Annotated in this window: 57 protein-coding genes and 2 pseudogenes; 37 read left to right on the top strand and 22 right to left on the bottom strand. The window is 54.4% G+C overall.

The window, feature by feature from the left end; translation table 11 throughout:
- Positions 1-21: 21 nt before the first annotated feature.
- Both E1N14_RS08685 and E1N14_RS08680 read left to right on the top strand, forming a co-directional pair.
- Positions 22-759 carry a YciK family oxidoreductase gene (locus tag E1N14_RS08685; RefSeq protein WP_062793976.1) on the top strand — a complete coding sequence of 246 codons (738 nt, stop codon included), beginning with the start codon at positions 22-24 and terminating at the stop codon, positions 757-759.
- A 95-nt stretch (positions 760-854) separates the two neighbouring features.
- On the top strand, positions 855-1,820 hold the full coding sequence (locus E1N14_RS08680; protein ID WP_025010446.1) for a M14 family metallopeptidase: 966 nt from the start codon (positions 855-857) through the stop codon (positions 1,818-1,820).
- A 351-nt stretch (positions 1,821-2,171) separates the two neighbouring features.
- Here the strand turns inward: E1N14_RS08680 and E1N14_RS08675 are convergent, their stop codons facing one another.
- From E1N14_RS08675 to rnm, 13 genes and pseudogenes are all read right to left on the bottom strand, one after another.
- Positions 2,172-2,708, bottom strand: coding sequence for a TetR/AcrR family transcriptional regulator (locus E1N14_RS08675; RefSeq protein WP_234518404.1), 537 nt, complete (start codon positions 2,706-2,708; stop codon positions 2,172-2,174).
- Between the two features lie 484 nt (positions 2,709-3,192).
- A complete protein-coding gene (locus tag E1N14_RS08670) occupies positions 3,193-3,828 on the bottom strand; it encodes a hypothetical protein (protein ID WP_025012134.1) in 636 nt (211 codons plus the stop codon).
- A 751-nt stretch (positions 3,829-4,579) separates the two neighbouring features.
- On the bottom strand, positions 4,580-5,371 hold the full coding sequence (locus E1N14_RS08665; RefSeq protein WP_025012133.1) for a hypothetical protein: 792 nt from the start codon (positions 5,369-5,371) through the stop codon (positions 4,580-4,582).
- 270 nt (positions 5,372-5,641) lie between these two features.
- Positions 5,642-5,938: pseudogene (locus E1N14_RS08660) on the bottom strand (alpha-amylase family glycosyl hydrolase); the annotation flags it as partial.
- A gap of 218 nt (positions 5,939-6,156) precedes the next feature.
- Positions 6,157-7,146 carry a transposase gene (locus E1N14_RS08655; RefSeq protein ID WP_152134894.1) on the bottom strand — a complete coding sequence of 330 codons (990 nt, stop codon included), beginning with the start codon at positions 7,144-7,146 and terminating at the stop codon, positions 6,157-6,159.
- 86 nt (positions 7,147-7,232) lie between these two features.
- Positions 7,233-7,754 (bottom strand): annotated as a pseudogene (locus tag E1N14_RS08650) (transposase); the annotation flags it as partial.
- A 169-nt stretch (positions 7,755-7,923) separates the two neighbouring features.
- Positions 7,924-8,451: a CbrC family protein gene (locus E1N14_RS08645; protein WP_025010663.1), complete on the bottom strand. Its 528-nt coding sequence runs from the start codon at positions 8,449-8,451 to the stop codon at positions 7,924-7,926.
- Between the two features lie 605 nt (positions 8,452-9,056).
- On the bottom strand, positions 9,057-10,022 hold the full coding sequence (locus E1N14_RS08640; RefSeq protein WP_025010664.1) for a sialidase family protein: 966 nt from the start codon (positions 10,020-10,022) through the stop codon (positions 9,057-9,059).
- A gap of 304 nt (positions 10,023-10,326) precedes the next feature.
- Positions 10,327-11,199, bottom strand: coding sequence for a 23S rRNA pseudouridine(2605) synthase RluB (rluB, locus tag E1N14_RS08635; protein WP_025010665.1), 873 nt, complete (start codon positions 11,197-11,199; stop codon positions 10,327-10,329).
- The gene (gene scpB / locus E1N14_RS08630; protein ID WP_025010666.1) at positions 11,200-11,790 is read right to left on the bottom strand and encodes an SMC-Scp complex subunit ScpB; all 591 of its coding nucleotides are present in this window, start codon (positions 11,788-11,790) and stop codon (positions 11,200-11,202) included.
- A gap of 11 nt (positions 11,791-11,801) precedes the next feature.
- Positions 11,802-12,593: a segregation and condensation protein A gene (locus E1N14_RS08625; RefSeq protein ID WP_025010667.1), complete on the bottom strand. Its 792-nt coding sequence runs from the start codon at positions 12,591-12,593 to the stop codon at positions 11,802-11,804.
- A gap of 77 nt (positions 12,594-12,670) precedes the next feature.
- Positions 12,671-13,291: an L-threonylcarbamoyladenylate synthase gene (locus E1N14_RS08620; RefSeq protein WP_025010668.1), complete on the bottom strand. Its 621-nt coding sequence runs from the start codon at positions 13,289-13,291 to the stop codon at positions 12,671-12,673.
- Complete coding sequence (gene rnm, locus E1N14_RS08615) at positions 13,288-14,148, bottom strand: RNase RNM (protein WP_025010669.1); 861 nt, start codon at positions 14,146-14,148, stop codon at positions 13,288-13,290. Before rnm ends, E1N14_RS08620 begins: the two co-directional genes overlap by 4 nt.
- Before the next feature lie 355 nt (positions 14,149-14,503).
- Between rnm and E1N14_RS08610 the strand changes: the two genes are divergently transcribed.
- The 19 genes from E1N14_RS08610 to map all read left to right on the top strand — a co-directional run bounded on the left by E1N14_RS08610 (position 14,504) and on the right by map (position 29,030).
- The gene (locus tag E1N14_RS08610) at positions 14,504-16,063 is read left to right on the top strand and encodes an anthranilate synthase component 1 (protein ID WP_062793536.1); all 1,560 of its coding nucleotides are present in this window, start codon (positions 14,504-14,506) and stop codon (positions 16,061-16,063) included.
- The gene (locus tag E1N14_RS08605; protein ID WP_025010670.1) at positions 16,060-16,662 is read left to right on the top strand and encodes an aminodeoxychorismate/anthranilate synthase component II; all 603 of its coding nucleotides are present in this window, start codon (positions 16,060-16,062) and stop codon (positions 16,660-16,662) included. Before E1N14_RS08610 ends, E1N14_RS08605 begins: the two co-directional genes overlap by 4 nt.
- Entirely contained in the window at positions 16,655-17,731 is a 1,077-nt protein-coding gene (trpD, locus tag E1N14_RS08600; protein WP_025010671.1) for an anthranilate phosphoribosyltransferase, read from the top strand. The genes E1N14_RS08605 and trpD overlap by 8 nt, the downstream gene beginning before the upstream one ends.
- Entirely contained in the window at positions 17,728-19,116 is a 1,389-nt protein-coding gene (gene trpCF, locus E1N14_RS08595) for a bifunctional indole-3-glycerol-phosphate synthase TrpC/phosphoribosylanthranilate isomerase TrpF (protein ID WP_062793537.1), read from the top strand. The genes trpD and trpCF overlap by 4 nt, the downstream gene beginning before the upstream one ends.
- Before the next feature lie 58 nt (positions 19,117-19,174).
- A complete protein-coding gene (trpB, locus tag E1N14_RS08590) occupies positions 19,175-20,404 on the top strand; it encodes a tryptophan synthase subunit beta (protein ID WP_062793538.1) in 1,230 nt (409 codons plus the stop codon).
- The gene (gene trpA / locus E1N14_RS08585; RefSeq protein WP_082813109.1) at positions 20,401-21,204 is read left to right on the top strand and encodes a tryptophan synthase subunit alpha; all 804 of its coding nucleotides are present in this window, start codon (positions 20,401-20,403) and stop codon (positions 21,202-21,204) included. The genes trpB and trpA overlap by 4 nt, the downstream gene beginning before the upstream one ends.
- A gap of 551 nt (positions 21,205-21,755) precedes the next feature.
- Positions 21,756-21,896, top strand: a complete 141-nt coding sequence (locus tag E1N14_RS08580) for a hypothetical protein (protein WP_208136905.1) — start codon at positions 21,756-21,758, stop codon at positions 21,894-21,896.
- Between the two features lie 76 nt (positions 21,897-21,972).
- Positions 21,973-22,494, top strand: a complete 522-nt coding sequence (locus tag E1N14_RS08575; RefSeq protein ID WP_144168283.1) for a hypothetical protein — start codon at positions 21,973-21,975, stop codon at positions 22,492-22,494.
- A 100-nt stretch (positions 22,495-22,594) separates the two neighbouring features.
- Positions 22,595-23,011 (top strand): GNAT family N-acetyltransferase, encoded by a 417-nt coding sequence (locus tag E1N14_RS08570; protein WP_025010674.1) that lies wholly within the window; start codon positions 22,595-22,597, stop codon positions 23,009-23,011.
- An 88-nt stretch (positions 23,012-23,099) separates the two neighbouring features.
- Complete coding sequence (locus tag E1N14_RS08565) at positions 23,100-23,450, top strand: hypothetical protein (RefSeq protein WP_025010675.1); 351 nt, start codon at positions 23,100-23,102, stop codon at positions 23,448-23,450.
- Positions 23,451-23,489: 39 nt separating this feature from the next.
- A complete protein-coding gene (locus E1N14_RS08560; protein ID WP_025010676.1) occupies positions 23,490-23,852 on the top strand; it encodes an MmcQ/YjbR family DNA-binding protein in 363 nt (120 codons plus the stop codon).
- A 32-nt stretch (positions 23,853-23,884) separates the two neighbouring features.
- The gene (locus tag E1N14_RS08555; RefSeq protein WP_062793549.1) at positions 23,885-24,103 is read left to right on the top strand and encodes a DUF6500 family protein; all 219 of its coding nucleotides are present in this window, start codon (positions 23,885-23,887) and stop codon (positions 24,101-24,103) included.
- A gap of 155 nt (positions 24,104-24,258) precedes the next feature.
- Entirely contained in the window at positions 24,259-24,705 is a 447-nt protein-coding gene (locus E1N14_RS08550; protein ID WP_025010677.1) for a GNAT family N-acetyltransferase, read from the top strand.
- Between the two features lie 7 nt (positions 24,706-24,712).
- Entirely contained in the window at positions 24,713-25,489 is a 777-nt protein-coding gene (locus tag E1N14_RS08545) for a hypothetical protein (protein WP_025010678.1), read from the top strand.
- 3 nt (positions 25,490-25,492) lie between these two features.
- The gene (locus E1N14_RS08540) at positions 25,493-25,951 is read left to right on the top strand and encodes a hypothetical protein (protein ID WP_025010679.1); all 459 of its coding nucleotides are present in this window, start codon (positions 25,493-25,495) and stop codon (positions 25,949-25,951) included.
- Between the two features lie 76 nt (positions 25,952-26,027).
- On the top strand, positions 26,028-26,717 hold the full coding sequence (locus E1N14_RS08535; RefSeq protein WP_025010680.1) for a DJ-1/PfpI family protein: 690 nt from the start codon (positions 26,028-26,030) through the stop codon (positions 26,715-26,717).
- 121 nt (positions 26,718-26,838) lie between these two features.
- Entirely contained in the window at positions 26,839-27,690 is an 852-nt protein-coding gene (locus E1N14_RS08530) for a sulfurtransferase (RefSeq protein ID WP_062793540.1), read from the top strand.
- A gap of 358 nt (positions 27,691-28,048) precedes the next feature.
- Positions 28,049-28,255: a ParD-like family protein gene (locus tag E1N14_RS08525; protein ID WP_025010681.1), complete on the top strand. Its 207-nt coding sequence runs from the start codon at positions 28,049-28,051 to the stop codon at positions 28,253-28,255.
- A complete protein-coding gene (gene map, locus E1N14_RS08520) occupies positions 28,248-29,030 on the top strand; it encodes a type I methionyl aminopeptidase (protein WP_025010682.1) in 783 nt (260 codons plus the stop codon). Before E1N14_RS08525 ends, map begins: the two co-directional genes overlap by 8 nt.
- A gap of 10 nt (positions 29,031-29,040) precedes the next feature.
- On the opposite strand, the gene E1N14_RS08515 is transcribed toward map, so the two are convergent.
- Genes E1N14_RS08515 through E1N14_RS08500 form a run of 4 tightly spaced genes read right to left on the bottom strand, consistent with a single transcriptional unit; the run spans position 29,041 to position 32,840 of the window.
- A complete protein-coding gene (locus E1N14_RS08515) occupies positions 29,041-30,171 on the bottom strand; it encodes an ABC transporter permease (RefSeq protein ID WP_062793541.1) in 1,131 nt (376 codons plus the stop codon).
- Positions 30,161-31,156 carry an ABC transporter ATP-binding protein gene (locus E1N14_RS08510; protein WP_081782937.1) on the bottom strand — a complete coding sequence of 332 codons (996 nt, stop codon included), beginning with the start codon at positions 31,154-31,156 and terminating at the stop codon, positions 30,161-30,163. The genes E1N14_RS08515 and E1N14_RS08510 overlap by 11 nt, the downstream gene beginning before the upstream one ends.
- Positions 31,153-32,097: an HlyD family secretion protein gene (locus E1N14_RS08505; protein WP_062793542.1), complete on the bottom strand. Its 945-nt coding sequence runs from the start codon at positions 32,095-32,097 to the stop codon at positions 31,153-31,155. The genes E1N14_RS08510 and E1N14_RS08505 overlap by 4 nt, the downstream gene beginning before the upstream one ends.
- Positions 32,094-32,840: a TetR/AcrR family transcriptional regulator gene (locus E1N14_RS08500; protein ID WP_025010685.1), complete on the bottom strand. Its 747-nt coding sequence runs from the start codon at positions 32,838-32,840 to the stop codon at positions 32,094-32,096. Before E1N14_RS08500 ends, E1N14_RS08505 begins: the two co-directional genes overlap by 4 nt.
- 495 nt (positions 32,841-33,335) lie before the next feature.
- Here E1N14_RS08500 and E1N14_RS08495 point away from each other — a divergent pair, with 495 nt between their 5' ends.
- The 10 genes from E1N14_RS08495 (at position 33,336) to fhuF (ending at position 45,916) form a co-directional block, all read left to right on the top strand.
- Complete coding sequence (locus E1N14_RS08495; RefSeq protein ID WP_025010686.1) at positions 33,336-34,904, top strand: pyridoxal phosphate-dependent decarboxylase family protein; 1,569 nt, start codon at positions 33,336-33,338, stop codon at positions 34,902-34,904.
- 10 nt (positions 34,905-34,914) lie between these two features.
- Positions 34,915-36,261 (top strand): lysine N(6)-hydroxylase/L-ornithine N(5)-oxygenase family protein, encoded by a 1,347-nt coding sequence (locus tag E1N14_RS08490; RefSeq protein WP_025010687.1) that lies wholly within the window; start codon positions 34,915-34,917, stop codon positions 36,259-36,261.
- Positions 36,261-36,878, top strand: coding sequence for a GNAT family N-acetyltransferase (locus E1N14_RS08485; protein ID WP_025010688.1), 618 nt, complete (start codon positions 36,261-36,263; stop codon positions 36,876-36,878). Before E1N14_RS08490 ends, E1N14_RS08485 begins: the two co-directional genes overlap by 1 nt.
- The gene (locus E1N14_RS08480) at positions 36,875-38,767 is read left to right on the top strand and encodes an IucA/IucC family protein (RefSeq protein WP_082813110.1); all 1,893 of its coding nucleotides are present in this window, start codon (positions 36,875-36,877) and stop codon (positions 38,765-38,767) included. Before E1N14_RS08485 ends, E1N14_RS08480 begins: the two co-directional genes overlap by 4 nt.
- A gap of 35 nt (positions 38,768-38,802) precedes the next feature.
- Positions 38,803-40,959 (top strand): TonB-dependent siderophore receptor, encoded by a 2,157-nt coding sequence (locus tag E1N14_RS08475; protein WP_247600884.1) that lies wholly within the window; start codon positions 38,803-38,805, stop codon positions 40,957-40,959.
- A 65-nt stretch (positions 40,960-41,024) separates the two neighbouring features.
- Positions 41,025-42,125, top strand: coding sequence for an iron-siderophore ABC transporter substrate-binding protein (locus E1N14_RS08470; RefSeq protein ID WP_025010690.1), 1,101 nt, complete (start codon positions 41,025-41,027; stop codon positions 42,123-42,125).
- Positions 42,122-43,171, top strand: a complete 1,050-nt coding sequence (locus tag E1N14_RS08465) for a FecCD family ABC transporter permease (protein ID WP_025010691.1) — start codon at positions 42,122-42,124, stop codon at positions 43,169-43,171. The genes E1N14_RS08470 and E1N14_RS08465 overlap by 4 nt, the downstream gene beginning before the upstream one ends.
- Positions 43,168-44,229 carry a FecCD family ABC transporter permease gene (locus E1N14_RS08460; protein ID WP_025010692.1) on the top strand — a complete coding sequence of 354 codons (1,062 nt, stop codon included), beginning with the start codon at positions 43,168-43,170 and terminating at the stop codon, positions 44,227-44,229. The genes E1N14_RS08465 and E1N14_RS08460 overlap by 4 nt, the downstream gene beginning before the upstream one ends.
- On the top strand, positions 44,226-45,101 hold the full coding sequence (locus tag E1N14_RS08455) for an ABC transporter ATP-binding protein (protein ID WP_025010693.1): 876 nt from the start codon (positions 44,226-44,228) through the stop codon (positions 45,099-45,101). Before E1N14_RS08460 ends, E1N14_RS08455 begins: the two co-directional genes overlap by 4 nt.
- A complete protein-coding gene (fhuF, locus tag E1N14_RS08450; RefSeq protein WP_025010694.1) occupies positions 45,092-45,916 on the top strand; it encodes a siderophore-iron reductase FhuF in 825 nt (274 codons plus the stop codon). The genes E1N14_RS08455 and fhuF overlap by 10 nt, the downstream gene beginning before the upstream one ends.
- A gap of 151 nt (positions 45,917-46,067) precedes the next feature.
- Here fhuF and E1N14_RS08445 read toward each other — a convergent pair whose 3' ends face one another.
- Positions 46,068-47,981: a TonB-dependent receptor domain-containing protein gene (locus tag E1N14_RS08445; RefSeq protein ID WP_025010695.1), complete on the bottom strand. Its 1,914-nt coding sequence runs from the start codon at positions 47,979-47,981 to the stop codon at positions 46,068-46,070.
- 235 nt (positions 47,982-48,216) lie between these two features.
- Here E1N14_RS08445 and E1N14_RS08440 point away from each other — a divergent pair, with 235 nt between their 5' ends.
- On the top strand, positions 48,217-49,287 hold the full coding sequence (locus E1N14_RS08440) for an alpha/beta hydrolase (RefSeq protein WP_025010696.1): 1,071 nt from the start codon (positions 48,217-48,219) through the stop codon (positions 49,285-49,287).
- Positions 49,288-49,849: 562 nt separating this feature from the next.
- The gene (locus E1N14_RS08435; protein WP_025010697.1) at positions 49,850-50,074 is read left to right on the top strand and encodes a hypothetical protein; all 225 of its coding nucleotides are present in this window, start codon (positions 49,850-49,852) and stop codon (positions 50,072-50,074) included.
- Here E1N14_RS08435 and E1N14_RS08430 read toward each other — a convergent pair.
- Together E1N14_RS08430 and E1N14_RS08425 are read right to left on the bottom strand one after the other, a co-directional pair.
- Positions 50,068-50,994, bottom strand: coding sequence for a class I SAM-dependent methyltransferase (locus tag E1N14_RS08430; RefSeq protein WP_025010698.1), 927 nt, complete (start codon positions 50,992-50,994; stop codon positions 50,068-50,070). The two genes, E1N14_RS08435 and E1N14_RS08430, sit on opposite strands and share 7 nt — an antisense overlap.
- A gap of 27 nt (positions 50,995-51,021) precedes the next feature.
- Positions 51,022-52,101 (bottom strand): AI-2E family transporter, encoded by a 1,080-nt coding sequence (locus E1N14_RS08425; RefSeq protein WP_037474734.1) that lies wholly within the window; start codon positions 52,099-52,101, stop codon positions 51,022-51,024.
- A 67-nt stretch (positions 52,102-52,168) separates the two neighbouring features.
- Here E1N14_RS08425 and folX point away from each other — a divergent pair, with 67 nt between their 5' ends.
- From folX to ung, 4 genes are all read left to right on the top strand, one after another.
- A complete protein-coding gene (gene folX / locus E1N14_RS08420; protein WP_025010699.1) occupies positions 52,169-52,537 on the top strand; it encodes a dihydroneopterin triphosphate 2'-epimerase in 369 nt (122 codons plus the stop codon).
- A gap of 46 nt (positions 52,538-52,583) precedes the next feature.
- A complete protein-coding gene (locus E1N14_RS08415; RefSeq protein WP_025010700.1) occupies positions 52,584-53,483 on the top strand; it encodes a TIGR01777 family oxidoreductase in 900 nt (299 codons plus the stop codon).
- 231 nt (positions 53,484-53,714) lie between these two features.
- On the top strand, positions 53,715-53,927 hold the full coding sequence (locus E1N14_RS08410) for a TOBE domain-containing protein (RefSeq protein ID WP_025010701.1): 213 nt from the start codon (positions 53,715-53,717) through the stop codon (positions 53,925-53,927).
- 37 nt (positions 53,928-53,964) lie between these two features.
- The gene (gene ung / locus E1N14_RS08405) at positions 53,965-54,639 is read left to right on the top strand and encodes a uracil-DNA glycosylase (protein WP_025010702.1); all 675 of its coding nucleotides are present in this window, start codon (positions 53,965-53,967) and stop codon (positions 54,637-54,639) included.
- 110 nt (positions 54,640-54,749) lie between these two features.
- Here ung and E1N14_RS08400 read toward each other — a convergent pair whose 3' ends face one another.
- Together E1N14_RS08400 and hupB are read right to left on the bottom strand one after the other, a co-directional pair.
- Complete coding sequence (locus E1N14_RS08400) at positions 54,750-56,609, bottom strand: SurA N-terminal domain-containing protein (RefSeq protein WP_025010703.1); 1,860 nt, start codon at positions 56,607-56,609, stop codon at positions 54,750-54,752.
- Between the two features lie 210 nt (positions 56,610-56,819).
- Entirely contained in the window at positions 56,820-57,092 is a 273-nt protein-coding gene (gene hupB, locus E1N14_RS08395) for a nucleoid-associated protein HU-beta (protein WP_025010704.1), read from the bottom strand.
- Between the last annotated feature and the right edge of the window lie 7 nt (positions 57,093-57,099).

Below are 57,099 nucleotides of genomic sequence, written 5' to 3'. Positions count from 1 at the left end.
GCGAAGAGGAAACAACTCCCCATGTTGGAATATCAAGCAGCAAAAGATCTTCTCAAGGGCAAAACTATTCTGGTAACCGGTGCCGGCGACGGCATTGGCAAAACCGCAGCCAAGACCTATGCCGCCCATGGCGCCACAGTGATCCTGCTGGGCAAAACGGTCAAGAAGCTGGAAGCCGTTTACGATGAAATTGAAGCCGCCGGTGGCCCGACTCCAGCGATTGTGCCTCTGGATCTCAAGGGCGCCAGCGAACAAAACTACCGCGACATGGCCGAAACCATAGAGCAGCAATTCGGCAAGCTCGATGGCCTGCTGCATAATGCCAGCCTGTTGGGCGCTTTGGGGCCATTTGAACATATTGATATTCAGTCACTGGAAGATCTGCTCAAGGTCAATGTGGTGGCCGAAGTCATGATGACCAAAGCACTGTTGCCTGTGATGCGCAAGGCCGAGCACGCCTCAATTATTTTTACCTCCAGCAGTGTTGGCCGTAAGGGCCGTGCTTACTGGGGCCCATATGCCTTCTCCAAGTTTGCTACCGAAGGCATGATGCAGGTGCTGGCTCATGAATGTGAAGGCACCCAGGTGCGCGCCAACAGTATCAATCCGGGAGCAACCCGCACCGGCATGCGCGCCAAGGCTTATCCGGCAGAGAACCCACTGGATCTCAAGACGCCAGAGCAGATAATGCCCGTTTATCTGTATCTGGTGGGCGACGACAGCCTGCAGGAAAACGGTCAGGCCTTTAACGCCCAGTAACATTTTCCTCAAGAATAAACGCAGTCCAATGGGCTGCGTTTTGCTATTCATACGCCATTCATACACGTTTTATAAAAGAAATAAGGAGGCAATCCATGAGTCAAGAATACCCTATAGGCACTCCAGGTACTCCCTGGGGAGAGGCCGAAAAATCCGCCTGGCGCGCCACCCAAAACATCAAACGCAGCTACCGTGAACAGGTGCTCGACAAGATCTATGCCCTCAAGACAGCTTTTGAATGCCGCAGGTACGGCGCCTTAAGTTATGACCCGGAACGTTATCCCCTGCTCGCCCTGCAGAGTAAATCGCCACAGGCAGATAAGCCCTGGGTATTGGTCACAGGCGGGATCCACGGTTATGAAACCAGTGGCGTTCAAGGTGCGCTGCAGTTTCTTGAGCAGGAAGCCGAACGTTATCAAGCGGATTTCAACCTCCTTGTCGTTCCCTGTGTCAGCCCTTGGGGATACGAAGTCATCAACCGTTGGAATCCTTTGGCTATCGATCCCAACCGTTCCTTCTTTGAACCCAGCCCGGCAGAAGAGTCTGCCGCATTGATGGCTCTGGTTGCTAGCCACGGCGCCCCTTTCCTAGCTCATATCGATCTGCATGAAACCACAGACACGGATGAAACCGAGTTTCGCCCGGCGCTGGCGGCCCGCGATGGCAAAATCATAGCTCCCGGTGAGATCCCGGACGGTTTTTATGTGGTAGATGATGAAGCCATGCCGCAACCTGAATTCCAACGAGCCATTATCGAAGCAGTCGCCAAAGTGACCCATATCGCTCCGGCCGACAAAGACGGCAATATCATCGGCTCTCCTGTGGTCAACCACGGCGTTATCCGTTATCCGCTCAAGCAGCTTGGTCTATGTGCCTCGGTTACCAATGCCCCATACACCTGCACCACAGAAGTCTACCCGGACAGCCCGCAGGCAAGCGATGAACAGTGCAATGCCGCCCAGGTAGCCGCGGTTTGTGGCGCGCTGGATTATCTAAGGAAGGTGCGAATAAGTCCTCGTGGCACTCTGGCTTGCACAGCAATTGGCGTTCAAGGCATCTGACTGAAGGCATGCCGGGGCCTGTCGAAGTCGGATAACGCTGAGAGCCGGTTGCTGTGAAAGCCCCGAAGAGCGTGGCTTACAGGCCTGCCTGCTGTGTTGTGCTTCTTGCAAAGGACTAGGGCCATTTGCTGCGAACCACGCCTTGCATCCAGGCCCGTAAGCCGACGCAGAGCACACATGGGACTTGTTCGCACCTTCCCTAAAGCTAACCCGGAATTAAGTTTTCAGGATTGAAGCTGGAGCCTTGAAACTTAAGTATTGAGGCTCAAATAACTAGACCCGGCACTAAGCTTTGTGCCCCAGTGCCGGCTCTTAATTAACTTATTTTCCTCGCCTTTTGGCGATGTGACCTCACAGCAACGCCAGTTTGGCACTAAGACGCTTCACCATGGTATCTGCATCGGGATTCGGCACATTCAACCCTTCAACCAAGGTCATAAAATAGCAATCCATCATAATGGTTGCCCTCACTGCATCATACTGAGGCGCACAGGTAAACAGCAGCTCTTTGAACTGGCGGATCTGCTCATCAAAGAAAGCTCCTTGCCAAATTAAGCCTTGCAGCAAGGTTTTACTGAACTCCACATGCTGCAAATAGAATCCGTATAAATGCCTGGCATAATGCTGCATCTTCAACTTAGGCTGCTCAAAGTCATCGCTGCTCTGCGCCTCGCTGATAACCCCGGCGATAAGCTCCAACATCAACGCCTTCAACAACTCTTCTTTATTGCTGAAGTGGCTAAACAAGGTGCCATTGGCAATCCCAGCTGCTTTGGCAATATCGCGGGTCGATGTCGCTTCAAAACCTTGCTCGATAAACAGCTCCCATGCGCATTGGCAGATGCGCTCGCGGGTTTGGCGTTTTTTAGGGGTCATATCTGCAGTCAAAAGTGAACCTTTTACTTGTAATTGAGCGTGCTCAATAAATATAATGAGCGCGCTCATTTTTATTTATACCAAGGTAAATCACATGAAATCAGTCGTTAAGATTCTAACACTCGCAGTAGGCTATGTCTTATACATCCCCTTTATCTGCTTCTATTCGTATATCTTGGGGCCGATACTGAAAGCCGTCCTGATACCCGGTGGACTAGTGCTTATTGCGCTTATGATGGGACCCAGGGCGGCCTGGCAGGAGTGGAATAGTGCCAGGCAGCCGCAAAACAGCCCCCTGTCAAAGCAGGAATGATGCCGCTCATCGCGCGCCAGCAAACAACAAGCCCCGGCAAAATCAAGAATAAGTCAGTCTTTCAACCTTCACTCTTCTCATGCTGGGGCCAGTGTAGGTTGTAGTGCATATAACGGAGGCACCCAAAATGCTTTGTGGTTGATTAACCAGCAAAAGTAAATCGGTCGGCCGTATTTCCCGTTCTTATGCCCCGGGTTTTCTCAGGCTCCACTCAATCAGCTTGGCTCTGATCAAGCGTTGCGAAAACTGCTGGGGATCAAGGACCCAGTTGGTGGCAATTTCCCGAACGTTCGCGTCATCAGGATAACCTCCCCCTGTAGACAAACCGTTAATATAGCAACGCTTGGCCGCTTGAACCTCTGCCTCGGTGGGTTCACCCGCCGAGATGTGGCTTTGGTCATATTCATGCAGCCCGTCATGATACACGGCGTATTTTCTTGTTACCTGACCGTCTTCCGCCATAAACCAAAAATTGTATATACCGCCCTGATGGTCGCCAAAGCCATAGGTTTTTCCAAATTTCTGGCTTAACCTAGCGGCGAATTCTGAAAGGTTGCGTAGGCATTCATCCAGCATTTCCATACTGTCCCTGAGGCCATACTGCCGGAACGGCAAGCCCCAACCGCCGAGGTAGATAAGCCCATCAAGATCCGCGACAGCCAGGTGTGAAGTTTTCCAGATAAACTTCAGATCGTCGGCAGACCCCAAATCACTGATGGACTTGATATCCGCTTCCCCCTTCAGGTGTTCAACTATTCCATCCAGGTCGCGACTTTCTACGACCAACCAAATCATATTGCGATACATCGAAACGCTCATTTCTATTCCCTTAAATATCTGGCGAATGCAATTTCAGTAGTCCACGGATTCTAGTGGCTCAACAATGAGCCGGGGACAGTAACAAAACCCAAAAACAAAACCAAGACAATAAACAAAATCCAGACCCATAATCCTCGACAAATTGTTGACTCCTTGCCTAGATTTCAATGGTTTCTTATATATCAAGGACTATTTGTAACTGGTCGATGATAGCGGGCGTATTATCCGCAATGACAAGGCGGCCACACTGCAACAGGCAGGACAACAACTGTCCTTTTGAACCGTCTAATATTCCCACCGACAATAGGTTGAAGCTAAATACCGACTTCAGCGATATCCAAAGGGCTTCTTGGTCCACTTGAGGTTGTGACAGTGCTCTATAAAATCAGAGTTGCGACCACCTCCAACAACGACGAAGGCAAGGGGCTACCCATTGCCAGAAGCTATTTAGCTGAATCCCCAAGGCTCCATTCTCTCCCATCAAACCCTATTCGATCTTCATTGTGCTTGGGAATTCGACTTTGTACCCACTTCAATAGCAGAGAAGCCCTAACTGGGGTTGAAAGATGCTCTTCATCCAGGGGAAATATCTGTCTTTCAGTAATATTGGCAAACTAACTCCTTCACCCGGCTTATGTCGGGTGTCCATATTGTTCTATTGCCCGAATTATGAGGTGATCCTCCAGCGCCGCCATAAACGGCCGAGTGAAACGAGGTCCGGCACATGAAATGCACGAACTTGATGGCCTAGTTAGGCATATTTAGACTCAAACTTTCTAATTTCAGAACTATTCAAAGTTTCTTTTTTGAGTAACGCCAACAATTCTCCGTTAATCGGTATCAACTTATCATGACTCCCATATGGACCAAGATAAACATCTTCGGGATCAATTTCTCTTGGTTCGTCGAAATAGTAATAACCTGAGAATCCAAACTCTGCAACTTGGCGCAGGAGATATATACAAGAACCCAAGTCCATGCTATCCCTAAACCCTATTACATATTCTTTTGGTGGTTTAGGGTCAACACTACTGCTTCCAAAGTAATCTTCAATAGGAATTCCAGCATCATTCAAAGCTCTCCTAATAGAAGGTAGGTTTTCATGGAAGTCATTCACAGATACTTTCCACCCCCTCCATTTGCTAGGGGCTGAGATCCCATTTCCTGCCTGACGGTCAAGAATGCTGGATATGCTATTTTGTATTTGTTCGATGCGTTTTAGCAGCTCTAGGTCTTTACCAGATGTAAATGAGGACTCGACATACTTGTTGGATTTTTTATCCAAGTACTTTGAATAGTAGCTATCTTCTTGCAACTCAGGTCTAAACTTTGTTTGCAATAAAAAAATCGCCATCAAAAATAAGGGAACATTAATAATGGATGCAACTACTAAAGCACCAGACATCCAGCTACCAGTTCCTATTTTCACTGCAGCGAAGAGGAAACCACCATCAATAGTTATCAGTCCTGCTAGCCAAGCCGCCAACAATTGAATCGGCTTGGTTACCTTATGCGGCTCTATTCTATTAGAGTGACTATTCATTTATCTGATCCATTTCTTCCGCCTAAATAACTGTTCCAAATAGAAGATCACAGGAAGGGAACTCAGTCCCGTTTGAGCAATCAGATCTATCGCCAAACATGGTAACATACAGGACATCCTACTAAACACTTTCTGAGCAGCAAGGAAGCACGCTGCAGGGTATCAGTCTCTGATAAATAACGACAGTTTTTTGGAAATGAGACTCTCTAAGACGAGTAATCTGCGAGGTTCATGCAAAAACTGCGGTTGCCAGGCAGGCCAACGGCAGGCTTAAGCCTGTTTATGCAAAATTACCAACGGTTTAAAGTTAATGGGATGTATTGCTTGGCTTTGTTGCTTACCCCGGCACCACTTACCGCCATATTTGGCCTTCATGGCACACATCGCATCCCATCGGCCACTCATGCCACTGTACTGACGGCGAAACTCCTTGGCAGAAGTTATCCAGGCATCGTCGCTGATACCAAGCTCAAGCAGTAGTTTGGGCCTAAAAGAGGCAATAAAGCCACGCTTGTCTTCCCGCACCGCCCGGCCTGTCCAATCAATCAGTTCCCAAAACATACAGAAACATACAGAAACATACGAACATACAGGACATCCAAAACACTTTCTGAGCTGCAAGGAAGTACGCTGCAGGGTGTCAGTCTCTGATAAATAACGACAGTTTTATGGAAATGAGACTCTCTGAGACGAGTAATCTGCGAGGTTCATACAAAAACTGCGGTTGCCAGGCATGGCTGCGGCAGGCTTAGGCCTGTTTCTGCAAAATTACCAACGGTTTAAAGTTAATGGGGATGTATTGCTTGGCTTTGTTGCTTACCCCGGCACCACTTACCGCCATATTTGGCCTTCATGGCACACATCGCATCCCATCGGCCACTCATGCCACTGTACTGACGGCGAAACTCCTTGGCGGAAGTTATCCAGGCATCGTTGCTGATACCAAGCTCAAGCAGTAGTTTGGGCCTGGAACAGGCAATAAAGCCACGCTTGTCTTCCCGCACCGCCCGGCCTGTCCAATCAATCAGCTCCAGATAGTCAGCAAAGTGAAACGGAATGCCGCTTTGTTCGGCGGTCGTTGCTGCACCATCAAATTGCAGCAGTGGCTTAATTGAAGCGTTGGCAGTTGCAGGCTCAGCATGTTCTTCTATGCGCTCCTGAATGGATGTGTAATCAGAAGTTTGCAGCGAATCTGCAATACCGGCGCGAATGGGATTTAAATCCACATACATCATGCAGGCCAGCAGCGCCTGTTCATCGAGAAGCGCCTGCGACTTAAAGCGTCCTTCCCAGAATACGCCCTTGCAGCCATCTTCACGATTGGCCTTGCGGGCGATATCTTCGTTTAAACAGCGCATAAACCAACTGATACTGCCAAGGCGTTCCTGCCAATCGCTAATCAGCGTATCTAAAAGTATTCGCTCACCTTCTGAGAGACTATCGCCCTTGAGGAACTTTGCCGCCACAGGATTGCCACTAAAGAGCAATGTCCAACGCTCAATGACTTCAAATGGTGACAACGATTGTTGCGTAGCAAGGTCGATTTTGAGCACCAAATGGTAGTGATTACTCATGACCGCATAAGCACAAACGTCGATGCAGAATATTGACGACAACTGCCTGATTTTATCCACTATCCAGCCACGCCTATGTTCGTAACTGCGCCCAGACAGTGCATCTTCACCACACAAAAATGCCCTTCTCACGCAACGGTTAATCACGTGGTAAAAGGGCGTACTTTCAGCATCTATCAACTGACGACGGGCGGTGGTCATAACCAACCTCGACTGAGCTTTGATGGGTATTTCAAAGCCTAGTCAAGGCTGTGTGAAACATCAAAAAGATATGGCTGTCCTGTATTCTGATCGAGCAGCGCCTGCGACTTAAAGCGCCCTTCCCAGAATACGCCCTTGCAGCCATCTTCTCGATTGGCCTTGCGGGCGATATCTTCGTTTAAACAGCGCATAAACCAACTGATACTGCCAAGGCGTTCCTGCCAATCGCTAATCAGCGTATCCAACAGTATTCGCTCAGCTTCTGAGAGACTATCGCCCTTGAGGAACTTTGCCGCCACAGGATTGCCACTAAAGAGCCCGGTCCAACGCTCAATGACTTCAAATGGCGACAACGATTGTTGCGCAGCAAGGTCGATTTTGAGCACCAAATGGTAGTGATTACTCATGACCGCATAAGCGCAAACGTCGATGCAGAATACTGACGACAACTGCCTGATTTTATCCACTATCCAGCCACGTCTATGTTCGTAACTGCGCCCAGACAGAGCGTCTTCACCACACAAAAATGCCCTTCTAACGCAACGGTTAATCACGTGGTAAAAGGGCGTACTTTCAGCATCTATCAACTGGCGACGGGCAGTGGTCATAACCAACCTCGACTGAGCTTTGATGGGTATTTCAAAGCCTAGTCAAGGCTGCGTGAAACATCAAAAAGATATGGCTGTCCTGTATTTCATGGTCCTGTATTTCAATTTTGCGCCAGCAAAATTTGTGACAGCTTTTGCCGAGCCCGACTGCTGCCGCTTGTTATGAGTTTTAGTTGGCATCCCACACCCAATACTTTTTGTTGCCTAGGCTAAATAGATATACAGAGATATCACCACCTTCTTTATAAGTACTGAGCTTTCTATCGGGGAGGGCGTCCCAGAGCCATTCAATATCTGATTTCGTTTGGCTGCCTTCAATAAAGCAATCTAAGAATTCATGTTTATCAGAAAAATCTTGCTTTGATGCGATACATTCAAATATGGGGTATTGCCCATCTATAGTTGGCCATGGTGTATCTTGCCATGTTGGAAGCGCAGGCGTCTTGTAAGTTATTGTATTTGCCGCTTCCGAGCCATCATCAAATATCAGATTTGGCTCAATTTCTAAATCAATTAATTTACCTGCCTTAAGACAACTTTCGCAAATACATTCGATGTCGTTAATACCAGAATAACCTACTGCATCAAAACAAACCTTTGTGTCATGACATATAGAGCAGGACTTTGGCTCATCAGTTAGGAAGGCAAATTTCTCTGGGTATTTAAAGTATAGGAATTCCATGTTGTCCTTACTCATAACAGTTGTATAGTACGCATGCGCGTTTTAGTCCTCGGAGGAGTGTAAACGAGCATCGCTATCTTTTTGTATTAGCTCGTTATAATATAGTTTAGTCCTAATATCCCTTGCAGCTAAACGCGCATGCGCGGTTTCCAAACCTATTATCTACCAACAATGTTTTATATCTATATGACTTTAAGGATATTTTCTGTGATGTTACAGAAATAACGCGCAAACTTACCTTAAAATTTCCTAACCAGCATCTTGCAGCCATATGCCCCCGGCAACCCCACAGCTACCGCACAGCTACCGCACGGCTCCAAACTCTGTTCGTCCCTGAATTCCGCTGAAAACGGAAAAATACCACTGCCGCCGACTTTGAGCCGCTGAGCTTAAGGAAGCGCTAAAGCTAAGCGGTTGAATTGGTTATACAATACCCAGTACTGAATGTTAAAACAATTAGTCAAAGGTCAAGTTTTTGACAAAGGCCACAAAACCCTGATTTGGCTGATTTTTGCAACAGAATTGACTGACTTTGAAATCTAAAGCGATTTTCCCTGTTATTAAACCTGATTCAGTCACGCTGGCTGGTGTCGAGCAGACAGGTATTGTGGCCAGGTACTTTAACCTTTAAGCCCGATACGGGCGAAATAGATGGCGGTTTTGCCCTCATGGCTTGAGTAGTACACCAGCTTGAGTTCATCACCGTCCAACTCGATACCGGCGTAGCTGGTATCGCCGCCGGATGGCAGGGTTAAGAGCTCGGTGACCTTGGCTGTGGCGCTATCGATTTCCACCAGCGAGGTGCGCACCTTATTGTCATAGAGGCGCACCACGGCCAACAGGCGGTCGTTATAGAAAAAGGCCACCGGACCACCGATACGGCAACTGAGCTGCTGCCATTGCCAGGTTTTGAAAGGTGCCTTGGCCTTGCCGAGCAGCCCGGTTTCTTGTGCGTCCCACACAGGATCGCGCCTAAGCAGGCAAAGCACTTCTGTATCTGAAGAGGTTTGAGCAGAGCGAGTCTGCTCGCCGCCCCGAAACAGCAGTGATGATTCGTTGACATAGCCGTCATTTTGCAAGGGGGCAACCCAGGGCGTAAATTGCAGCGTGCCGGATTGTGATGCTTGCAAGCGCTCACTGCGATAGAGCCTGACATCACCATCGGCGCCTGGGCGATAGCCCACGCCATAGAGGCCATCTTCGGCCTCGGTCACCCGCCAGAGCCAGTATCCGCTATCGGCGACTTTTTCGGGGGCCGACCAGTTGATGCCATCCAGCGAGTGCCACATCAAGGACTGCAGCGGCGCCTTGCCATGTTTGGAGGCTGCGCCAAAAAGCCATAAACGGCCAGCATGGGCGAGCAGTTTGCCGTCGCGCAGATCGCCAAGCTCGCTTTGAATAAGCGCCTCGGCCTGCCAACTTTGACCGTCGTCGCTGGATTTAAGCACTCTCAGCGCACCATCATCAGACACATGGGCTTGGCCCTCCCGAAAGACGCAGTAGAGCGCCCCCTGCCAACGGCATAGATCGCAAAAGGCGTTGTGTTCGCCTTGGTCCCAAATTTTTGTGTGTGAGATCAGCTGCATGCCTTGGCTCCCTGAGTTGCTGTTCCTTTATCTTATACCATGACTGAACTGCGCCAAGGTAAGTGGACTTTTTACGGTAAAAAGTGATGGCAAAAAACTTTGGCGAAAGCTATGGCAAAAACGACGACAAAAACTAAGTAGAAACTATGCAAAAGCAGCGAGAAACAGTGCCAAAAAGCTTAGAAAAACAGCAACAAAAAAGGCCGCCGCGGCGACCTTTCATTGCATTGGAATCACATCTTTAGATGGGATTAGATAGGCTATCGACAAGCTGTAACACACTGCCGATAAGGCCTTGGCAGCATCAGCTGCGCTGCCGGGTCGGCTTGGGCTTGCCCGCCGCCGTCTTGTGTTTACGCACGGCGCGGCGCACTTTGGCACTGCGCACCTTGTTGCGGGCCACGCTGTGTTTGTCTGCACCCAGCATGGAGCGGGTTTCCGGATCCATGCCCGCCAATTGGCGCAGGTAGTTGACCTGCTCCAGCGGCAGTTCGACCCAGCCGCCACGAGGCAGGCTCTTGGGCAGTTCTATCATGCCGTAACGCACCCGAATAAGGCGGCTCACCTGCACTTCCTGGGATTCCCACAGACGACGCACTTCACGGTTACGCCCTTCACGCAGGGTAACGTGCCACCATTGGTTGATGCCTTCGCCACCGGCGGCCTTGATATGGTCAAACTGGGCCGGGCCATCTTCCAGCATAACGCCGCTGCGCAGACGCTGCAGCGCCGCTTCCGGCACTTCACCGAAGGTACGCACGGCGTACTCACGCTCCACTTCATTGGAGGGGTGCATCAGGCGGTTGGCCAGTTCACCGTCTGAGGTGAATAGCAGCAAACCCGAGGTGTTGATATCCAAACGTCCCACTGCAACCCAGCGGCTGTCTCGGGTGCGGGGCAGACGATCGAATACTGTGGGCCGGCCTTCGGGATCTTTGCGCGAGCAGATCTCCCCTTCCGGCTTGTGGTAGGCCAGTACCCGGCAGATCACATCATCGGCAGATTTCAACGATACCGCACGGCCATCGATACGTACCTTGGCGTCGGCTTCGATGCGATCACCCAGTTTGGCGATTTCTCCGTCAATACTCACGCGACCTGCAGCAATCCATGCCTCCATCTCACGACGGGAGCCATGGCCTGCACGGGCCAAGACTTTCTGCAATTTTTCGCTCATTCAAGTTGACTCTTCTAAGGGTTCCGGCGGTGTTTTCATCCCCGAAAATACCGCCTCTAATGATTCGGCGTCAGACAGAGGCGGCAGATCCGCTATGCTGTCCAGACCGAAGTAAGCCAGAAACTCTGTAGTGGTGGCGTATAAGGAAGGCCTTCCCGGCACCTCTTTGTGTCCCACAACGCGGATCCAGCGTCTGTCTGTTAAATTCTTGATAATCTGGCTGCCGACAGCCACCCCTCTGACCAGCTCAATTTCGCCGCGGGTCACAGGCTGACGGTAGGCGATAACCGCCAGGGTTTCCAATGTTGCCCTGGAGTACTTGGGCGCCTGCTCCTGCCACAAAGGTTGCAGCAAGGGGCTGAGGCTGTCGCGGGTCTGAAACCGATAACCGCCGGCAACCTTGACCAGTTGTACTCCACGCTCCTGGTAATCCAGGGTCAATTCATCCACCGCGGCGCGAATACGCTCGCGGGAGACACTGAAATCGGCCAGCACGGTTTCTCTCAGCGCCTTCAAGGTCATGGGCTTGGCCAGCACAAACAGGCTGGCTTCGATCAGTTGTTTCAGCTGAAGGTCGTTAATCTTCGCCAAGTCGGCTCCCGTCAGTACGCCTTGAGATAAATTCGCGATAAAGGTTCAGCCTGGATCAGTTCCACCAGCAGTTCCTTTACCAATTCCATCAACGCCAGAAAGCTGACCACCACTCCGGCGCGCCCCTCTTCCACCTTGAACAGGGCTTCAAAAGGGGTGTAATGCTCACTGGAGAGCATGGCCAGAATTTGGCTCATCCGCTCCCGGGTAGAAAGCTGCTCGCGCTGCACCTGGTGAGAAGTGCCGGCTTCCACCCGCTTGAGTACCTCGCCAAAGGCCCGGGCCAGCTCGGCCAAAGACACATCCGGCGGCACCAGCAAGGGCTTGATATCCGGCGCCTTGCCCGCCTTGGCCTGGAATACGTCCCGCTCGAGCCGGGGCAGTTCATCCAGCCGCACCGCCGCCTCTTTGATGGCTTCATAAGCCTTGAGTTGGCGGATCAGCACGGCTCTGGGGTCTTCCTCTTCCTCGGCTTCCAGCTCCGGCCTTGGCAACAACAAGCGCGACTTGATTTCCGCCAATGTTGCCGCCATCACCAGATAGTCGGCCGCCAGCTCTACCCTGGCGCCCTGCAGCAGCTCGATATACTCAAGATACTGGGCGGTGATCCTGTGGATGGGCAGGTCTACCACATCCATTTTTTGCTTGCGGATCAGGTACAAAAGCAAGTCGAGCGGCCCTTCAAACGCCTCAAGAAACACCTCAAGCGCCTCGGGAGGAATAAAGAGATCGGCAGGCAGCTCTCTAAGCGCCTCACCCCGCACTACGGCAAGCGGCAGACTCTGTTGAACGCCTTCACTCAAGCCGTTTTCTCTCCTCTGGCAGCATCCTTAAGGCGGCATAGGCCGACCAAACGCGCGATTATACCTTTATTGAGCGGTTAAAGAAATGGGCTGATATCGCCACTGCCTTCACGGACTATGACCATTTCGCCTTCAGACATGTCTATCACTGTGGTGGGCTTTTCGCCCAGGTAACCGCCGTGGAGAATGGCATCTACCTGATGTTCGAGAATATCGCGGATATGCTCGGGATCCGACTCGGTAAAGTCGTTGCCGGGCAGAATAAGACTGGTGGACATCAAGGGTTCACCCAGAGCTTCCAGCAGCGCCAGGGCGATAACATTGTTCGGTACCCGAATGCCTATGGTGCGTTTCTTTTCATTCTGCAGCCTTCTTGGCACCTCTTTGGTGGCCTTGAAGATGAAGGTGTAACAACCCGGCGTGTTGTTCTTCAGAATGCGAAACGCCTGATTATCGACTCTGGCATAGGTCGACAGCTCAGATAAGTCGCGGCACATCAGCGAAAAGTTATGATCATTGTCTATCTGGCGAATTCTGGCGATACGGCTCATGGCGTCTTTATCGCCAATCATACAACCCAGCGCATAGCCGGAATCTGTGGGGTAAACTATGACCCCGCCGCTTTTCAGAATGCTCACCGCCTGGCTTATCAGACGGGTTTGAGGATTCACCTCATGTACGTAGAAAAATTGACTCATTTAGTTATTGTCCATTGCTTGCATTGCCAGACCCAGTTCAATCCCTGGGGCCGATACAGATTCTTGCCCAGTTCCAGCCAGCGGCCGGGAAAGTGGAAATCGGATCCCACCGAGGCGTAGAGGCCGTTGAGAGTGGCCAGCGCCCCTAAATTATTTCTGTCGTCTGTAGTTTGCTGCCCGAGCACCACCTCCATGGCATCGCCACCGGCGGCCTTGAACTCGCGCACCAGGCGTTTGAGCCACTTGGCCGACAGTTGATAGCCACTGGGGTGGGCCAATACGGCCACGCCACCTGCGTTGTGGATTACCTCAATGGCCGTCGCCATCTCGCCCCAGTTGTTGGGCACATAGCCCGTTTTGCCGCGGCCGAGAAACTTCTTGAACACGCTGGCGCTGTCCGGCGCGTGCCCCTGCTCGGCCAGGAAACGGGCGTAATGGCCACGGCTCAGCGCCGCATCACCGGCGAGCGCCCTGGCGCCTTCGTAAGCCCCGGGAATACCGGCCTTTTCAAGCCTTGCGCCTATCTCGCGAGCCCGCTCTTCCCTGAGCTCACGTTGACGCTCGAGAAAGGCAAGCAGGTTTTCGTCGTGGCGGTCGATATCCAGCGCCACGATATGAATATCATAGGCGTGCCAACGGGTAGAGATCTCAACCCCGTCCACCAAAGTCAAAGGCGTGCTCTGCCCGGCATTGAAGGCATGGGCCTCATCCAGCCCGGCGACTGTGTCATGATCGGTAATCGCCAGCAGCTCAACCCCCTTTTCCAGGGCGCGTTCGAGCAGCAAAGACGGTGTCAGTTGGCCATCTGAGGCTGTAGTATGGCTGTGAAGATCGGCCAAAGTATTTTCAGTTATCATAGCGCTATTGTACTTGGTTTTGTTGGCAAAATGCGATTTATCTCCGCTGGGCGACGGCAAATTGGCAGAAATTTATCTAAATTAAAAATATTCAATTGACATTGGCGGGCAGCTGGGTTTTTCTATAGGTCAAACGTCGAGAGGACAAATTTTCAATGACACACTTCAACGCTTCACTCAACATCATCTGGTGGTGGCACTTCCCTTAACGCGGGTAGTGTGAAGCGCTGTGCACGATTGAAAATAACGCAGCCAAATTCAACAAAAAGCCCGCAAGAGATTGCGGGCTTTTTTGTGCTTAACGGTCAGGAAAACCCCGCAGCCAGGCTAAACAACGGAACAACAGGAAGGACAGATGAACAGAATCGAGCCAATCGCCAGAGTACACCGCCAGACGCGGTCACTGCCCTATTACGACGATCCCCTGAAACTGTATCAGCAACTGACGCGGGACAAGCCTGACAGCATGTTGCTGGAGTCGGCCGAAATCGACAGCAAGGATCACCTGAAAAGCATTATCCTCAGCCACGCGGCGCTGGCCATTCGCTGTGACGGGTCGACCTTGAGCTTCGAGGCTTTGACAGACAACGGCGCCGGACTGCTACCCGCCATTCACGACTTCTTTAACTCGCGCGGTGAGGTCAGCCTGGAGCAGCAGAGCCTCAAGGTCCTGCTGCGCCCCATCACTGCCGAGCTGGATGAAGATGCCAGACTCAAGGCAGGCTCGCCGCTCGATGGCCTGAGATTACTGCAGCAGGGTCTGGTTGATGAAAAAGAGAGCCAGTTTGAAACCGGATTTCTGGGCGGCGTTTTAGGGTACGACCTTATAGCCAGCACAGAGCCGCTGCCAAGCGTAAGCCAGGGCGCCAACCACTGCCCCGACTATCTGTTTTATCTAGCTGAAACCCTGATAACGGTAGATCACCAAAAGGGCTGCGCCGAAGCCGTGGTGATGGAGTTTAATGGCAACAGCGAGGTGCAGGCCGAGCTTGACGCCAGACTGGATGCCATAGAAACCAACTGCCAGCTGCTGGAAGATGTCGCCCCTTTGAGCGGCGTACATGCCGAGGCCAGCGTCAATATCAGCGACGCCGATTTTTGCCGCCAGGTGAGCCGCCTCAAGGAGCATATCTGCGCCGGTGATATCTTTCAGGTTGTGCCATCACGCAGTTTCAGCCTGCCCTGCCCCAATACTCTGGGCGCCTATCGGGCACTGAGACTGACCAACCCCAGCCCCTATATGTTTTACCTGCGCAGCGCCGACTTCACCCTGTTTGGCGCCTCTCCGGAAAGCGCCCTCAAGTATGAAGCCGAGGGCAATCAGGTTGAGGTTTACCCCATCGCCGGTACCCGCAAACGCGGCAAGACCCCAGATGGCGAGATAGATTTCGATCTCGACAGCCGCATAGAGCTGGAGCTGAGACTAGATAAGAAAGAGTTGTCGGAGCACATCATGTTGGTGGACTTGGCCCGCAACGATATCGCCCGCATCAGCCAGAGTGGCAGTCGTAAAGTGGCCGAGCTGCTGAAGGTAGACAGATACTCCCATGTGATGCATCTGGTCAGCCGGGTAACCGGGCAGCTTAGGGAAGATCTCGACGCCCTGCACGCCTATCAGGCCTGCATGAACATGGGCACCCTGGTGGGCGCCCCCAAGGTGCGCGCCGCCCAACTCATTCGTGAAACCGAGCAGCAACGCCGCGGCAGCTATGGCGGCGCCGTAGGTTATCTCAACGCCCTTGGCGATATGGACACCTGCATAGTGATCCGCTCCGCCTTCGTCAGCGAAGGCATGGCGCACATCCAGGCCGGGGCCGGAGTGGTCTATGATTCAGATCCCCAGGCCGAGGCCGACGAAACCGCGCAAAAGGCGCAGGCAGTGATCAGTGCAATCAAGATGGGAGGTGGCCTGTGAAACTCTATCTATTGGATAACTTCGACTCCTTCACTTACAACCTGGTGGATCAGTTCCGCAGCCTGGGCTTTGAAGTGCTGGTGTACCGCAATAATGTCAGTGCCCAGTTGCTCGCCGAGCGGATGCTGGCGGAGCCGGGTCAGGCGGCACTTATTTTGTCTCCCGGCCCGGGCGCCCCCAGAGAAGCCGGTTGCATGATGGAGCTTATTGCGCTGCTGGCCGGCAAACTGCCGATTCTCGGTATCTGCCTTGGTCACCAAGCCCTGGTTGAACATTACGGCGGCAAGGTTGAACGCGCACCCCAAGTGGTACACGGTAAGGCCAGCCCGGTCGAGCACAACTGCGACGGCCTGTTTGCCAACCTGCCATCTCCCTTGCCTGTGGCCCGCTATCATTCACTGGTGGCAACCAAGGTGCCCGACTGTCTGGAGGTGATTGCCACCACAGAAGGCATGCCTATGGCCATCAGCCATCGCTGTGATGCCGCCGTCGGCTTCCAGTTCCACCCCGAATCGATTCTCACCACCCTTGGCAGCACCTTGCTGGTGCAAACACTGCAATACCTGACCATGAGCCGCGAGGAAACCTGCCATGACTGAACTGCAACCTCTGTTCGACCGCCTGTACCGGGGCGAGTCTTTGAGCCGTAGCCAGGCCGCCAGCCTGTTTGCCGAGCTTATCGACGGCAAGCTCAGTGAAAGCCAGATGGCGGCCATGCTGATCGCGCTCAAGCTCAAGGGCGAAACCATAGACGAGATCAGCGGCGCCGCCGATGCCCTGCTGGCCGCCGCCAAGCCGTTTTCGCACCAATGTCAAAGGGTAGTGGATATTGTCGGCACCGGCGGTGACGGCCACAACACCATCAATATCTCTACCACGGCCGCCTTTGTTGCAGCCGCAGCCGGGGTCAATGTTGCCAAACACGGCAACCGCGGGGTGTCCAGCAAGTCGGGCTCTTCCGATCTGCTGGCACAATTCGGCATAGACTTGACCATGTCGCCCGAGTGCGCCGCCAAACACCTTGCAGACAACGGCCTGTGTTTTCTGTTTGCACCCCATTATCACGGTGGAGTGCGGCACGCTGTGCCTGTACGCCAGGCGCTCAAGACCCGCACCCTGTTCAATGTACTCGGCCCGCTGATTAATCCGGCTCGCCCCGACTATATGCTGCTCGGGGTCTACAGCCCGAGCTTGGTTCGCCCCATCGCCGAGGTGTTGCGGGCCCTTGGCGTCAAAGGCGCCATGGTCGTTCACGGCAGCGGCCTGGATGAAGTGGCGCTGCACGGCGAAACCCAGGTGGCCGAACTCAAGGGTGCAGAGATAGTGGAATATCGCGTCACCCCGGCAGACTTTGGCGTGCCACAAGCGACGCTGGCCGAGCTGGAAGGCGGCACCCCGGCAGAAAACGCCCTTATTACCCAAGCACTGTTCGCCGGTAAAGGCAGCGCCGCCCAGCGTCACGCCGTGGCCATCAATGCCGCCTGCGTGCTCTATCTCGCCGGCAAGGCAGACAATCTCAAACAGGCCACCCAACTGGCCCTGGCCACCCTGGATGATGGCCGCGCCTGCGCCAAACTCAACGCCCTGGCAGACAAGGCTCACCAAACCCAGGCTGAAAACAATGACGCCAACTCACCACAACCGAGCAAGGCAGGAGCTATATCATGAGTAACGTGCTTGAGCGTATCGTCGCCACCAAGCAGCAGCATATTGAAGCCCTCAAGCTGCGTTTTCCCGAAGAGAGCCTGACGCCCAAGACGTCGAATCGCAGCCTGTATCAGGCACTCAGTGCAAAAGGCGCCGGCTTTATTCTGGAATGCAAGAAGGCCAGCCCCTCCAAAGGGCTTATCCGCAAAGACTTCGATCCGGTTGCCATTGCCGATGTTTACAGCCGCTACGCCTCCGCGGTGTCGGTACTGACAGACGAGGCCTTCTTTCAGGGTGACTTTCGCTATTTGCCCAAGGTGCGTGCCAGAATCAAACAACCGGTATTGTGCAAAGACTTTTTTGTTTCGCCTTATCAGGTTAAGTTGGCGGCCCATCAGGGCGCCGATGCCATCTTGCTGATGCTGTCGGTACTCAGCGATGAACAATATCGATTGCTGGCGAGCGAAGCCGAGCAATATGCCCTCGACACCCTCACCGAAGTCTCCAACGAGGAAGAACTCAAGCGGGCGCTGGCTCTGGGCGCGCCGATTATTGGCATCAACAACCGCAACCTCAGGGATCTGAGTACAGATCTGGCGATGACAGAATACTTAGCTCCCAAGATCCCCGAGGGGACACTGATCATCAGCGAATCCGGGATCTACAGCCGTGAGGATGTACGCCGCCTCAGCCCGCTGGTCGACGGCTTTTTGGTAGGCAGCTCGCTGATGGCCGAGGCCGATTTGGATCTGGCCTGTCGCCGCCTTATCTATGGCAACAACAAGGTGTGTGGCCTGACCCGGGAGCAGGATCTGCTGGATGCGGCAAAATCCGGTGCCGTCTATGGCGGCCTGATCTTCGCCGCCAAGTCCCCCCGTTGTGTCAGCCGCGCCCACGCCGCCGAGCTGTGCCGTTATAACGCCGAGCAGCCGCGTAAACTGGCGATGGTGGGGGTATTTGTCAATGAATCACCGACTCAGATGGCCGAGCTGGCCAATGAGCTGAAACTGAGCGCGCTGCAGCTTCATGGCAGTGAATCAAGCGAAGATATTGCCAAGCTCAAGCAGCTGCTTGAGCAAAATGGGCACCAGGCCGAGATCTGGAAGGCTGTTCCGGTCAATGTCGACGGCGGCGAGCTGCCAGCCTTGCCGGAAGGCGCCGACCGTTATCTCTATGACAGTAAAAGCGGCGACAGCTTTGGTGGTACCGGCAAACATTTCGATTGGCAGCAAGGGCTTGCCCAGCGCGAGCGCGCCATGCTTGCCGGTGGCCTGAGTCCGGACAACGCCGCCTTGGCTGCCACCCAGGGCTTTTTTGGGCTGGACTTTAACTCTGGGGTGGAAAGCGCCCCCGGCATCAAAGACAGAGCAGCACTGCAGGCGGTGTTTAAGCAACTCAAAGCCTGACAAGAACAACAGTATTTGCCTGTCAGACAGGCGCAACAAGTATCCTAAGGAAAGCAGTATGAGCGAGTTAAAACTCAACCCTTATTTCGGGGAATACGGCGGCATGTATGTGCCGCAGATTTTGATGCCGGCGCTGAAACAGTTGGAAAGCGCCTTTGTCGAGGCCCAGAATGATCCCGCCTTTCAGGCCGAGTTCACCGAGCTTTTGAAAAACTATGCCGGGCGCCCCACCGCCTTGACCCTGACCCGTAACCTGTCGCCCAATGACAAGGTGAAAATCTACCTCAAGCGGGAAGATCTGCTGCATGGCGGCGCCCACAAGACCAACCAGGTGCTGGGGCAGGCGCTGCTGGCCAAGCGCATGGGTAAAAAAGAGATCATCGCCGAAACCGGCGCCGGTCAACACGGGGTGGCCACCGCCCTGGCCTGCGCCCTGCTGGGCCTTAAGTGTAAAATCTACATGGGCGCCAAAGATGTGGAGCGCCAAAGCCCTAATGTGTTCCGCATGCGTTTGATGGGTGCCGAGGTCATTCCTGTCACCTCAGGCTCTGCCACTCTCAAAGATGCCTGCAACGAGGCGATGCGCGACTGGTCCGGCAGCTATGACAAGGCGCACTACCTGCTGGGTACCGCCGCCGGGCCTCACCCCTTCCCCACCATAGTCAGGGAGTTCCAGCGCATGATAGGCGCCGAAACCAAGGCGCAGATCCTTGAGCGTGAAGGCCGACTGCCGGACGCCGTCATTGCCTGTGTTGGCGGCGGCTCCAACGCCATAGGTATGTTTGCCGACTTCATAGATGAAGCCTCGGTGCGCCTCATAGGCGTTGAGCCGGCCGGAAAAGGCATAGATACGCCGATGCACGGCGCGCCGCTGCGGCACGGCAAGACTGGCATATTTTTTGGCATGAAGGCGCCCTTGATGCAGGACAGCAACGGCCAGATAGAAGAATCTTACTCCATCTCTGCCGGGTTGGATTTCCCCTCTGTGGGCCCGCAACACGCCCACCTCAACGCCACCGGACGCGCCACCTATGAGTCGGCCACCGATGAGGAGGCGCTGGAGGCCTTCCAGTTACTGGCCCGCTGCGAAGGGATTATTCCGGCGCTGGAGTCGGCCCACGCGCTGGCCTATGCCATCAGGCTTGCCAAAGAGTGCCGCGAAGAAACCATACTGGTGGTTAACCTCTCCGGCCGCGGCGATAAAGACATATTTACCGTTTCCGATATCCTGGCAGAGCGCCAGGCTGCATCTGCGCAGTCAGATAAATCACAGGAGTCACAGGCATGAGTACACGTTATCAAACCACTTTTGCCCGGCTGCATGCCGAAGGCCGCGGCGCCTTTGTTCCCTTTGTGACACTGGGCGATCCCGGCCCTGAGCTGTCGCTGCAGATTATCGACACCCTGATTGCCCATGGTGCCGACGCCCTTGAGCTGGGCTTCCCCTTTTCCGACCCGCTGGCCGATGGCCCGGTGATCCAGGGCGCCAACTTACGGGCGCTGGCGGCAGGTACCACGCCAGCCAAGTGCTTCGGGCTTATCGCCGAGGTACGTAACCGTTATCCTGAGTTGCCCATCGGCCTGCTGTTGTACGCCAATCTGGTGTACGCCAACGGCATCGACAACTTCTATCGCCGCGCCGCCGAGGCCGGGGTGGATTCAGTGCTGATAGCCGACGTGCCGGTTGAGGAAGCCGCACCTTTTATAGAAGCCGCCAAGGCCCATGCCATAGCGCCTATCTTTATTGCGCCACCCAATGCCGATGATGATACCCTCAAGGCGGTGAGTGAAGCCGCTGAAGGCTACACCTATCTGCTGTCCCGCGCCGGGGTAACAGGCGCCGACAATAAGGCAGGTATGCCGGTGGATGAGGTACTGGCCAAGCTCAAAGCCTTCGATGCGCCGCCTCCACTGTTGGGGTTCGGTATTGCCGAGCCGGCTCAGGTCAGCGCCGCAATTGCCGCCGGCGCCGCCGGTGCCATCTCGGGCTCTGCCGTGGTCAGGATCATTGAGCAACACCAAAATGCACCCGATATGCTATTGAGCACTTTGGCCGACTTTACCCATGCCATGAAGGACGCCAGCTAATCTCAGCCCTCTTTAATCCTCCAGCCAGGGTATTCCCTGGCTTTTTTATGTTTGCCTTACAATGACTTTGCGCTTGTTACTTGTGTTGGCACAGGGTAACAAGATACCCTTGAATCATTCTCTATGCGGTTGCAAAGAGAAGCATGTAAAACCGAGATCCTTGTATCAAGCTAATCATCTCGGCTTCAGGGACGAAAGGGACTTTCGGCCGTGCGGTAGCTATTGTTTTAATACACTGTTTTAAAGCTGTATTTAAGGCAATGGCTTGGGATAGAGCCGCGCAGCACTCAGATACGCTTCAGGAGCCCAGTCTCAAACCGCGACTGACAACCAACTACACCAAGCGGAACTCAAGTATGAGAAGACTATTTGGCCTCCCGATTATTCTATTCTCGACTGCCGCTATGGCCTAAACACTGGAAACGGATGGTTATAAAATAGAGATAGAAATCAACTGTGAAAGTGAAATGTTATGTGACGATGTTTCCTATATAGGCCAGTCCAAAAAGTCGGGGAATCAAATAAGATTAACCGGCAGAACAGTACACACTATGTGCAATGATGGTGTTACCCCCTGCTATGAGTTTCAAAACGGCTCAATCAATTACTTTGTTTCCGTCTTTGGCGAGCTTAGCGTCACCAATCAACATGGCGAGTTGATCCTGGAGCAATCCGGGCAATGGCTCGATTAGCATGCTCATCAGCAAATCCAAATTCACTATCAGACTTGATTGTATAAAGGACAGGGAAAGAATAATGATAAAAAGGATGTTAGCTGTTTTTGGGATAAGCTTTTTTATTGTCGGTTGTGCCAATATTCCACTTGGCACCATGCTCAGTCTAAGCTCCTTCGATGAGCAGGATTTTGTTCAATTAAACCCGCAAGTCATCAGATCGCAGATCCTTATCGATGCGCCGGGCAAACTCGACCTTGATACCACTGAACTGACCCTGGAGCTGGATAGCAGTAAGGGAATATCCAGTTATCGCTTCCCGCTCAGACTGGAATCGACTGAGATTATCCCCCCAAACGAGGGACTGTTCAGCACCAGCCCTATGAAACACCATTACCAATTGGCACTCTCTGAAACGGCAATAAGCAGTTTCAGGCAAGTGCAGGCGTTGATAAATACCGAGACACCCACAGAGTACAGCTTTTCCATCGACGCGGGCCTTGCTGATACAAGCGAACCGTTAAGGGAAGTCACCTTGTCGGTTTTGATCAAACTGACCGAAGAGCAGGGATATCTGACCTTGATAGATAACGCAACACTCAACCTTGAGCATTAGCCTTGATCTTGGGCCTTGAGCATAAAACGACAGCAGCCTTAACCCCTGATTTGATTAAGACTGGATCCAAAACAACCAACAACAACTCAAGGAAATCGGTATGCAGATTGACCTTTTACAGCAAGTTGATGATGACCTGCAAAATGAGCTTATCGACAAGCTCAGAACCTATAATCACAGCTATATAAACGAAACTAGCCAACCTCTGGCCGCCATAGCACGCGATTCCGAGGGGCAACTCATTGGTGGCGTGAGTGGCCGCAGCATCTATCGCCAGTTGCTGATTGAGGTGGTTTGGGTCGCGAAGGCGCATAGAGGTTCAGGTCTTGGCAGCCGCTTAATGGCTCTGTGCGAGCAAGAGGCAATCAAACGGGGGTGCCTGGCTGCGCAGCTCGACACTTTGTCGTTTCAGGCGCCGGCATTTTATGCCAAACAAGGGTTTGAAGTTGTCGGCTCGGTCAGCGGAATTCCCGGCAGTCCGGACAGGTATTTTATGTGTAAACGCTTCAATGGCTGAAGGCCTGGCCAGGCTGCAATATGCCTTTTCTCCTGAGGGCGTGTTTGCGCCTTGTTCAATTTAGAGACTTGTTTCCATGCACGGACTCATGAGTAACACCAAGTGGCGCAAGGTATTGACTGTTCTGGCCAAGTACCCCGTCTATCTACAGCTCAAACGCCTGCAGGATGAAGACTTTCCACTGGATGTCGAACGCGCCGATCTGATTCTATCTGAGCTGGGTGCGACACACTTTACTTATGTAAGATGTTCAGTCAGCTACAACGAGATAGACAAGTTGAAAGTAAAACGTCCAGCCAGAATATCGGCTTGGGGAGCAAACGAGATGACAGATTTATTCTCAGAGCTGAGCACGGACCTGAAAACCCTAGGTCAGCTCCCTTGCCAATTTGGGACCGATACGCTTGTCCTGTTCGGTTATCAACAAAACGTCGACTGAAGCCGGTATTATACTCCCCCAAAAATGACAGAGAACGCCATGACACTGACACAACTCAAGAAACTGTTACAGCAATGCCCCAACGCCACTGCCGACTATCCTTTTGGTCCTGAGGCCAGAGTCTATAAGGTCATGGGTAAGATGTTTGCTCTGCTGGCCGAGCAGGAAACGCCCCCTAGGGTGACACTCAAGGCCAAACCTGCCAACGTGCAGGCACTGATCGATAGCTTTGAGGCGATAGTGCCCGGCTATTACATGAATAAGCAGCATTGGTTCACGCTAACCTTGAATGGTGAGGTCAGCGAGGATATGCTCCGTGACCTGATTGAGGCATCCTACGCCCTGGTTGTCAGTAAACTGACCAAGGCGCAACAAGCCCAGTTGCAACAGCAAAACACCTAAAAATGACTTTTCAGATTGAGGGAACAATCGAGATGCGTGCCAGCCTGCGACAAAAAGTTATCCATATTTGCCAGCAAAAAATCGCCCAGAAGGGCGAGAATGTTGGCGTCTCCTTCTATGCCTTCTTTGCCAACAAGAATGATGATCCCGAGTTGCTCATGGAGGCCGCTACCTGGTGGATCCAGACCCACAAACTGGATCACTTTGAGAAGGCCCGCAAAATTCTGCAAATGGTGCAAGCCGGGCAATAACCTCAGCGGCTGAGTAGCGCTAACCAGAGCCTAATTAAGCCCATGGATATAAACCATGCAACTGCAGGAAGCGCCGGGGAAAGATGAGCGCATCCTGCTCGGCCTGGCTCTCAAAGAGCACCACAACCCGACCCAGGATTGGAAAACCACAAGATATGAACATTGAAACCCCATCCAGTGCCGACTTCGCTGAGCTGCTGCAAGTCTGGGAAGATTCAGTGCGCGCCACCCACGACTTTATCAGCGAAGCCGATATCGCCTTTTTCAAGCCGCTGATCCTCGATAAGGCCTTCCCGGCGGTGACGCTCAGATGTATACGAGATGAGGCCAAAGCCATTGTCGGCTTTCTGGGCGTAGCAGACGACAAGATAGAGATGCTGTTTGTTCACAGCCGGGCTCGCGGCCAAGGCGTAGGCAGTGCCCTGCTCAAGCATGCCATCGAAGACCTCGGTGCCAACTTGGTCGATGTCAATGAACAAAACCCACAGGCGGTCGGATTCTACCGCCATCAAGGCTTTAAACAGATCTCCCGCTCGGCACTCGATGCCATGGGTAAGCCCTTCCCTATTTTGCATCTGGCACTTGATACCTCAAAAGGATAACTGATTGATGTCCAAGGAAGATGAGTTAAACAAAAAATATCGCGCACTGCCCCGCGGCGCTCGTTGGCACTTAAAGCTGGATGCCGATGGACGAGCCTACTTTATTGGCAGACAGCAAACCCTGGCTACAATCTGGGGCTTTATCATGCTGGTTCCCCTGTCGGCCTCAAGTTTAATGGCTGTCGTGCTGACAGGTAAATCACAGGTATTTCATGCCGTCTCGGCCTTGCTGTTGTTAACCCTGGCAATTGGCTGTTTGGGGGTGAGAAGGCGTTGGCTGTTTGACCCTAAAAGCGCTGAGATTCAAGAATACACTGGCTGGTGGCGTATAAAAGCCAAGCCCCGTAAAACCCTGCCCTACAGTCAACTCTCTATTCATATTACCCCACTGGCGCAAACGCCCAATGGGGTACAGCTGGTGCTGCTCGGACAGCGCCACACCCTGACAGATATGGCCGAGGCGCTGGCATTGATAGGCTTTTTGCGCGGCTGCGCCGGCCCGCTTGCAGTCTATGAACTTGAAGTTTATGAAAAAGTCACTGCCTGGCCCGAGTTGAAAGCCGTGCCCTTTGACACAGCTCCAAGCGACTTGGCGCCGGAGGCCGAGAGCCAGGCCGCAAAATCCCCCCATACCGAAACCAAGCCTCTTAAAGCCGCGACTCAAACTGGCCAATCCATCAGTCAGTACCGGCCCATTTGGGAGCAACACCTGATGTGGAAACTGGCACTGCCGCTGCCGCTTTTTGCCCTGCTCGGACTGCTACTGACACGCTTAGGGAGCTGAGCCATGGCGCACTGGAACAAGTACTCCTCACAAAGGGCCGAATTGGTGTTTGGCCGCTGGACCTGGTTAATCGGCCTGCCGCTGGCGGCGCTGACTCTGGCACAGGTGTATTTCGGGCTTAACCCTGAATTGCTGCTCGGTTGGGCCATGGGGGCAACACTCGGCTGGCACGCGTTGTTCTGTCGCCATAAAATCTTGATAGACAAAGATACCTGTGTGCTGGTGCACAGTATTCGCAGTATCTACCCCATAGGGCAACTCAAGGTGCCACTGGCCGAAATCAGCGGATTTTGCCTCTGCCCCCATTTCGGCGAGCCCAGATACTGGGACTTGATCTTGATGCTCAAGGATGGTCAGAGAGTGACCCTGCTGAGACGTAAGGGCAAGGCCGCAATGCAGGAGCTGGGTAAAGAGCTGGCCGATGTCAGCGGCCTGGCCTATGACGAAGAGTTCAGAGACTGAATCCCGGCTTGCATTGGCATTGAATAACATTCCTGAAGAACCCAATTGTCAAACTGATACCAGACAAGGAGGCTGTATGTCTGTTTATACTTCACCAAACGCCCAACCCCCGAGCGCCAGCTATAGCGCGGCGGACAAGAAACCCACTATCGCCATAGTGGCTTTCGATGAATTTACCGATATCGATCTGTTTTTGATGTGGGACATAGTGGGCCGCATCCAGAATGATTGGCAGGTCAAGCTGCTCGGCAGCAGCAAAAGTCACAAATCGGCATTGGGTCTTGAGATTGAGATGCAGGGCCATATTCGCGAAGCCAACCAGGCTGATGCCGTGCTGTTTATCAGCGGCAAACAGGGGATCCCGCTGGCGCTGCAAGATCCGGACTTTATCAATACTTTTGAGTTGGATCCCAACAAGCAACTGCTCGGCTCTATCTGCGCCGGTTCCTTTATCCTGCAAAGATTGGGGTTACTGGATTGCCGCGCGGCCACCACGCATCCGGATGCCAAAACGGCATTGCAAAAGACAGGTGCCGAAGTACTGGATGAACCTTTGGTGATAAGAGGCAACATAGCTACCGCCGGTGGCTGCCTGTCGGCCATGTATCTGTGTGCCTGGCTGGCCGAACGCCTGCTCGGTGAAGAGAAGCGCCGGGAAATGCTAAGGGAGCTGTTGCCCGCCGGACAACAGCCACAGTTTGAGGCCATTATTGATGCCAGCCTGCAAAGTGCTGCCGAGGCTGCAATCCAAACCGCATGCCAATAACTATTGAGAATAATCGCCTATAGAGGTTCTGTGGCAATAACAGCTTGAGAAATCCGTAGCGCTCCAGTAATTTGGGCCAAGTTTCATTGCTTGGTGCCGTTACCGAGCTTAAGGAGTCGAGATGCAATCTGCACTGGTAAGCAGCGAGTGGTTGGCCGCTCATCTTTCTGATCCCAAGTTGGTCATTTTGGATGCCAGCATGGACAAGGTGATAGGCCGCGAGCCGATAGTCTACGATGAGCCCTGCTTTATTGCCGGTGCCCGGCGGCTGGATCTGGAGCGGGAGTGCACAGATCTGCAGTCCAGTGAATTACACGCCCTTCCGAGTCAGGCCCAGTTTACCGAGCTGGTGCAGCGGCTCGGCATCGACCAGGACAGCACTGTCGTCATCTATGACAACCAGGGTATCTACTCATCGCCCCGGGGCTGGTGGTGTTTCAAGGTCATGGGCTTTGAGCAGGTGTTTGTTCTCGACGGCGGTCTGCCCAAATGGCTCAAAGAGCAGCGCTCCTGCGCCGACAAGCCGGCGACCGAGTTTCCGCGCGGTAACGCCTGTGGGCAATATCAAGCGGAAAAGGTCTGTAACGCCCCCCAGGTATTGGATACCCTGGCAGACAAGCAGGCCATGATACTGGATGCCAGGGCCAGTTCACGCTTTCTCGGCCAGAGTCCCGAACCCAGAGAAGGCGTGCGCAACGGCCATATTCCCGGCGCCGTGAATCTGCCGTTTGCCGAAGTGCTGGATGGCGACAGCCTGAAACCTCAGCCGGCACTGGAGCAGACTTTTCTGCATCTGGGTGCCATGGACGCCAGACGCAGCGGCAAGCCTTTGATATTCAGTTGCGGCTCAGGGATCACCGCCTGTATTTTGATCCTGGCGGCCTATCAGGTACGCCTCGATGCCCTGATACTCTACGATGGCTCCTGGGCCGACTGGGGCAGCAAGGCCCATCTGCCGCTGGCAACAAGTTAAGATCAAAGCCGTTATAAACCAAAGCGGTTAAAAATCAGGGTAGTTAAGAACCATCTCTTGCTTTCAGCCCAACGGAAGACGAGCAGCAAACGGTTCTCTAGCTTCAGCTTCACCCTTGAGCTCAATCTCAGGCCTGCTTCCCCAAGCAGGTTTTTTAACATCATAGCCACCCACCAGCTCGCCCCTGCAAAATAGAGCCAAGGCTGCTTATGCTTGTCTAAAGAACAGCCTTAAGCCCTTTCCTTAAGGCGCCACACTTTCTTAAGGCGCCGCAATCTTTCAACCAACATGCTTTTCTTTCACCGCCACAAAGTATACGATTCACATATGTTTTATATATAAAGTGTATTTTTAGCATATGGGAATTATCAAGATCTCCGATGAACTCCATGAGGAGCTGCGCAAGGCCAGCGGCCTGATGGCGCGCTCGATCAACGCCCAGGCGGAGTTTTGGATCAAGATGGGCATGCTGGCCGAGCTTAACCCCGACCGGAGTTTCAATGAGCTGATGGCCGAGCTGTATCAGCGGGAAGCTATCAAGGTACCTGGAGCGCAAAATGCTTGATCAAAAAAGAAAAATTCATTTAAAAACCGCGGCTGAAGCCGAGCTGATGCGCCGTTCAGGCGCCCTGCTTGCCAAGGTATTTGCCATGTTGGATGACTTTGTTGTTCCCGGCATCTCGACCATGGCCATCAACGACAGAGTAGAAGACTTTATCGTCAACGAGCTTAAGGCGCGCCCGGCCAGCAAGGGCCAATACGGCTATGCCTATGTGCTCAACAGTTCGGTCAATGAAGTCGTGTGTCACGGGGTTCCGTCGGAGCAGCAGTTGCTGAAGGCCAGCGATATCGTCAATCTGGATATTACCCTCGAAAAAGATGGCTTTATTGCCGACTCCAGCAAAATGTACCTGATGCCACAGGCATCGCCTTTGGCCAAACGCCTGGTACAAGCCACTTATGAAGCCATGTGGCGAGGGATCAAGATGGTCAGGCCCGGTGCCCGCCTCGGGGATATTGGCCATGCGATTCAACAGTATGCCGAATCCCAGGGCTACAGTGTGGTCAGGGAATACTGTGGTCATGGCATAGGGCGGGAGATGCACGAAGAGCCCCAGGTACTGCACTATGGCCGCGCCGCCAGCGGCTTGGAACTGCGAGCCGGTATGTGTTTTACCATAGAGCCGATGATCAATCAGGGCGGCGCCAAAATAAAGACCAAGAAAGATGGCTGGACAGTAGTGACCCGGGATAAAAAACTCTCGGCCCAGTGGGAGCACACCATACTGGTGACAGATACCGGCTATGAAGTGTTGACCCTCAGAGATGAAGAGCGCTGAACCACAGCGCTCATCCCAAACGCTTACGGAACCTCAATGAAGCGAGCAACACGCCTCCCAGGGTGAACGCCCCCAGCCAAAAGGCATCTTTAGCCAACATCAGAATATCGGCCTCACGCAGGACTATGGCGCGCACCATACGCATAAAGTGCGTCGCCGGCAACGCTTCGGCAATCCACTGCGCCGCAATTGGCATAGCTTCGTAAGGAAACATAAAGCCTGACAACAAAATAGAGGGCAGCAGGATAAATACCGTCAGCTGCATCGCCTGCAATTGGGTCTTGGCAATGGTGCTGATCACCAGGCCCAGGCTGAGGCTGGCAAAGATAAACAGCAAAGAGGCCAGCAACAAGCTGTCCAGACCGCCGCGCACCGGCACACCGAACAGGAAGTGGCCCACGCTGAGGATAATACTCACCTGAATAAGCCCCACCAGCACATAGGGGATGATTTTCCCCACCATCAGCTCCATGGGTTTGACCGGGGTGGTGATCAGAAACTCCATATTGCCTTGCTCTCTTTCCCTGACAATGGCGGCAGAGGTGAACATGATCATTGTCATGGTCAAAATCACCGCCAGCAAGCCGGGCACTATGTTAACCACAGTGCGCTGCTCCGGGTTGAAATACTGCACCACCTCAAAACTTGACACCCGGTTTTGGCTGCTGAAACCGGCCACTTCATCCAGCGGCATGCTTCTCAGGCTACGAATCGCGGCGGCGATAACCGTATCCGAGCCATCCACCAGCCACTGGGCCACGGGCCGGGTAAGCTGGCTGTCGCTTTGACGACGGTCGAAGGCTGGATGATTCACCAGACGGGCATTGAGATCCGCCGGCAAATAGAGCACGGCGCGCACTTCTCCCGAGGTGATGGCCGCCTCGGCCTGTTCGATAGAGGCGTATTTTGCCTTGAAGTCCACCACCTGGGTGGCCTTTACCGCCTGCACCAAGGCCCGGCTGTAGCTGCTGGCGGACATATCCACCAAGCCGGCGGGCAGATGCCTGGCATCGGTATTGATGGCGAAGCCGAACAGCAGCAGTTGCACCAGGGGGATCATCACTATCATGCCAAAGGTCATCCTATCCCGCGACAGCTGCCTGAGCTCCTTGAGCATGATTGCCAATATCCTAGCCCACATGTCGACCTCCGGTGCAGGATACAAACACATCTTCGAGACTGGGGCGCGCCATGGCGAGCTTGCGCCCATCACAATAGGGGCTGAGAAAGGCGATGGGATCTGTGGCATCACGCCGCACCAACACCCTGAGCCGAGTGCCTACCTGAGCGGCAGAAACAACCTCAGGCAAGGCCACCAGTTGCTGCTTGAGTGCCCTTAGCTGCTCACCGCTCACTTCCACCACGCTGGCGCCCATCTGCTGCATCAATTCGGCCGGGGAGCCATCGGCCCGCTTGGCGCCGCGCTCCAGGATTGCCAACGCATGGCAGCGCTCCGCCTCGTCCATGTAGTGGGTTGACACCAAAATAGTGGTCCCGGCGGCGCAGAGATCGAACAGCCGCTCCCAAAACTCGCGGCGGTTTTCCGGATCGACCGCCGAGGTGGGTTCATCGAGAAACAACAGCTCGGGGGAGTGCAGTGTGGCGCAGGCCAGTGCCAGACGCTGCTTCTGACCACCACTCATGGAGCCGGCCAACTGAGACTCCCTGCCCCCCAGGCTATACAGATGCAGTAGCTCTTCGATGCGCGCCTTGCCGCGGCGGCCGAACAAGCCATAAATACTGGCGACAAATCTGAGGTTCTCCAGCACAGACAGATTATCGTAGAGAGAGAACTTCTGGGTCATATAACCTATACGTTGCTTGAGCGCCTCTTCGTTACCGGCAAGCGGCTCTCCCAATACGGTCACCTCACCGGCATCCGGTAACAACAGGCCGGTAAGCAGCCGGATCGCAGTGGACTTGCCACAACCGTTGGGGCCGAGAAAGCCGTAAATACTGCCACGGGGAATGGCGAGACTGAGATTATCCACCGCGGTCAACTCACCAAAGCGCCGGGTCAGCCCATGAGCTTCAATGGCTAGGGGAGCTTCAATGGCCAGGGAAGAATCAATGGACAAGGTGGCTTGAATGGCCGAAGAAGCACCGGCATCAGATGACTGAGTCATGGCAGTCGTACCTCCAACGCCAGCCCTGAGGGCAGAGACTCGGCGCCCTCGACATCGATATCTGTCAGATACATCAATCTGGCACGATCGCGCTCATTAAGGGCATAAAACGGGGTAAATGCCGGTTGGGAACGGATATTTCTGACGGTGCCTTTGAGCGGCTGCTCCACCCCATCGACCCAGACCTCCAACTTGTCGCCACGGGAAAGCTTACTGATGGCCGTTTGCGGCAGATAGACTCTGGCATAGGGTTTATCCAGTGCCAAAAGCGCGACAAGTTGAGTGCCCTGAGCCACTCGATCGCCCCTCTTCCAGGGCAATATGTCCACCTCTGATGCCAGCGGCGCCCTGAGACTGAGGTCGTCCAAGGCTTTCTCCTCGGCCTTGAGCGCCGCCGCTGCGGCTGCCACTCTGGCTTCGGCCTGGGCCAGTTGTTCGCTGCGGGTACCGTTTTCCAGTTGCAGCCATTGTTCATTGGCCTGCTCGACCAAGGCCTTGGTGTGATCCCGCTCGGCGATGGCCGCATCCAGCTCCGCCTGCCCCACCACTTTGGCGGCAAACAGCTCGCGGGTGCGCTGATATCTGAGTCTGGCTTCGGTCGCGGCTGCCGTTGCCGCCTCTATGGCGGCTCTGGCCGCCCGCCGCTCTTCTACCCTGGCACCTTGTTGCAGCTCATCAAGCCTAGCGCCGGCCTCGGCCAGTTCGGCGCGGCGCTGTGCCACTCTGGCTGCCGCGCTGCGGCTGTCCAATTGCAGCAACAACTGCCCCGCCTCGACCTTGTCACCCTCGGCCACATGGATATCGGCTATCTGCTCGGCAACGGGGGCTGAAAGCTGGATACGATCCCGCTCCAGTGTGCCCATGGCGCGGCTTTCGCCGTTGTCGCCACAAGCTTGCAACAACAATAGTGTCGCTGTCAGTATCAGGGATATCTTGTTCATTGGGGTTCCTCACTGCCTGGGTTGGCGGCAATATCCTGGCGCAATAAGCCTTGATGCAGGACTTTGGCATTGTGCTCTGCCAGCTGTTTGAGCCAGGTTTCATTCAATTCGACGCCGAAGTCCCGCATCAGATGGGCCGGGGCGATCAGCGGAAACACCATCAGGCTGACAAAACTCAGCCGTGCCAAGGTAGGGTCCAGGTTGGGATTAAGGCCTTGATGTTGCCCAAGCTGGCGGATCCACAGCCTCGAGCGGCTGAGCATGTCACTGAATACGCTGGCAAGGGCATCGAAGGCTTCACTGCCTTCTCTGTGATTCAATACCTGGATGATAAGCCCGGGCAAGGCCGGGTTGGCGGCCATAGCGCGGTAATAGACCTGCATCAGCTCAAATGGCCCGCCAAAACCTGACTCGGGCCTTTTCTTGCTCGAATCAAGACTCATCTTGCTGGGCTCAAGGCTGTTTGCAGAGCCCTCAGAGGTAGATTGATGACTTTGCGCGGCATTGTAGTGTTTGAAGGCTTCCAGCACTGGAGCGATGGTGTCTCTAACCATGGCCTCAAACAGGCCTGCCTTGGAGCCGAAGTAATAACGGATCATCGCCGCATCCACTCCCGCCTTGCGCGCCAGCTCTCGGGTGGAAACCCGCTCATACCCCTTCAGGGTAAAGCAACTGCGCGCGGCTTCTATCAAAGCATCCCTGGCCCCTGAATGGCCTTTAGGACGACCGGCTGTGGCTTTCATCCCCTGCTCCTCAAAAATTCCTCTTGTGATGAATATACTCAGTTTAGTGCTTATATGGCAGTGAGTTAATTCTCCATTCATGCCTATGTTGGGGAATTTAGTCGGCCCAGTTCAGAGGCATTGAGCAAGCTTGCTCCACCGTATTCGACTCCTGTCCTTTACCTCTCCGCCGACGGAGCCAATGGGAATTCCATCACTCTTGAGCAAATCGCTCTCAAATCAGCCACTCTCAAATCAGCCGCCCCCAATGCGGTCTTTGTCTGACCAATTTGTGGTTATCGGTACAGGCTTCTAATCAGACCAGTTACATCTTTACATAAATCAATTGCGAATCATTTGCATTTGTATTTGAGTACATGCTAATTTGTCGCCGCTGTCGTCGAGAAACGGATGACAGCAAAAAAGGAACGGCCCAGGGAAAGGCCGAAGTAGTTCCTGTCCCTGGGTGACTTGTCATTGATGACTGACCTCATGTCAGTCGCAAAGGAGGCAAAAGTGACACACACCAGCATGGAGCCTGAACAGGCGAGCAATGACCCGAGCTATGATGCCGCCGGCCACCTGCCGTTCGCTCCCCACACTGAACTCTTTGGTATCGCACCCGAACACCACTACTCCCGCTTGATGCAACTGGGCATGGATACCCTGAAACACCGCCTTGAACGGCTGGATGGTCCCAGCAGTGGCATTCGCCCCGAAGAACTGCAAAGCGCATTTTCCGATATCAATCTTGACCGCCCCCTCGGGGACATGAAGCAAGTTCTGGCCGAACTGGACGAGCTCTATCTCAGCCACGCCATCTACTTCCAACACCCTGATTATCTGGCCCACCTCAACTGCCCTGTAATGCTCACATCCTTGTTGGCCGAGCAGTTGAGTTCTGCCATCAATACCGCGGTGGAAACCTGGGATCAGAGCGCCGGCGGGACTCTAATTGAACAGAAGGTTATCGACTGGGCCTGCGAGCGCGTGGGATATCAAGGATTTGCCGACGGTGTCTTCACTACCGGCGGCACCCAGTCCAACCTGATGGCGCTGCTGCTTGCCAGAGAGTTGGCCGGCAGCCTTGAGCCGGGTCACAGAGGCAATGTTCTGGCCGGCCTGGCTGCCAATGCCCGCCGCTACCGTATTCTCTGCTCTGAATTCAGCCATTTTAGCATTCAAAAGGCGGCCGCACTTTTAGGGTTGGGACACGAGGCGGTGGTGAGTGTCGGTTGTGATGCCAATCGGCGCATGGATCCCAAGGCACTGGCAGGCAAACTCAGGCAGCTCAAAGCGGCAGGACTGATCCCCATCGCCGTGGTCGCTACCGCTGGGACCACTGACTTTGGCGCCATAGATCCCATAGCGCCCATTGCTGCCCTTTGCCGCGAGTTCGGCTGTTATCTGCATGTGGATGCGGCCTACGGCGGCGCCTTGTTGCTGTCACGCACTCAGCGCCAACGCCTCGAAGGCATAGAGTTGGCCGACTCTGTCAGCCTGGATTTCCATAAGTCCTTCTTCCAGCCCGTGTGCTGCTCGGCGCTGTTGGTCAAGGACAAAGGCGTGCTCGGTTACCTCACCTACCATGCCGATTACCTCAACCCTGAGTCCCAGGCCCAGGCCGGAGTGCCGGATCTGGTCAATAAGAGCCTGCAAACCACCCGCAGGTTTGATGCCCTCAAGCTATGGCTGAGCCTGAGAGCCGCCGGGCCGGATGCCATAGGCGAAATGTTCGACACCCTGATTGCCACCACAGCCGAGCTTTATGAAAGCTTTAGCCGTTTCCCCGAGTTGCAGACGGCGCAGCGCCCGTCGCTGACCACCCTGGTGTTTCGCTTCAACGACCCGGCACTCGGCAGCGCCGAACTGGATGAATGCAATCGCCATATCCGCGCCCGTCTGGCCCGTGAAGGCCGCGCCATGATTGCAGCGACCAAGGTGGCCGGCAGCCAATATCTCAAGTTTACCCTGCTCAACCCTCACACCAGTCTCGAGGATATCGAAGCCGTATTAACCGACATCTGCAAAATCGGTCGCGAGCAGGCCCGTCACTACAAGACCAGCGCGCTTTGCAGCGCCTGAGGAGGAACTGATGCAAACCAAAGTCTACGATATCCTGGGCATAGGGATTGGCCCCTTTAACCTGAGCCTGGCGGCCCTGGCCGAGCCGCTTGACGGTCTTGAGTGTCTGTTTGTCGATGCCGGCGCCGGTTTCGACTGGCATCCCGGCATGTTGCTGGAATCGTCCAGATTGCAGACCCCTGTCATGTCGGATCTGGTGACCATGGCCGATCCCACCAGCCGCTACAGCTATTTGAACTTCGCCAAACAAACCGGCCGACTCTACAGTTTCTATATTCGCGAAAGCTTCTTCCTGCCGCGGCAGGAATATAATCTCTACTGCCAATGGGTCTGCGCCAAGCTGAGTAACCTTAAATTCAATTTCAAGGTCACCCAGGTCAGTTTCGATGCCGAAACCGACACTTATCTGGTCAAAGGGCAGGACAGAGTCAGTGGCCAAGAGCAGAGCCTGCGCGCCCGTCACCTGGTGCTGGGAACCGGTACCCAGCCCTGGATGCCCCACTTCTGCCCCGGCGCCGACAAGCGAGTACTGCACTCGGCCAACTATCTGCACCGTAAACAGGCGCTGCAGAGCCAAAATGACATCACCATAGTCGGCAGTGGCCAAAGCGCGGCAGAGATCTTCGAAGATCTGCTGCTGGATATCGACAAATACGGTTATCGCCTGCGCTGGCTCACCCGCTCGCCAAGATTCTTCCCGCTTGAGTACACCAAGCTGACTCTGGAGATGACCTCGCCGGAATATATCGACTATTTCCACGCCCTGCCCGAGGCACAGCGCCGCGAACTTATCGGCTCACAGAAGAGCCTCTATAAGGGGATCAACGCCGATCTGATCAACAGCATCTATGATCTGCTTTACCAAAAACGCCTGCACTGTGACTTTGATGTACAGCTGTTGACCAACACGGCACTGCAAAGCGTTCACAGTGACGGACAGCAACTGCTGCTGGGTTGCAGACATACAGAGCTTGAACAGGAGTTCAAGCTGACCAGTTCGGCACTAGTGATGGCCACCGGCTACTGCTACCGATTGCCGGACTTCCTCGAGCCGCTCCACTCGCAGCTGCTGTTCGATCAAAAGGGCGAGCCCGATGTCCAGCGTCATTATCACATAGACAAGGCCGGGCGAATTTTTGTTCAGAACCTGGGGCTGCACACCCACGGGCTGTGTTCGCCGGATCTGGGAATGGGCTGCTATCGCAACGCCACCATATTGCGGCAGATCCTGGGCAAAGCACCTTACGAGATAGAGCAGCAAATTGCCTTCCAGAGCTTTGGTATTCCCAAACAAGACGCCAGTGCGCCCAAACGCCGGCAAAGCAGCAATCAAGCGTTGCAGCGGGAGGCCAGCTGATGGCCTCTCAAACAGCAGTTAATCCGGCTGCCGACACAGCCGGCTTCAGCGCCAGATACGGCTTTGCGCCGGGCAAGCGCCTCAAGGTCAACGACTTTGATTTTTGTGCCTATCGGGAAAGCGAACACTTTGACACCCTGAGCGACTGGCTCGGCCGCGACTATGCCGCCTTCTGGGGCATGCAATCCTTAACGCCCACCGAGCGCCGCGTTGAGCTCGCCCCCACTGCAGATAAGTTTGGCCTGATGGCCTATCGCGACGCAGAGCCTGTGCTCTATACCGAGCTGTACGATCCCCGCTTTGATGAAGTGGGCCAACACTTTGACTGCCAGCACGGCGATTGCGGCATGCATTTGCTGCTGGCTCCTCCCACTAAGCCGCAGCGCGGTTTCAGCCGCCAGGCCATCACGGCTGTGGTGTCTCTGATACTGCAGCATCTGGGCTTTGCCCGCCTGGTGGTAGAGCCGGATATCAACAACCAAAAGATTCACCCGCTGAACCGTGCGGTAGGCATCTGCTACAGCCACGCCATTCAACTCGAAAACAAACAAGCCATGCTGGGTTTTTGCACCCTGCCTGGGTTCAGTGCCGCACTGGCAACAGGAGCCACACAATGACAGCATCCATTATCGAACAGACCCGTCTCAGCCATCTGACGCCTGCTATCTGGAATCAGGCGAGCCGCCATCTGCTGGCGAAAATTCTCAGTGAATTCAGTCATGAAAAGCTAATAGCGCCAGAGCTGTTATTGCCAGCAGAGGCAGAGCAAGAGGCCTGTTGGCAGCTCAAGCTGGATACCCGGGATGGTCAGCTCTGCTACCGCTTCAGCGGTCGCCGTTATCAGCTGGATCACCTGCAGATAGCGCCGGATTCCATCGAGTGTTTCAAAGATGGCGAGCAGCAACAGCCGGACGCCATGCTGCTTATCATCGCCCTCAAGGAGAGACTCGGCATAAGCGATGCATTGCTGCCCACCTATCTTGAAGAGATCACCAGCACCCTCTACAGCAAGGCCTTCAAACTTCTGTGGCAGGCAAAGCCGGTGCAGGAGCTGGTGGATTGCGACTATCAGCAGATAGAAGCGGCCATGACCGAAGGCCATCCTGTGTTTGTCGCCAACAACGGCCGCATAGGTTTTGATGTCGATGACTGGCGGGCCTTTACGCCGGAGAGCGGCCAACCGCTGCAACTCGAGTGGCTGGCGGTCAGCAGTGAACATACCAGTCTGGCGCTGATAGCAGGGCTCGACTATCGCCAACTACTGCAAGATGAGTTGGGCGATGCCTTGCTGCTCAGATTTGAGCAGAAGATCCGGCAACAGGGCAAAAACCCGGACGATTATTTTCTGATGCCCGTTCATCCATGGCAGTGGCGCGAAAAGATCAGCCGCATATTTGCCGCCGATCTGGCCCGTGACCGCCTCATTCACCTGGGACAAGGCCGTGATGAATATCAGGTGCAGCAATCCATCCGCACCTTCTTCAACCTGAGCCAACCCAAGCGCTGTTACGTGAAGACGGCGCTGTCGATTCTCAACATGGGCTTTATGCGGGGTTTATCGCCCTACTACATGAGCCGCACCCCGGAGATCAACGCCTTTGTCGCCGAGCTTATCGACAGCGACCCTTTCTTTGCCAATCAAAGATTTGTGCTGCTCAGGGAAATCGCCGCCATAGGCTATCACCACAGGTATTATGAGCAGGCGCTGGAGAAAGACACCCCCTACAAGAAGATGCTCTCGGCACTGTGGCGTGAAAGCCCTTATGCTCTCAGCTTCCAGGGCGAGCCTTTAATAAAACCCGGCCAGCAACTGATGACCCTGGCGGCCCTGCTGCACCAGGACAATCAGCAGCAAAGCCTGCTGGCGGCGCTTATCGAGGCTTCCCCCTTGAGTGCCCACGACTGGATGAGCCGGCTGCTGGATCTCTACCTTACCCCCTTGCTGCACGCCTTCTTTGCCTACGATCTGGTGTTTATGCCCCATGGCGAGAACCTTATTCTGGTGCTGGATGATAAGGTGCCTGTCACCATATTGATGAAGGACATAGGCGAAGAAGTCGCAATTCTCAACGGCAGTGCGCCGCTGCCGGGACGGGTGGCGCAACTGGCGGTCTCGCTCGAAGAGGAGATGAAGCTCAACTACATACTGCTGGATATTTTCGACTGCATCTTCCGCTTTATGGCGCCGCTGCTCGATAGCCACACCAGCCTGAGTGAACAGGGATTCTGGAGCCTGGTGGCCGGAAAGGTACGTGATTATCAGGCTTCCCACCCCCAGTTTGCCGATAAGTATCGCCGCTACGATCTGTTCCAGCCGACCTTTGTCCGCACCTGTCTGAACCGGATCCAGCTCAACAACAACCAGCAAATGATAGATCTCGAAGACAGGGAGAAGAACCTGCGCTTTGCCGGCGATATCGACAATCCGCTGCACCCCTTTGCCGCCAGCCACAGCTTTGGCGTGACACCCACCCAGGCCGAGCGTCTTGCAGACCCGGCCTTGTAAACCTTCCAGGAAGTAACAGGAAAATGGACACAAACATGCAAACCCTTAATGGCTTCAGGCCGACCCCCATCGCCCTTCTCTGTTCTGTGCTATTGAGCGCCCCGGCATTCGCCGCCGACAAGAGCGAAACACAGGAGAAAGAGATGGAGGTACTGACAGTGGTCGGTGCCAAGAGCCAGCCAATGAGCTACAAGGCAAGTGACATGAGCACGGCCACAGGCATGAAGCTCTCGTTTCTCGAGACGCCGCAGTCTGTCACAGCCGTCACCGCCAAGGCCATTGAAGATCAGCAGCTCAACTCTGTCATAGATGTTATGACCAGTGTCGCCGGGATCAATGCCCGCCCCTCGGACAACGACAGATACTCCATCAGCGCCCGCGGGATCTCGGTCAGCAGCATTCTCTATGATGGCGTGGCAACCACCTATGACACCCGCTTCAACTATGGCGATAACCTGATGGACAGCGCCCTATACGAGCGCATTGAAGTGGTGCGCGGCGCCACCGGCTTGATGCTGGGTGCCGGTAGCCCTTCTGCCGCCATCAATTTGGTGCGAAAACGGCCCACTGCCGAGTTTCAAGGCAGCGTCAGCCTGGCCAGCGGCTCCTGGGACATGCTGCGCGGCGTGGTCGATCTCTCCGGCGGCCTCAATCAGGATGCCAGCATCCGTGGCCGGGTGGTGCTGGCCTATCAGGACAGGGAAAACTGGCAACACAGATATGAGCAGCAGCGGCAAACCCTGTATGGCATCCTGGAAGCGGATCTGGGAGCCAATACCCTGCTGACCCTGGGCAGTGATTTCCAGCATACCAGGCCGGAAGGCACCATGTCCGGCGGCTTGCCGCTGTTTGACAGTGACGGCAACCGCACCAATTACGACCGTCATGTATCCACCGCCCCCAGTTGGGCCTCCGCCAAGACAGATGCGCTCAACGGCTTCGTGACTCTGGAGCACCACTTCAACCCAGATTGGAGCCTTAAAGGCAGCTATATCTATGGTGACAACAGCCTGGAGTTTGATGTGCTCTGGCCAACAGGTAACCCGGATCCTGTCACCAATGAGGGCATGGTCCCCGGCTCTTTGGCCTTTATCGACGGCAGTCGCACCCAGCACACCTTTGATCTCAAGCTGAGCGGCAACTTCAACGCCTTTGGCCGCAACCACCAACTGGTGGCCGGTGCCAATCAACAAAAACAGGATTTTGCCAACCCCTACTATGGCGCTCTCGGTGCCAAACCGCCTCTGGGAGACTTCGGGCAGCCCGGCTTTGATTACCCTAAGCCGCAATGGAGCGATCAGGTACTCTACGGCTCCTGGGGTGAAACCAAGCAACAGGCTGTCTATGTCGCTTCCCAGCTTGAGCTGACCGATGCCCTGTCCATGGTACTCGGTGGCCGCCTGGATAACTGGGAAACAGATCAGGATAACTTTGGAGCCAAACATGACTATAAGGTCGATAGTGAGTTCACCGGTTATCTGGGTCTGACCTATGCCTTGAGCGACGAATATGCCCTGTATGCCAACTACACGGACATTTTTACCCCGCAAAGCAAGGTTCAGGCCGATGGCCGTTACCTGGACCCCATCAAGGGCAGCAACTATGAGGCCGGGATCAAAGCCAGCTTGTTCGATGAGGCGCTGGACTTGTCGTTGGCCGCCTTTGAGCTCCGTCAGGACAATGTCGGTGAGCAAACCGGCGAAAACCTGCCCAACAGCACTATCCCCATCTACCGCAGTGTCGACGGTACCAAGACTCGCGGCTTTGAGTTTGAGGTCAACGGTTCCATCAATGACAACTGGGATCTTTACCTAGGCTACACCCAGTTTGATACCGAAGATCCCAAAGGGCAAAAGATCAACACCACCAACCCGGAACGGCAACTCAAGCTCTTTACCACTTATGAATTCGATGGCTGGCTTCACGGATTGCAGCTGGGCGCTGGGGTCAACTGGCAGAGCCGCATTTATAGCCAAGTCTCAAAACCGGACAAGAGTAAAGTCGAAGTAGAACAAGGCAGCTACGCCCTGGTGAAGTTGATGGCGAGATACAAGTTCAATGAACAGTTGAGCCTGAGAGCCAATCTGGATAATGCGCTCGACAAGAGCTATTACAGCCAGCTCGGCTTCTATAACCAATTCCAGTATGGCGCGCCGCGTAACTTCAGCGTCACCCTGGACTACCGTTTCTAAGCCGCGTTATGCCGTGAAACTATCCATAATAAGGAGCGCCCCGCACTGCGGGGCGAATAACAAGTATGTTGTGTGAAGCAAGGCGCCTGTTGGCGCTTGTCGTGTTTCTGAGCCTGGGGCTGACGGGCTGTTATGACCCTCCGCAAACCAAAGCCCAAACACCGCCGCAAGACGGTTATCCGGTTTGCATTACCACGGCCCACGGGACCAGCTGTATCGAGTCGCCGCCCAAGCGCGTGGTGACCCTGGGAGCGGGGGCCGAAGACTGGACTCTATCCTTAGGGGTTGTACCCATCGCCATTGAACCCCATTACTGGGGCGGCGATGCAGAGGGTTATCTGCCCTGGTTTCGCCAGGCATTGGAAGCGCAAGAGCTGCCGCTGCCCGCCATCATCAGCAGTTACCCCGAGCTGGATGTGGAGCGATTATTGGCGTTGAAACCGGATCTTATTCTGGCGCCCCAGTCCGGTATCACCCGCGAAAGCTTTTTGCAGCTGAGCGCTCTGGCTCCCGTCATCGCCTATCCGGACAAACCCTGGCTGACACCGGTTAAGCAGCAGGTGGAACTGATAGCCAAGGCGCTCGGCAAAGAAGCGCAGGCCGAAGCGCTTTTGAAACAGCAACGGGCCTATATCGCCCGAGTCGCCGCCGAAAATCCTGAGTTCAATGGCGTGCGCCTGGCCTATATCAATGCCACCAGTCGAGTTGGCAATCTCTCGGTTTATGTCACAGGCGATCCCAGAGTGGATCTGCTGTTGGCGCTGGGGTTTGTATTGCCGCCACAACTTTCCGGGCTCAATGCCAGCCGAGGCCACTTCGCCGCCCACATAGGACTGGAGCGCGCCGATATGCTGGACGATGCCGAGCTGCTGCTCAGCTGGTACAGCTCGGACAAGGCCAGAGCCGAGGTGGAAGCCATAGCGGTTATCCGTCGTCTGCCCGCCATGCGCTGCGGTCGGTATCTGGCAATAACCGACCCGGCGCTGGTGATGGCCAGCTCCTACGGCTCGCTGCTGAGCCTGAAATGGGCTATTCCCAAGCTGGTGCCGCAACTGCAACAAACCCTGGCAAAGCAAAAAGAAAACCCTTGCCAAAACAGGCCGTCTGACACACAAACTGATGCAGATACAGGCGGGCAATCGAATAAAAACGGGAGGCCGGGATGACACACCCAAAAATCTTTCTGCAACCTGCCGCTACCCAGTCCCAGAACCGTCTCGGACGTAACGCAGTAACCCTGCTTGGGCTGCTGACGATGCTGGCGCTGCTGGTATTGGCTAACCTGCTCTTTGGCGCCCGCACGCTACCGCTGACTATGCTGGGCAAGCTCTGGCAACCGGCCGCAGACGATCATCTGTCGCTGGTGTTACAGGCAAGGCTGCCAAGATTGCTGTGCGGCATGTTGGCCGGCATGGCATTGGCAATGGCCGGTTGCGTTATCCAGGCGCTGTGCCGCAACCCCTTGGCGGATCCCGGCCTGCTCGGCGTCAATGCCGGCGCCAGCGCCTCTCTGGTCACTCTGGGGCTGTGGAGCGCAACAGCGGGTTTGAGTCTCTTCTGGCAGGCCTTGCCCGGGGCGCTGCTGGCCAGTGCCTTGGTGTATATGATGTCCAGGGCGCAGCAATCCCAGGGCCAGTCCGCTGCGGTCAGGCTGATCCTGGCCGGCGCCGCCATCAGCGCCGTGCTCGGGGCCTATGTCCAGGCCAGAGTGCTGCTGAACCCGCAGCTATTTGATGGTTTCAGGTATTGGATGGCGGGCTCCCTGTCCGGGCTGGGCTGGCCGGAGTTTCATGCGCTCTGGCCCTATCTACTGCCCGCCGCGGCACTCTTGTGGCTGCTGGCACCGGCGCTGAATCTGATGCTGCTGGATAATCATACCGCCAAGGCGCTCGGTGCCTCCCAGGGCTGGCAGGGGCTGCTCGCCTGGCTGGGTGCCACCTTGCTGTGCGCCGCAGCCACCGCCATTGTCGGCCCGCTGGCCTTTGTCGGCCTGGCCAGTGCCCATCTGGCCAGGCGTTATCTGACACTCAATTTCCGCCTGCTATTACCGGGAGCCGCTTTGATAGGCGGCGCCATGGTGTTACTGGCAGATCTGTTGGCGCGGGTATTGATGCCGCCGGCCGAGCTGCTGACCGGTATCATGGTCGCCCTACTGGGAGCGCCGTTTCTGTACCTGATGGCCCGAGGTCAAAACCTGAAGGAGGCGTCATGAAACCAACCCGTTTTCCCATCTGGCAATGGGGCCCGATAACCTTAAGAGCCCCCTCATCCGGCGCCATTAAAGGTGCCTTGCTGGCCGTAGTCCTGCTTGGCGCTGCACTGCTACTTAGCCTGATGCTGGGACATCAGGGCCTGGCGCCAGTGAGCCTTGCCAAGGCCTTGTTTGCCGAAGCCTCCGACTATGAAAACTGGCTTTTGTGGCAATCACGCCTGCCAAGGGCCCTGTGCGCCCTCGGCGCCGGCATGGCGCTGGGGCTCTCCGGCGCCGTGTTTCAAAGCCTGAGCCGTAACCCGCTGGGGAGTCCGGATATTCTCGGGGTCAATGCCGGCGCCAGCGCCGGCGCCGTCCTCTGGTTATTATGGCTGCCGGAACTGCCATTGCTGCCCGGCGCCCTCTTGGGCACTGGGGTTGTGCTCCTGCTGTTTTTCGCAGGGCTCGGACGCCAATGGCAGTTTTCCCGCAATCTGGTGCTGATGGGCATCGCCATCAACGCCTTTGCCATCGCCCTGGTGCAGTTTGTACTGACACTGGTGCAAAGAGAGCAGGCGCAGCAGATGCTGGGGTATCTGTCCGGCAGTCTGGCACACCGCACCTGGGGTGATGTGCTGCTGATAACCTCAGTGCTACTGCTGGCGTTGCCCGCTCTGTTGCTGCTCTCCCGCCGTCTGTCACTGCTAAGCTTGGGCCAGGAACTGGCTCAGGCGCTTGGTAACCCAGTGCGCCAAAGTCAAACACTGGCGCTGCTGTTTGCCACCTTGCTGGCCCTGGGAGCCGTACTCTGCGCCGGCCCTGTGGCCTTCGTCGCCTTGGTGGCGCCGCATCTGGCCCGCTTTGGCAATCGTCAATTGGCACTGCTGCGCTCGGCGTTGATAGGCGCGCTGTTGCTGCTCGGGGCCGACACCCTCACCTTATTGCTGCCGGGCAACCAAAGGCTGCCGGTAGGCGTATTGACCGCCCTCATCGGCGGCGCCTATCTGGCGTTGCTGTTGAGCCGCGAAATCCGGGGACAACCGCACCTGGCCAAGGGACTGAAAGGAGAAAGATCATGACCCAATACCCTGACTATGACATTGCCCTCAGTGGGCATGAGCTTTATCTCGAGTACGGCCAGCGGCCCATCATAAGCGCCATGAACCTGGCCATCCCCAAGGGTAAGCTGACGGTGATCCTTGGCCCCAATGGTTGTGGCAAGTCGACCCTGCTCAAGTGTTTGAGCCAGGTACTGCCGCCCACACGCGGCCAGGTCATCTTGGGTCACACCCCCTTGGCGCAGTTGAGCAACAAGGCCAGAGCCAGGGAGCTGGCACTACTGGTGCAAAAGCCTGAATTGCCGGAAGGAATAGATGTGCAGGAGCTGGTCAGTCGCGGCCGCTACCCTCATCAGAGCCTGTGGCACCAATGGTCAGAGCAAGATGAGCTGGCGGTTGCCCAAGCCCTGGCTGCCACAGGGTTAACCACACTTGCACAAAGGCCGGTGGCCGAGCTCTCAGGCGGCCAGCAACAGCGAGTCTGGCTGGCTATGGTGTTGGCGCAGCAAACCGACTTGCTGCTGCTCGATGAACCCACCTCGTTTCTCGATATCCGCGCCCAGCTGGCAGTACTCGACTTTTGCCGGGCGTTGGTGGATCAGGGCCGCACCTTGGTATTGGTGCTGCACGACATCAACCAGGCTCTGCGCTACGGCGATCACTTGCTGTTGATGCGTGATGGCAAGTTGATTGCCGGCGGCGCGCCTGAGTCACTGTTGACCGAGGCCCTGCTGGAACAGGTGTTCGATATCAATGCCAGTATAATCACAGATCCCGAGGCCAACTGCCCGATGATTATCCCCAGACCCAGAGCAAAGCCCAGAGCCGCCGGGCACCGTGGCGTGGAGGATTCGACCAACAATGCCACCGGAGGACTGCCGTCATGGGAATAAGTATTGCCAGCGAGCTCAACCAACTATTGGCACAAAAAGCCGCCTTCTATGGCGAGCACTTCAAAGCCAAAGAGAGTCTGGAGCAGTTACCCCAAGAAGCCATCAGCTTGAACTCAGTATTGAGCCAGGCACATTACCCGGTGCTGCTGCAGCAATTTGCCCTGAGTTATCAAGCCAAGGTGTCCACGACTTGTGCCACAAAGCCCGAGATAGACGCCCGGGCACTGCACTCCATGTGGAGCCAGTGGTTTTTCGGCCTGCAACTGCCGCCCCTGCTGCTGTGGTTGTTTGCCAGTCAGCCCGGCAGCGCACTTAACCGCGCCATTGCGGCTGCAGCTTGCAGTGGCAACTGGTACCTTGAACCTTTTGATAACGGCCGGGCGGAAACCTTCTATCTGCTGCTTGATGCAGATGTCAGCCATCCGGCTCCCGCCGGGCAACTTGCCAGTTGGGAAAGCTTACTCGAGCAGTTGCTCATTCCCATTGTCGAGCGCCTGGCAGAACTGGGGCCAGTGCCATCAAAGCTGCATTTCAGCCATCAAGCCTATATTGTGCATTGGTATCTGGGTGAGTTGTCACTGCCCGTCAGTTGGCGACAACAATTGATAAGAGAGATGTTCGAGCAAGCTGAGTTGCAGCCACGTACCTATGTTGCGCCGATTGCTCATCCGTTTTGGCGAAAGCTAAGGCTCAAGCAGCAAAGCCCGCGTATCGCCTGTTGCCTGCGGCACAAGCTTCCCTGCACCCAAATGTGCGCCGATTGCCCGCTGGATAAAGATGGTCGCAAAGGCAAAGGGCAAAAGGCCTGCGGTTAGGTTACGGCTCAATGCCTTTTGGTGGTTATCACCTGAGCCTTTCGATGGAGAAATAAAATGTTGTCCAAAAGAAAAGCAGCGACAAGTCGCTGCTTTTCTTATTGCAATCCTGGCTATTTAAAGGATTCAGGCCGGGAGTAGGCCCAGACGCTTAGAGGCTCAGGCTGACACCGACAAAGAAGGCACGGCCTTGCAGTATCATATCGCTGTTGGTGTCTTCCTCGGCCGGTTGCTCATCGGTAAAGTTGGTTACCCCGGCGCGTAGTTTCAGGTGATCGTTCACCCGATAACTGCTGCCGATATCGAAGCGGCTGTAGCCATCCTGACGCACGGCACTGCTATCCAGATATGAACCGAAATAGTTACCGGCAACATACAGCTGCCAATCGTCGGTGAGATACCAATCCAGTTGCACATTGGCACTCTGGCGAGGACGACCAGTGAGTTCATCACCGTCACCTGTCTCGGTATCGAGATAACTGTAGTTTGCCTTGAGGCCGAGATCCGCCGTGATATCCACGCTGGCGGTCAGCTCTACCCCTTGCAAAGTCACCTTGGATTCGTTGTAGTAAGTACGGGTTGGGCTGGAACCATCCCAAGCCGAAACCGTGATCAGATCTTCCACCTTGTTATGGAACAAGGTTGCAGACAGCTCATAGGAAGGCTGACTCCACAAGGCTGCCAGCTCATAGTTGACACTGGTTTCGGGCTCAAGATCTGCATTGCCCACTACAGTACAAGCGCCGCGGCAACTGACTGAAGAGAAAGTCGGAGATGATTCAAACAGTGCCGGAGCCCTGAATGCCGTGCCGACACCACCTTTGAGCACCAGTGCATCCGAAGCACGGTAAACCAGATACGCCCTGGGGCTGAAATGGCTGCCGTACTTTTCGTTGTCTTCGTAGCGGCCGCCGAGGGTCAGGGTGAAATCATCCAGGAAATCGAACTGATCCTGAATAAACAGCGAGTATTGTTCAACACTGTCACCACCGGTAAGCGGATATTGTACAGGATCGTCGACTTCAGTTTCAAAGTACTCGGCGCCGACTGTCCAGTCCTGCTGCCACAGGTTAAAGAAGGCTGAGCCTCTGAAGGTAGTGTTTTTCTCTTCGATGTCGCGTCCCAAAGGGGGCTGCAGCGAATAGCGGCTGTTATAGTCGTAGATATCAGACTTTTCCAAGTTGGCCAAAAGCTCGGTGCCACCCCAGCTCCACTCGCCTCTGTGAGTCAGAGCAAAGGTGTTGCGCTCTATCTTCTGCTCGCGTTTTGAATTGGCAGCAAAGGTGGTCAAGGGCACCTTGTCATTATCGTATTGATAATCCAAGTCCAGCGATTGATTGTCTGCCAGCTGCCAGGTGAGCGAGCCATAGAGCTTGCGAGTCTTGCGCTCTTCTATAGTGTCCTGATTCGGGGTCAGTTCGGGCATCAGCCAGGCGTCCTGCTCGGCCACCTCTGCGGTGAACATCAGCCCCAGATTATCTGTGAGTTTGCCCGAGCCAAACAGGTTGGTACGACTGCGATCGCCGCCCTCGCCATCCTGCATCCAACTGTACTCACTGTCGAGTACCAGTTGCCAGTCATCATCTGGCGCCTTGGTAATCACGTTGATGACCCCGCCAACCGCATCTGAACCATAGAGAGCCGACATGGGGCCGCGAACAATCTCCACCCGGGAGATAGCGTCGATGGGGATAGCAGTCAAGTCAAAGTTACCGCCGCGCCACAGACCATTGGAAGAAGAAACCCGCTTGCCGTTGATCAACATCAGTACATAGTCTTCATCCATACCACGGATATAGATGCTGTTTCGGCCCGAGTCGTTGGTCACCACATTCACACCGACGCTGTTTCTCAGCACATCCCCCAGATCTTTGACCGGCATCAGCTTAATCGCTTCGGCATCGATCACCGAGATTGAGGCAGGTGCAGTGCTGAGTTGCTGATCCTTGGCACTGGCAGTAACGACCATATGCTCCATTTCACCTTCATCTGCCTGGGTATAACCACTGACAGCCATGGCGACCAGGCTCAAGGTAAGCAGTTTGCGGCACTTATCCAGTTTCATTCTATTCCCCCGATTATCGCGGCGACGATTGCGCCTTGTAAGTTATTGCTTTTGGGTAAATCCAGGTAAAGCCCCTGGTTCCATGGCGCGAAAAAGTAGCATAATCTTTACAACATAGGAATGATATTGGTTATCATTTACAATGTAATGATGCGAATGTGAGCCAGGCCACTCAAAAGCCCATCAGGGCTGAATTTCAAGCTGAAAATGTCACCTTTACCGAGTAAAAATTTCCATGAAAAAATCACTGTTTATCTCTCTGACGCTATTGTTCGGTCTGCTGGTAGGCTGCAGCGCCCAAAGCCTGGATAAAGAAGCCGCCGGGAAACAACAGCGACTGACGCTGAACTCCAATATATTGGGAGAATCGCGGGAAGTATTGCTGCGTCTTCCCAAACACTGGGACGCCAGGCACAGCAAGAGCTTTGCCCGTTATGTGATCCTGGATGCCGAGCAGCAGTTTGAGCATCTTGCACCCATGCTGGACTATCTGGCTTCCGGGGTTAATCCTGCGATACCTGAAGGCGTCATAGTCGGCATCATCAACCGTAACCGTATTCGTGACTTCACGCCGGTGAAACTGGAAACACTACCCGGTGGTAGACCCGCAGGGCCGCTTTATCAGCAATCGGGCAATGCCGGCGCTTTTCTCGACTTTCTCGACCAGGAACTTAACCCCTGGCTGAATACCAGGCTTGGGCAGCCCGGCCCTACTGTGCTTATCGGTCACTCTTTTGGGGGCTTGTTGGCACTGGAGGCGCTGCGCCGGCAACAGCCTATGTTCAATGCTTACCTGGTGCTGGATGCCAGTCTCTGGTACGACAGCCCGACTTATGCCGATGAGCTCGAGCAGGCACTCACTCAGGGCCAGCTAACAGGCAAGCCCCTGTACATGGCGATAAGTAACCAGGCCACCACCCCCGGACTTGGCCGCAATGACTACCACAAACAGCGAAATCTGGCGCTGGCCAAACATCTGTCGGTGCTGCCGTCTCAGCAACTTATATTTCACAGCGAGTTCTTCAGTGACGAAGATCATCACTCCCTGCCTCACATAGGTGTCTATCAAGGTATTCGCTGGCTGATGCACTCGCAACAGTTGGATATATTCGCCGAGGATTTCAGCGTGACTGAAGTGGTCAGTCGCTTCACGCGCTTGAGCGAGAGCCAGGGTATTGAAATCAAGCCTCAGTATCATGCACTCAAAGGCTTGCAGCGCCAGGCACAAAGACAAAAGCTTGCTCAACAGCAGCGGATATTGACCCAACTTATCGAGCATTATTACCCCGGCTTCACCCTCGAATGACTCATCCGTAATTCAATGGCAACAAAAAAAGCGGCAACCCTGAGGTTGCCGCTTTTTCAAGATTTGAGCTGCCTGGCTGAGGCTTAATCCAAAAACGCTTCTTCGTCTTTCTCTACCGGAAGTGATTCAATCACTTCATCCTGCAGTTGGTAGTAAGCATCTTGGTACTCATGAATTTCCATAACAACTCCAGTCTATTCTGTAGGGTACAGGGCGTATCTTTTTCTTGGATTCCTGTTAAGTTCAGGTTCCGACGACACTTTATGCCCGATTCCGGCTTTTCGGAGCCTTAGGTGTTTCCCCTAAGGCGGCGCCAGTATAACAGGGCCAGAGAAGGAATTACAGAAAACTTTCACTTTCGTTACCCTAAACTGGTGGAACCACCTTAAAAAGCTCAAATATCCACCAGTTATGTAGGAAGCACTGAAAGACTTTCAGTTTGATATGCCCCTGGGTTCTGAGGCGAAATTTTTTAAACACATTGGGTCTAGCGGCGGGCGCTGCAACTGCTATTGCTTAAAGGAGGCCTCCCCGGCCCGTAAATCAGCAAGAGGACGACGCCATGAATCATATTGTCGACTTTGAAGCACGAACCCTCGCCACCCTGCTGGCCAGTGGCGATATATTGGGAATGCGCATGTTTCTGGAAAGGATGCAGATGCCCTTGGATGTCCAGGACAGGCTACTGCATCAGGCATCCGGCTTGAGCAGTTTTGATGTTGAAGGCATAGCCGCCCTGTTGGAAGAAGACGGCCAATCCCTGATCTCTGAACGCCTCAGTTATTGAGTATCCGAGCCCGGTTCTCCCTCATAGCGATACAGCAACACTTTCAATGCCCTGTCAGGATCCCGGTCTGTAAAGGCCGGTGGGTTATCCAGCTGTTTGACAAACTCAAGTTCTGGTGCGGCGTCACTGACCTGGCTCTGCAAAAACGCTCTGTCCAGCTCAGGCGCATTGAGACAGAGCAACAGCTCGGCGCCCGGGTTCAAGAGTTGCGGCAGATGACGCAGCAATCGCAGATAGTCTTTGGTTGCCACAAAGCTGCCCTTTTGGTTGCTGGGCGGATCGACAATCAGCAAGTCATAGGGCCCGAGTTTTTTAAGTTTGCCCCAGGACTTGAAGATATCATGCCCCAGAAAGCGGGCGCCGGCAGTAAGCCCATTGAGCAAATGGTTTTGCTTGCCGATGCCGAGCGCCCCCTTACTCATATCCATATTGACCACCTCATCGGCGCCGCCCTTGAGGGCCGCCACCGAAAACGCACAGGTATAGGCAAACAGATTCAGTACTTTCCGCTGAGCACTGTTGGCCATCACCCACTCGCGGCCGTTTCGCATGTCCAGGAACAAACCATGATTCTGGCCCCGTAACAGATGCAATTGATAACGGCAGCCAAGCTCGCTGGCCAGATGTGGCTCGGGTATCTCGCCGGCAATGAGCTCGGTGCGGGTCTGCCCGGCGGCGCGGTATTGATAGACAAGATTCAGGGCCAGCCCCAAGGCTTGCCAGCGTAATTGCAGACGCTCGGTAACCAGCGCCAGCTCTTCCGGCGTCAGTGGTTTAAAGGCGGTCAGCAACACCACAGGTGCAAACCAATCCAAGCATAAGTGCTCGCTGCCTGGATAACGGCCACCGCGACCATGAAACAAACGGCCACACTCATCGCCTGGTATCAGGTCTGTGATGGCTTCCAAAAATAACTGCATGAAATCCTCAACCTCTTATTTCTGCCTTTATTCGGCATCGGATGCCGCTTCTTTATCGGCATTTTCCCGCACGGCAATACTGGCATCGTCCGAGAGCAAGATTGCCAGCCAACTGCCACTCTGGCTCGATTCCAGAGCTATCTTGACTATCATGGTGAGCGGCACGGACAGCAACATGCCGACCGAGCCCAAGAGCCAGCCCCAGAAGATCAACGACAGGAATACCACCAGGGTGGACAGCCCGAGGCCGCGCCCCATGAATCTGGGTTCTACCAGATTGCCCATTACCATATTGGTTGCCAGATACAGGGCGGCAACCCCGCCGGCACCCGCTGTGCCCAACTGCACAAAGGCCAGCAGCACAGCCGGGATGGCGGCGATGATAGAACCGATATTGGGAATATAGTTAAACAAAAAAGCCACTACGCCCCAGAGCAACGCATAATCCACCCCCATCAGCGCCAGACCGACACCAACAATAACACCGGTTGCCAGGCTGACCAGGGTCTTGATCACCATGTATTGGTTCACTGATTGCAAGAAGCGCTCAATCTGGGATAAACGCATCTCGGGGTCATCCAGCGCCAGATGCACCTTGCGCGGCAAAGATTGTGCCTCAAACAGCATAAAGACTATGGTCAGCACTATCAGAAACAGGTTGGCCATGACATTACCCACGCCGGAAAGCGTATTGGTGGTCAAAGACAAGGCCATGCCGGGGTCCAGATAGGCCAGCACCTTCTCTTTGGAGATGTGAATATTCAGCTCCTTGAGCTTATCCAATATCCAGGCAAATTGCTCCACCAACTGCGCCCGGTATTGAGGCAATTGCTGGGAAAACTCATTGATGGAACTGCCCACCACAGAGGCCAGCCAAAGCCCAAGTAACAAAATGATCGCCACCAACACAAATACAGCCAGGGCTCGGGGCACGCGGTAACGACTCAAGGCATTGATGGCCGGGCTGCAGATAACCGCAATAAAGGCTGACAACACAAAAGGCACCACTATGGCGCTGGCGGCCTTAATTCCCGCCAGCACTATGACCAGGCAGGCCATGACAGCAAATCCTTTCAGCGCCATGGACGGACGATAGGCTGATGACATAATTGAAATTCCTTGTTGATCTCTGTCACAATCAGCCGTTGCATCAACAACAAAAAGTAGTGACATGATGAAACCCGAATTAGCTATTATACGCATTAAAAACCTGCGCCTGCGCACTTTTATCGGTATCAAGGAAGAGGAAATCAACAATCGCCAGGATGTGATCATCAATGTCTGCATCCATTACTGTGCCGACAAGGCGCGTAGAAGTGATGATATGGAGCACGCGCTCAATTATCGCACCATCACCAAGGCGATCATTAACCTGGTGGAAGACAATCGCTTCTCCCTGCTTGAGCACCTCACAGGGAAAGTACTGGAACTGGCCAGCGAGCATGAATGGGTAGAGTACGCCAGCGTGGAAATCGACAAGCCCCATGCCTTGAGATATGCCGACTCGGTTTCACTGCAACTGAGCTACCGTAAGCCGGTGTAAGTCAGTCTATACTCTGGAGAAACCTTCAGTGATTCAGGGAGAAAGCATGAATATTTTGCTCACAGGTGCAACCGGATTTGTCGGTTCAGAACTGGCGCAGCGGCTGGCAAAACGCCATAGGCTGACTATTTTGAGCCGCAACCCCGCGGCGGCCGAGCAAAAGCTGGCGCTGGCACAAACCCGTTACATAGATTCGCTGCAAACACCCGGACTGCTTGAGGAGATAGATGCCATCATCAACCTCGCCGGTGAACCCATAGTTGCCAAACGCTGGAGCGATGAGCAGAAACAGCGGATCTGCCACAGCCGCTGGGATATCACAGAGCAGTTGGCCACGCTTGTCCGCAACAGCCAAAAGAAACCCCAAGTCTTTCTCAGCGCCTCGGCGGTGGGTTTTTACGGGCGTCAGGGGCCGGAACCCATAGACGAAAACGCCACGCCCCATGATGAGTTCAGCCATAGGGTCTGTGCCCAATGGGAGCAAAAAGCCCTGGCGGTTGCCGATCTCACTCGGGTTTGTATCTTTCGTATCGGCATAGTGCTTGGCAAAGATGGCGGCGCCTTGGCCAAAATGCTGCCAGCCTTCAAACTGGGCCTTGGCGGCCCGATTGGCCATGGTCGTCAGGGAATGAGCTGGATAATGCGCGAAGACTTGCTGCGCCTTATTGAATTTCTGCTGGAAACTGAAGCCTGCCGCGGCATATACAATGCCACTGCGCCTCAGCCTGTCAGCAACCGCGACTTCAGCAAGGCCCTCGGCAAAGCGCTGCACCGCCCCGCTTGTCTGCCGGCACCGGCATTGGCCCTGCAACTGGCCATGGGTGAGATGTCGACCCTGCTGACCGAGGGTCAGTTTGTATTGCCGGTTCATGCTCAGGCCGACGGCTTTGAATTCAACTATCCGGAAATCAACCACGCCATGAGGACCTTATTCGATAAAGACTAAAAGGTGTGAATAAGTCCCCGTGGTACTCTGGCTGCAAGCAATGGCGCTGACCAGGTTTATTGCCGGCATAAGCCTGTCATCCGGGGACCAGCGTCCTGTATCTACTTCCGACGTGACATTGCGTCATTTCAATCTCCTCTGACGCTCAAATTTGTTATCGAAGCATCCCAACTTGATGGCAATTCGGTTTATACTCTTGATCCTGCTAATCGTTCTTTCGGGAGAAAACCAATGAAAATCAGTGCACGTAATTGTCTTGGCGGCACCATCAAAGCCATCGAAGAAGGCTCTGTAAACAACGAAGTCACCATTGAACTGGCTCCGGGTGTCGAATTGACTTCCGTGGTCACCAAGGCCTCCTGTGAGCGTTTGGGGCTAAAAGTGGGTGACAGTGCATACGCACTGATCAAAGCCAGCAGCGTGATGCTGGGTGTGGACGAGTAATAGATGAGCAGCGCCGCAAGGCGCTGCTTTTTTAGTTATGCATAAGGACATCAGTTGGGCCGAAGTGCTGGGCCCGGAAAAACAACAAGCCTACTTTCGGGATACTCTGGCCTATATCGACGCCGAGCGCGCCCGGGGAAAGGCTATCTATCCTCCCAAAAACGATACCTTCAACGCCTTGCGTTATACACCACTATCGGCAGTCAAAGTGGTGATCCTGGGGCAAGACCCTTATCATGGTCCAGGGCAGGCCCACGGCCTGTGCTTCTCAGTGCCCAAAGGGGTGATGCCACCGCCATCATTGCAGAACATGTTTCAGGAGCTGACCAATACAGTCCCAGGCTTCAGCTATCCAAGCCATGGCAATCTTTGCAGCTGGGCCAGTCAGGGTGTGTTGCTGCTCAATACTGTGCTCAGTGTCGAACGTGGTCAGGCACATTCCCACGCCCATCTCGGCTGGGAGCAGTTTACCGATAGAGTGATAGAGGCCATAGATAAATACACGGAAGGCGTGGTGTTTCTGCTTTGGGGTAAGCATGCCGGGCTCAAGGCCCAGCGGGTTGACGGCAACAAACACCTTATCTTAAAGGCCCCTCACCCATCACCGCTCTCGGCTCATAGAGGATTCTTTGGCTGCAATCATTTCAATCAGGCCAACGATTACCTCATAGCCAAAGGCAAGCCTCCCATAGACTGGCGCTTGCCGGATTAACCCGTTTTATCCGCAAGTTCCAGCAGCCAAGTTAACCGCTGGACATAAACGCTGGAGATAAAAAACCGGTCGCTTGGACCGGTTTTTTAACGTTAAATCAATGAGTCAAGTTACTCATCACCTTCTGGATAAATGATCTCGGCCTTGGCCTTCAGCATATCGATAACGGCGCGATAGTCATTCTCACCAAACTGGCTGTTGAGACGTTGCTTGATGGCCGCGACCTGATCGGCAGGTGCGCTTTCAGTGTCATGGATTGCATCCAGTACCACTACCGCATAACCGGTTGCCAGAGACACGGTATCAACACTCAAGCCTTCTTTAGCCTTGGCCATCTGGAATGCCTTACTCACCAAAGCGGAATCTACATCCTGGGTGAAACGTCCCAGGTTGGCGCGGCTTTGCAGCGCAATGTCGGCATTGCCTTCTTTGAGCTTGACCATGTATTCCTGTGCCTTGTCACGGGCAATCTCATTGGCTTTTTGCTGTTTGAGACGTGCTTCAATGGCAGGCTTAACCTCGGCGAATTCCAGCGTACCGGCTTGCTGATGCTCTTTAACGCGAACAACTACGACATGGTTGCGATCCACTTCAAGCAGCTCACTGTTCATGCCCCCCAGTACATCACTTGAGAAGGCAGCCTTGGACAGCTCAGGCTTATCGAAAGGTGCGGGCGCGTTGTCACGGCCGAACAGTCGGGTAGTCTTGATCTCTGCACCAACGGCCTTGGCCGCTTCCTGCAAGTTATCAGGAATTTCATAGCTGGTATCGGCCAGTTTCTGCTGCTGGCCATAGAACTGTTTTACAGCTTCTTCCTGCTTGATCTGCTCGACTATCTTGTCTTTCACTTCAGCGAAAGGCGCAGTTTGACCGCTCTGAATATCCAGCAGTTTGATGATATGGAAACCGAAAGGTGTCTTGACCACTTTAGAGATATCACCCTTGTTCAGTGCAAACAGGGCTTCATCGAAAGCGGGATCCATCACACCAGGCTCAAACCAACCCAATTCGCCACCCTTCTCACCGCTCAGGGTATCCTGGGAATCAGACTTGGCCAGCGCAGCAAAATCGGCGCCGTTTTCCAGTTGCTTATGGATATCCTCGGCCTTGGCTTCGGCATTGTCGGTCGAGGCGTCAATCAGAATATGGGCTGCCAAACGCTTTTCTGCGGTCTGGTATTGATTCTGATGCTCATCATAGTAAGTCTTGGCTAGCTCGTCACTGACCTCGATACCATCGACCAGATCTTTGGCGTTAAGCTCGATATATTCCAAGCTGACCATCTCCGGACGTTCAAATTGAGCCGGATTGGTGTCGTAGAATGACTTGGCTTCCTCTTCGGTCACTGTCGCTTGGCCCAGGAAAGGCTCGGCATCAACCAAGAGATAGCGAATATCACGGGTTTGTCCCTGCAGCTTGGCCAGAGATTCTGCCTCACCATTGAGAACAAACTCACTGCCAATCAAGGCGCTGATCAGCTGACGACGAGTCATGTCCACCCGCATGCTTTCACGGAAAGCTGCTTGCTGATAGCCCAATTGGCGCAGAATGGCCTCGAAGCGATCATTGTCGAACTTGCCTTCAGTCTGGAAAGCAGGCTCTTGTCTAATTGCTTCTATGATTTGGGCATTGGACACTCTCAAGCCCATTTCAGCGGCAGCTTGATCCAGCAACTTTTGCGCTACCAGACGTTCAAGCACGCCTTTTTTGATACTGGCCAGGTAAGCATCATTGGCCGCCAGGGCGTCAAACATCTCACCCAGCTGTTGTTCCAGACGGGCACGCTCGCTTTGATAGGCCTGGTCCAGTTCGGTTGTGGAAATCTCTTCACCATTGACTGTGGCGGCCGGAGCCACTGAGGAGGAACCCAGGTAACTGCTTACACCAGCAAATGCAAAGGAAAGTATCACCAGTACCAAAATACCTTTGGCAATTACGCCCTGTGACCCTTCGCGAATCTTCTCTAACATCAGACGTCTCGCTTATGCGATTAATAGTAAAAAAAAGGCGCATCTCTTGTGGGATGCGCCTATCTGTAACATGAATGGAGTCTGCAGACGCTACTTCAGCTTATCCTCACACTCCGAAACGTCGGTTAACCCGGCGCTTCCCAATCCGTAAAAAGCACTGCCAGGCAGTGCTTAGTCTTTACGAAAGCCCTACAAAGGCTGCGATGTTAATTAGTTAACAGCGTCTTTCAGAGCTTTACCTGCTTTGAATGCAGGGATCTTAGCTGCAGCGATTTTGATCTCTTTCCCGGTCTGTGGGTTACGACCAGTACGCTCAGCGCGCTCACGCACTTCAAAAGTACCGAAACCAACAAGAGAAATTTTGTCGCCTTCTTTCAGACCATCAGTCACAGCTGCGATGAAAGAATCCAGTGCACGGCCGGCAGCGGCTTTAGAAATGTCAGCACCAGAAGCGATTTTCTCGATTAGTTCAGATTTGTTCATGTCATCC

The sequence above is a fragment of the Shewanella algae genome (assembly GCF_009183365.2).
Lineage (GTDB): Bacteria > Pseudomonadota > Gammaproteobacteria > Enterobacterales > Shewanellaceae > Shewanella > Shewanella algae.
This window is presented reverse-complemented; position numbering and strand designations above follow the sequence as displayed.

Coding starts and splice junctions, on each gene's coding strand:
- E1N14_RS08685 (WP_062793976.1), top strand. CDS start 22: ATGTTGGAATATCAAGCAGCAAAAGATCTTCTCAAGGGCAAAACTATT.
- E1N14_RS08680 (WP_025010446.1), top strand. CDS start 855: ATGAGTCAAGAATACCCTATAGGCACTCCAGGTACTCCCTGGGGAGAG.
- E1N14_RS08670 (WP_025012134.1), bottom strand. CDS start 3,828: ATGAGCGTTTCGATGTATCGCAATATGATTTGGTTGGTCGTAGAAAGT.
- E1N14_RS08665 (WP_025012133.1), bottom strand. CDS start 5,371: ATGAATAGTCACTCTAATAGAATAGAGCCGCATAAGGTAACCAAGCCG.
- E1N14_RS08655 (WP_152134894.1), bottom strand. CDS start 7,146: ATGACCACCGCCCGTCGTCAGTTGATAGATGCTGAAAGTACGCCCTTT.
- E1N14_RS08645 (WP_025010663.1), bottom strand. CDS start 8,451: ATGAGTAAGGACAACATGGAATTCCTATACTTTAAATACCCAGAGAAA.
- E1N14_RS08640 (WP_025010664.1), bottom strand. CDS start 10,022: ATGCAGCTGATCTCACACACAAAAATTTGGGACCAAGGCGAACACAAC.
- rluB (WP_025010665.1), bottom strand. CDS start 11,199: ATGAGCGAAAAATTGCAGAAAGTCTTGGCCCGTGCAGGCCATGGCTCC.
- E1N14_RS08620 (WP_025010668.1), bottom strand. CDS start 13,291: ATGAGTCAATTTTTCTACGTACATGAGGTGAATCCTCAAACCCGTCTG.
- rnm (WP_025010669.1), bottom strand. CDS start 14,148: ATGATAACTGAAAATACTTTGGCCGATCTTCACAGCCATACTACAGCC.
- E1N14_RS08610 (WP_062793536.1), top strand. CDS start 14,504: ATGAACAGAATCGAGCCAATCGCCAGAGTACACCGCCAGACGCGGTCA.
- trpD (WP_025010671.1), top strand. CDS start 16,655: ATGACTGAACTGCAACCTCTGTTCGACCGCCTGTACCGGGGCGAGTCT.
- trpCF (WP_062793537.1), top strand. CDS start 17,728: ATGAGTAACGTGCTTGAGCGTATCGTCGCCACCAAGCAGCAGCATATT.
- trpB (WP_062793538.1), top strand. CDS start 19,175: ATGAGCGAGTTAAAACTCAACCCTTATTTCGGGGAATACGGCGGCATG.
- trpA (WP_082813109.1), top strand. CDS start 20,401: ATGAGTACACGTTATCAAACCACTTTTGCCCGGCTGCATGCCGAAGGC.
- E1N14_RS08580 (WP_208136905.1), top strand. CDS start 21,756: ATGTGCAATGATGGTGTTACCCCCTGCTATGAGTTTCAAAACGGCTCA.
- E1N14_RS08575 (WP_144168283.1), top strand. CDS start 21,973: ATGTTAGCTGTTTTTGGGATAAGCTTTTTTATTGTCGGTTGTGCCAAT.
- E1N14_RS08570 (WP_025010674.1), top strand. CDS start 22,595: ATGCAGATTGACCTTTTACAGCAAGTTGATGATGACCTGCAAAATGAG.
- E1N14_RS08565 (WP_025010675.1), top strand. CDS start 23,100: ATGAGTAACACCAAGTGGCGCAAGGTATTGACTGTTCTGGCCAAGTAC.
- E1N14_RS08560 (WP_025010676.1), top strand. CDS start 23,490: ATGACACTGACACAACTCAAGAAACTGTTACAGCAATGCCCCAACGCC.
- E1N14_RS08555 (WP_062793549.1), top strand. CDS start 23,885: ATGCGTGCCAGCCTGCGACAAAAAGTTATCCATATTTGCCAGCAAAAA.
- E1N14_RS08550 (WP_025010677.1), top strand. CDS start 24,259: ATGAACATTGAAACCCCATCCAGTGCCGACTTCGCTGAGCTGCTGCAA.
- E1N14_RS08545 (WP_025010678.1), top strand. CDS start 24,713: ATGTCCAAGGAAGATGAGTTAAACAAAAAATATCGCGCACTGCCCCGC.
- E1N14_RS08540 (WP_025010679.1), top strand. CDS start 25,493: ATGGCGCACTGGAACAAGTACTCCTCACAAAGGGCCGAATTGGTGTTT.
- E1N14_RS08535 (WP_025010680.1), top strand. CDS start 26,028: ATGTCTGTTTATACTTCACCAAACGCCCAACCCCCGAGCGCCAGCTAT.
- E1N14_RS08530 (WP_062793540.1), top strand. CDS start 26,839: ATGCAATCTGCACTGGTAAGCAGCGAGTGGTTGGCCGCTCATCTTTCT.
- E1N14_RS08525 (WP_025010681.1), top strand. CDS start 28,049: ATGGGAATTATCAAGATCTCCGATGAACTCCATGAGGAGCTGCGCAAG.
- map (WP_025010682.1), top strand. CDS start 28,248: ATGCTTGATCAAAAAAGAAAAATTCATTTAAAAACCGCGGCTGAAGCC.
- E1N14_RS08515 (WP_062793541.1), bottom strand. CDS start 30,171: ATGTGGGCTAGGATATTGGCAATCATGCTCAAGGAGCTCAGGCAGCTG.
- E1N14_RS08510 (WP_081782937.1), bottom strand. CDS start 31,156: ATGACTCAGTCATCTGATGCCGGTGCTTCTTCGGCCATTCAAGCCACC.
- E1N14_RS08505 (WP_062793542.1), bottom strand. CDS start 32,097: ATGAACAAGATATCCCTGATACTGACAGCGACACTATTGTTGTTGCAA.
- E1N14_RS08500 (WP_025010685.1), bottom strand. CDS start 32,840: ATGAAAGCCACAGCCGGTCGTCCTAAAGGCCATTCAGGGGCCAGGGAT.
- E1N14_RS08490 (WP_025010687.1), top strand. CDS start 34,915: ATGCAAACCAAAGTCTACGATATCCTGGGCATAGGGATTGGCCCCTTT.
- E1N14_RS08485 (WP_025010688.1), top strand. CDS start 36,261: ATGGCCTCTCAAACAGCAGTTAATCCGGCTGCCGACACAGCCGGCTTC.
- E1N14_RS08480 (WP_082813110.1), top strand. CDS start 36,875: ATGACAGCATCCATTATCGAACAGACCCGTCTCAGCCATCTGACGCCT.
- E1N14_RS08475 (WP_247600884.1), top strand. CDS start 38,803: ATGCAAACCCTTAATGGCTTCAGGCCGACCCCCATCGCCCTTCTCTGT.
- E1N14_RS08470 (WP_025010690.1), top strand. CDS start 41,025: ATGTTGTGTGAAGCAAGGCGCCTGTTGGCGCTTGTCGTGTTTCTGAGC.
- E1N14_RS08465 (WP_025010691.1), top strand. CDS start 42,122: ATGACACACCCAAAAATCTTTCTGCAACCTGCCGCTACCCAGTCCCAG.
- E1N14_RS08460 (WP_025010692.1), top strand. CDS start 43,168: ATGAAACCAACCCGTTTTCCCATCTGGCAATGGGGCCCGATAACCTTA.
- E1N14_RS08455 (WP_025010693.1), top strand. CDS start 44,226: ATGACCCAATACCCTGACTATGACATTGCCCTCAGTGGGCATGAGCTT.
- fhuF (WP_025010694.1), top strand. CDS start 45,092: ATGGGAATAAGTATTGCCAGCGAGCTCAACCAACTATTGGCACAAAAA.
- E1N14_RS08445 (WP_025010695.1), bottom strand. CDS start 47,981: ATGAAACTGGATAAGTGCCGCAAACTGCTTACCTTGAGCCTGGTCGCC.
- E1N14_RS08440 (WP_025010696.1), top strand. CDS start 48,217: ATGAAAAAATCACTGTTTATCTCTCTGACGCTATTGTTCGGTCTGCTG.
- E1N14_RS08435 (WP_025010697.1), top strand. CDS start 49,850: ATGAATCATATTGTCGACTTTGAAGCACGAACCCTCGCCACCCTGCTG.
- E1N14_RS08430 (WP_025010698.1), bottom strand. CDS start 50,994: ATGCAGTTATTTTTGGAAGCCATCACAGACCTGATACCAGGCGATGAG.
- E1N14_RS08425 (WP_037474734.1), bottom strand. CDS start 52,101: ATGTCATCAGCCTATCGTCCGTCCATGGCGCTGAAAGGATTTGCTGTC.
- folX (WP_025010699.1), top strand. CDS start 52,169: ATGAAACCCGAATTAGCTATTATACGCATTAAAAACCTGCGCCTGCGC.
- E1N14_RS08415 (WP_025010700.1), top strand. CDS start 52,584: ATGAATATTTTGCTCACAGGTGCAACCGGATTTGTCGGTTCAGAACTG.
- E1N14_RS08410 (WP_025010701.1), top strand. CDS start 53,715: ATGAAAATCAGTGCACGTAATTGTCTTGGCGGCACCATCAAAGCCATC.
- ung (WP_025010702.1), top strand. CDS start 53,965: ATGCATAAGGACATCAGTTGGGCCGAAGTGCTGGGCCCGGAAAAACAA.
- E1N14_RS08400 (WP_025010703.1), bottom strand. CDS start 56,609: ATGTTAGAGAAGATTCGCGAAGGGTCACAGGGCGTAATTGCCAAAGGT.
- hupB (WP_025010704.1), bottom strand. CDS start 57,092: ATGAACAAATCTGAACTAATCGAGAAAATCGCTTCTGGTGCTGACATT.